The organism is Shewanella seohaensis, from assembly GCF_023283775.1.
GTDB lineage: Bacteria > Pseudomonadota > Gammaproteobacteria > Enterobacterales > Shewanellaceae > Shewanella > Shewanella seohaensis.
In genome coordinates, this window is sequence record NZ_JAKILE010000022.1 from 1 (window position 1) to 50,814 (window position 50,814).

The following is a 50,814-nucleotide window of genomic DNA, read 5'->3' on the forward strand; positions in this document are numbered from 1 at the left end:
ATTAGAAGTCGCTGGCCATCCATATGTGAAATTCAAGCCATTAGAAGTCGCTGGCCATCCATATGTGAAATTCAAGCCATTAGAAGTCGCTGGCCATCCATATGTGAAATTCAAGCCATTAGAAGTCGCTGGCCATCCATATGTGAAATTTGCTAATTCCAATACAGAAATCGCGTAATTAATCTTTAAATTGAGGTAATAAAATATGATTAACTCACTCAAAAAAGCACTTGGTTTCGCAAAGCCTGTTCGTAAAAAAGTGAAATTACCAGAAGGCTTAAACCACCTTGAAGTAATCCCTGCAAAGGGTTGGTGGAATTAATTCCACCTTAAGCGAAAATATGCTGTTTACATAGCCTAGCGCCATTTTGCTAGCGCTCGGCCTAGGCCAATAGAAAAGGAGCTTAATGCTCCTTTTTCATTTGCCACATTTAAGAAAAACCATATACATTAAGCGGTTAGTCTAACGTCAGAAGTCTGGCGTATTCTGCTTAACGCAATACGTTTATGGGAAGAAAAGAGTGGAAACGCTAAGGGACCCAGTATAAATCCCATTACAGCCCAGTAGCTTACCGATAGTCCTGCTCTAAAAGCCGCAACACCAAAACACCAGGAACAACTCACAGACAAGGCGACAACGATATAAAACATGAATCCCACAGCAACCTCTTTATCGGCTAAGTCATGATAGTGCAAGTCAAAAAACAGCATTTCACTATGTCTATAGACTCTAAGCAAGACTACTTATCTGCACTAATCAACATCTACATACACGGCGTCACGGCACAACTGCCGTAAATAGGCACGCCATAATACAAGATCCCCCTGACAAATGTGAACATTTTTTAGGCAAAAATTAGCCTGGAGGCAATAAAAAAGCGGCATCGAATTGCCGCTTTTTTAACCGATACCTATTTATGTACCTAGAAGAAACGAGTCTTTTCTGCCGCCATCGCCTTAAGACGTGGACATGGCTCAAATCGGTCGCCGTATTGAGCCTGATAACGTTCCAGTATGCTCACTAAATTATCGGCCCCTAGAGTATCGATATAGTGGAATGGGCCACCCAAGAATGGTGGGAAACCAATACCGAAGATAGCGCCAATATCACCATCGCGCGGTGAAGCAATAATGCTATCATCTAAACAACGTACCGCTTCATTGAGCATTTGCACGACACAACGTTCCGCTACCGCGCTCATTTCTTTATCGATACCCGGTTTGATACCTAATACGCCATATACACTTTCATCTACGGCTTTCTTCTTGCTCGACGCTTTATTGCCAGCAGCATATTGATAGAAACCTTTGCCATTTTTACGGCCTTTTCTATCATCGCTCAGTAACTTATCGAAGGCAGCAGGCGCTTTAAAGCGCTCACCCAGTTCTTTTTCAAGGATTGGAGCGATTTTAGCACCCACATCGATCCCTACTTCATCGAGCAGAGTGATAGGGCCAACGGGGAAGCCGAATTTCACTAAGGCTTTGTCTAAGTGCTCAATACTCTGCCCTTCCAGCAGTAATTGCGCAGCTTCGTTCATGTAAAGCGCAAGAATACGGTTAACATAAAAACCGGCGCCGTCTTGTACCACGATTGGCGTTTTACCCTGTTTGCGAGCAAAGGCCACTGTGGTGGCAATCGTCTCTGGAGACGTTTTCGCATGGGCAATGACCTCCACCAGCGGCATTTTTTCTACGGGTGAGAAATAATGTAAGCCAATCACATTTTCAGGACGGCTAGCCGCTTGTGCAATTTGACCTATGGGTAAAGATGAGGTGTTAGATGCAAAAATCGTGTGCTCACCACATTCACGCTCAATATCTTTAACCATCTGATGTTTAAGCGCTAAATCCTCAAATACGGCTTCTACAACAATATCAGCGTCCTTAACGCCTTTATATTCGGTCGTCGTAGTCATCAGTGCCATTAAATTGTCGCGAACGGCTGGCGTCATATGACGACGTTTAACGCCTTTATCCAATAACTTATAGGCGTAAGAAAGCGCATTGCTTAAGCCCTTTTCGTTAATGTCTTTTACCCTTGCTGGAATTTTAGCCTTAGTCGTCGTGACCGAAGCAATACCACCGCCCATCAAACCGCCACCTAAGATCACGGCTTTTTTGACTTTACGTGGTGTCGCCCCTTTGGCGCCAGTTTCTTTCTTCATCTCTGTGGTGGCAAAAAAAATACTGCGCAGCGCCTCTGATTCTTTCGACACCACCAGCTCAGCAAAATGGCTGGCTTCCACCTCAAGCCCTTTTTGCATTCCCTTAGCCATACCTTGGCGCACGCAATCAATAATTTTTGCCGGCGCAGGATAGTTGCCTTGGGTTTTCTTAGCGACTTGCTTGGCGGCTTGATCAAAAATAATGTTACGACCGAATCCTGTGCCTTCGAGTAATTGATTGACCAGCGATTTTTTAACTGGTTTCGCCGTGCGCTTACCCGCGAGCGCCATCTCCACCGCGGTTTGCAGTAGAATCGTCTGTGGTACTACGTCGTTGACTAAGCCCATCTTTAACGCTTGTTTCGGACGAATTTGTTTACCCGTCAACATCATATCCAGTGCAGTAGTGATCCCCACTAAACGAGGTAAACGCTGAGTACCGCCGCCACCGGGTAATAAACCGAGTTGCACTTCGGGTACGCCAAGCATGGTCTTGCCATCATCACTACACACACGTTGATGACAGGCGAGCGCGAGCTCTAAACCGCCCCCTAAACAGGCGCCATGTATCGCGGCAACCACAGGGATATTCAAGGCTTCTAACTCGTTAAACACCACATGCCCTTGCTGGGATAAGGCTTTCGCATCGCCCGCCGTTTGGCAAGCATCGAGCATAGAGATATCCGCCCCAGCGACGAAGGAGTCTTTTTTACCCGAAATCAGCACTAGGCCACGGATACTGCTATCGCGTTTAATCTCAGACAGAATCTCACTGATCTCAGGGCCAAATTCTGCCTTGAGGGTATTCATGGTTTCGCCGGGTACGTCCATCGTTAGAATGGCGATACCGTCTTCACGGCGGGTTAAATTAAATGTCTTTTCCATCGCCATTACTCCACTTCCACAATCATTGCAGCCCCTAAACCACCCGCAGCACAGGCCGTTGCCAGACCCGTTCCGCCGCCACGACGCTTAAGCTCACGGCAAACCTGAGTGATTAAACGTGTTCCTGTGGCCGCAAATGGATGACCGTAAGCTAAAGAACCACCAAGCACGTTAAATTTGCTCATATCGATTTCACCAATAGCACGATTACGCCCTAATTTTTCTTCGGCAAATTTCTTTGAGGCAAACATCTGCATGTTGGCTAAGGTTTGTGCCGCAAAAGCTTCATGCATTTCGATAAGAGTTAAATCTTCTAATTCCATGCCGGCGCGCTTTAATGCCAATGGCGTTGCATAGGATGGCCCCATCAGCATGTCTTGCCAGACATCAATCGCGGTAAATGCGTAGCTCTTAATGTAACCAATAGGTTGATAACCCAAGGCCTTAGCACGGCCTTCACTCATCAAAATGATCGCCGAGGCACCATCGGTTAGCGGCGTACTGTTAGCGGCTGTCACGCTGCCATGCTTTTTATCGAAAGCGGGACGCAGTTTAGCGTAAGAGCTTAAATCGGAGTTTTCACGAATGTTATTATCGCGCTCGATAAACTGTTTGTAAGGGGGAACATGGGCCACCATCACTTCGTCACGTAGGTGACCTGAAGCCCAAGTTTCACTCGCCAGCGTGTGGGAACGGTGCGCCAATGCATCTTGGTCGGCGCGGCTGATATTATAGGTCTTGGCCATTTGCTCTGCGGTTTGTCCCATGGACAATCCCGTAGAATACTCGGCAACGGCAGGCGGCACAGGCAGTAAATCTTTAATGCCTAAACGGCGGAAAATTTGTAACTTTTGGCCAAAGCTGCGAGCTTTGTTTAGATCAACTAAGGCATGGGCAAGTTTTTTAGATACCCCAATAGGCAATACCGATGAGGAGTCGGCGCCGCCGGCAATACCAATCTCGATATTGCCGGTCATGATTGACTCGGCCACATTCACCGCAGATTGGAAACTGGTCGCACAAGCACGGGTCACGCTGTAGGCATCGGTTGACACATCCATGCCGGTTCCTAACACGATTTCACGGGCAATGTTCGGTGCCGCAGGCATTTGTACCACCTGACCATAGACCAGTTGCTCAATCAACTTAGGGTCTAGTTCGCTACGGGCCAGCAGCTCGTTAACCACCATTTTGCCCATATCGAGCGCCGACACACCGTGGAATGCGGTCGCCTGTTTCGCAAATGGCGTTCTTAAGCCCGCCACAATGGCGATACGCTCACCCTTTGCGTTAGTTACCTGTTGTCTATCACTCATTTGTCACCCTCTTTATGTGCGCTATCGCTGAGAGATTTCAGGCGGCGCTATCGATTTCCATGTTTGCCCTGCTGTTTGGCACCAAAAAAGCCTAATAACAGGTCTGACCATTAAAGTGTGATCTGATTCTAACTTCTTGTCAGCAAGTTTTAAACACTTGTTTGTTTTTTTAACACTAGCCAAACCCTTAGGGAATTCTTTACCATATTCGTTGTCTATAGCCCACACACGTATTTTCAATCGATATTTTCAACCTAAAAAACGAGTAGCATCATGCCTTTGAGTCGCTTCCACGCATTACGCACTTACCTAAATAAGGTTGTTTTAGGGCAGCCAGTTTTGACCGAAAACCTGCTCATTGCCCTCATTGCCAATGGCCATTTATTAGTAGAAGGTCCACCAGGTCTTGCTAAAACCCGTGCGGTTAAAGCCCTCTGCGATGGTGTGGAAGGGGATTTCCACCGGATCCAATTTACCCCAGACCTACTGCCAGCCGACCTTACGGGTACAGATATCTATCGCTCACAAACTGGTACCTTTGAATTTGAAGCGGGCCCGATTTTCCACAACCTGATCCTCGCCGATGAAATCAACCGCGCCCCAGCTAAGGTGCAGTCGGCGTTATTAGAGGCCATGGCCGAAGGTCAAGTGACCGTAGGTAAAAACAGTTATAAGTTGCCGCCACTCTTCCTCGTGATGGCAACTCAAAACCCATTAGAAAACGAAGGCACTTATCCGCTGCCCGAAGCCCAGCTCGACCGCTTTTTAATGCACCTGAATTTAGATTATCCAAGCGGTGACACTGAAATCGAGATCCTGCGCCAATCCCGCCAAGAAGCACTCACCCATGAGCTGCCGACTGCGGAACCCATTGCCCAGGCCGATATTTTTGCCGCCCGAGATGAAGCGATGGAAATCTATCTCGCCGAGCCGCTTGAGAAATACATAGTCGAAATCATTATGGCGACCCGCCAACCCGCCCGTTACAGCGACGAGCTGGCAAAATGGTTAGAGTACGGTGTGAGTCCGCGTGCGACGATTTCGCTGGAGCGCTGCGCCCGTGCCAGAGCTTGGTTACACGAGCGCGATTTTGTCTCTCCCGAGGATATTCAAGCCGTTGCCCCCAATGTGTTAAGACACAGACTGCTGCTGAGTTATCAAGCGCAGGCCGAGGGTGTCAGCAGCGACCAAGTGATCAACCATATTTTGACTCAGGTCGCCGTCCCTTAATCTCAGGGCATGGACTGGATACGCGGGCTGATAAATCCTAGGTAACTGAATCGCTTTGTATGAGTAGCTTTGAATGAATAACAGTGCGCTAAACGCATCCCTACACGGTGATGGCAATCCACATGGCTTGCCATTATTTGCCGACGGGCTGCATTTAACCGAGAAAGAACTGCTCGCCTGCCAGACGATTGCGCGGGCTATTCCTGAGCGTCACAGCCGAGCACGTGCCAATATGGCGGGGCATCGCAGCAGTTTAATCAAAGGCCGCGGGATGGAATTTGCCGAAGTGCGCCATTATCAACAGGGGGACGATGTACGCACTATTGATTGGCGCGTGACCGCCCGCACAGGACAAACCCACACTAAGCTATTTATTGAGGAGCGCGAGCGCCCTATTCTGCTGCTACTCGATTTAAGCCAGAGCCTGTATTTTGGCTCGAGTTTGCTGCTGCAATCGGTACAAGCGGGACATTTAGCGACCACGCTAGGTTGGAATGCCATCAATCATGGTGACAGACTCGGCGCCTTAATCGCCTGTGAGTCGGAGCATCTAGAGTTAAAACCCCGCAGTCGCCGCCAAGGGATTTTACAGCTCATTTCAGGCCTGCGCCGAGTGCACGAGCAACAACTCAATCAGCTCAGCAGTCATCCACGGGATCCAGACCATATCCTGCGCGCCTGCCAGCGCTTGCAGCGGATCGCGAAACCGGGCTCATTGATTTGGATCATCACAGATGGCAGCCATTTTACGCCGCAATGTATCGCGCCGCTGACAGAACTTAAACGCCATTGTGATATTGGCGCTTATCTGGTGACAGACCCTCTCAGGCAGGGCAACCTCAACTTACCCAAGCAGTTTAGTTTGCCAGTTCGCGAAGGGGACCAAGATTTAGTGCTGACTCGCGACAGTTATCAAGCATGGCTTGGGCAGCAACAACAGCAGCAGAATGACTTTATCGCCATGATGCAAAAGCTGAAGGTGCGTACCCAATTTATCGACGCTGGTTTACCCCTCGCGCAGCAGCTAGCCTTACTGCAATAACAGCACGGCAAATAAGTGAGTAATAGTAGACAGTGCAACATAAAGCATAAGTGAGTCCAAAGCGTGAACCCACAAACTCTAAATCCAGCCTTGGATAAGGCTGCCACGCCAAATCCCGCTTTGGCGGATTTACAAGATATTATTCTCCCCGACCCGATTGGGGCTTGGCCATGGGCCATAGGTTATTGGTTAGCACTCGCTATCCTGTTAGTTTTGTTAATTGCCGCAATTCTTTGGCTCAAAAAACGTGCCGCCTACTTAGCGCCTAAAAAAGCCGCCCAAGGGTTATTTGCAGCACTTGATCCTCATTCGAGCCAGTATCCCTCTGACGTGAATCAGCTGTTAAAGCGCACCGCCTTAAGTTATTTTCCAAGGGAAGTGATAGCGAAACTCGACGGCCCCGCGTGGGCAAACTGGTTAGATAGCCATTTGCCCACAAAGCAGCGCGGCCGTATTGGGCCATTATTGGATAAACGCCACCAGGCTAAACCACTCAGCGCCGAGGAGGCCCAGGAGTTACAGGCCCTCGCCCGCAGTTGGTTTGCCTCAAAAGCCAAATTAAGCGCACCGATAATGCACACTGCTGCAAGCCAAAACCCGACTTCGTCGGCAACAGTAACACCGGCTCCAGCTAAGCCTGCGGAGGAGCAATGTTAACAGTCGCATGGCCTTTGGCATTGATTTTACTGCCTTTACCTTTTATTTTTTGGCGTCGCCAAACGGTGCAAGCCGAAGGTGGCCGCCTGCAATTGCCCGGCATTAGCCAAACGGGCAAGGCCAATATCACTAGCCACAGCCGCCAAAGCCGCAAGCGCTATTGGTTGATGTGGAGCTTGTTAGTGCTTGCTATCGCCCGCCCACAATGGCTTGGCGATCCGATTGAACTACCAAGCCAAGGGCGGGATCTGATGCTGGCGGTGGACTTATCCGGCAGTATGCAGATTGAAGATATGGTGATTAACGGCAAAGTCGTCGACCGTTTTACCCTGATCCAACACGTGGTCAGTGAGTTTATTGAGCGTCGCAAAGGCGATCGTATCGGTTTGATTTTATTTGCCGATCACGCTTATCTACAGGCACCACTCACCCAAGATAGACGCTCTGTCGCCCAGTATTTAAAGGAGGCGCAGATTGGCCTTGTCGGTAAGCAAACGGCGATTGGCGAGTCGATTGCGCTCGCGGTCAAGCGCTTCGACAAAATGGATGAGAGTAACAGAGTCTTGATTTTATTGACTGACGGTTCAAATAACGCCGGTAATATCGAGCCTGAGCAAGCGGCACAAATCGCCGCTAATCGCAAAGTGACGATTTATACCGTGGGCGTGGGTGCCGATGTTATGGAAAGACGCACCCTGTTTGGTCGTGAGCGCGTCAATCCGTCGATGGATCTCGATGAAAACCAACTCAAGCATATTGCCGATGTTACCCATGGCCGCTATTTCCGCGCCCGTAACAGTCTAGAGCTGGAACAGATTTATCAAGAAATTGATAAACTGGAGCCCGTGAGTCGCGATCAACTCAGCTATCGCCCTCAAGCGGAACTATTCTATTGGCCGCTCGCCCTCGCGCTACTCACCAGTATTTGGATAGCCTTAGGTCAGTTATCGCTGTTTTCGCGGACTAAAAACCCTGTTCCATCCGCAACACCACGGGGGGATGTTCGTTAATGAGCCTGCATTTTATTCGTCCAGAATGGTTACTCGCCCTGTTGCCACTGGCTATCATCCTGTGGGCGCTATGGCGTCAACACCAGAGTAACAGTGCTTGGAATCGCTATATTGCACCGCACTTGGCCAAAATATTGGTCACAGAGGGCACGCAAAAATCCCGTCGACCATTGCATATCTTGGCTTTCACTTGGGTAATTGCCACCTTGGCCTTAGCGGGGCCGGCGCTCAATAAGCAAACTTTGCCGGTTTTTGCGGCCGAGCAAGGTCGAGTGTTGGTGATGGATATGTCTGTCTCCATGTTTGCCACCGATCTGGCGCCCAACCGTTTAACCCAAACTAAGTTTCGAGCGACGGATTTGCTCCGCGGCTTAAAAGAAGGCGAAACAGGCCTGATTGCCTTCGCCGGCGATGCCTTTACCATAAGCCCGCTCACCCGAGACACGGGCACGCTGCTTAATTTATTACCCACTTTAAGCCCTGACATTATGCCCGTGTTGGGCTCAAACCTAGCGGCCGCCCTAACCCAAGCTAAAAATCTACTGGCACAGGGCGGGCATCTACGGGGCGATATTATTGTGATGACAGATGGCATCACCCCGAGGCAATTCGATGAGGCCAACTCGGCCTTAGCTGGTAGCCAATATCGACTCGCGATCATGGGATTTGGTAGCCCCCAAGGCGCCCCCATCCGCTTACCCGATGGCCAATTACAGCGCGACAGCAGCAATGAAGTCGTTGTCGCCAAAACCGACTTTGGTTTACTGCAAAAATTAGCCGATAACCATAATGGCATCATGATCCCCAATCGTGCCGATGGTCAGGATTTAGCACAGTTGCAACACTGGTTGAGTGACAGTGGCGATGCCAAAGCCACGGATCTCGATGGAGAAACCTGGCAGGATCTCGGCCCTTACCTCGCCTTACTCTTAATCATCCCTGCCCTGCTGAGCTTTAGGCAAGGTATGCTCGCCAACTGGCTGCTGATGGGATTGGGCGGTCTATTGCTCAGCGCTGCGCCGCAAAACGCCCATGCCAGCGCATGGGACTCGCTCTGGCACACCCAAGAGCAACAGGCGATGCAGGCCTATCAAGCCGAGGATTACGCTAATGCCGCACAAAAATTCGAAACGCCCCAATGGCAAGGCGCGGCGCAGTACAAGGCCGGCGAGTACGAACAGGCACTAAAAAGCTTTGAGCAAGATAACTCAGCCAATGGCCTTTACAACCAAGGCAACGCGCTGATGCAACTCGGTAAACCCGACAAAGCCAAGGAACGTTATCAGGCCGCACTCGACAAGCAGCCCGAGTTCCCACAGGCCAAAGCCAACCTTGAGTTAGCTGAGAGATTGCTGAACCAGCAGCAGTCGCAGCAAAATGCTGACAATCAAGATAAGCAGTCTCAAGGCGATCAAAACCAACAGGGACAGAACCAGAACGATCAGCAGCAGGGACAAAACCAGCAGCCGGGAGAACAACAATCCTCGCAAAACGACCAAGCTCAACAGCAGTCTCAAGAGCAGCAGTCCCAACAGCAAAATAATCCCGATCAAGCGAACGAAAAACCGTCGCAGGAGCAAAACGCCTCATCACAGCAGAATGAACCTGAGCAAGGCGCACAAGATAAACAGCAAGCGAGTGATGATAAAGCTAAGCAAGACCAGCAAGATTCGCAGCAAGAACAACAGCAGGCCGAGCAACAAGCTAATCAGCAAAACGGCGCCGATGACAATGCTGAAGATAAAGAAGATCCAGCCAGCAACGAGGCAAAAATGCAGGCAAAGGTCGAGGATGATAAGTCCAACGCCGAGCAAAAACAGCAACAGGCCGTAGCGCAAAAAGCGGATAAAGAGAAACAGGCGCAGGCGGATAAAAAACCAGATACCGCAATTGAGTCTGTTGAAGCGCCGCCGAGTAACAGCGAGCCTTTGCCCGCGGAGATGCAGCGAGCACTGCGGGGCGTGAGTGAAGATCCACAGGTGTTGCTGCGTAATAAGATGCAACTCGAATATCAAAAACGCCGTCAAAATGGCCAAATATCAAGGGATAACGAACAGTGGTGATCAGACAATTTTTTATCCTCCTCACGCTTTGCATCGCGGTCATTCAACCCGCCTTTGCCCTGAGCAAACTCGAGGCGTCGGTCGATCGCAATCCGGTAATGGAGGGAGAGTACTTTGTGCTCAATGTCAGTGCCGACGATGAGGTCGACACGGGTAAACTCGATACCTCCATCCTGCTCAAGGATTTTATCGTGGGTCGCACCAGCGTGAGTCGCAGCACCCAGATAATGAACTTCGATGCGGTCAAAGAGACCCGCTGGCAAGTGCTGCTTGCCCCAAAGCAAAAGGGCCAACTGACCATTCCATCCTTTAGCATTGATGGCGTCAGCTCCGCTGAAATTCCCCTCAGGGTGGTCGAAGCGGGCGCACAACCTGAACAGGCCAAGAATCTGTTTATCGATGCCAAAGTCTCGACCGATGAGGCCTACGTCGGCCAGCTTATTACCTATAAAGTAAAGCTTTATCTTGCGGTCGAACTGCAACGCGGTGTGCTCAATGCCCCGGTAATCGAAGGCGCGCAGATTAAGCAAATTGGCGAAGACAAAGACGGCTCAGAGATTATCGAAGGCCGTCGTTACCGCGTGATTGAGCGCACCTATGGCATCATTCCTGACTTACCCGGCCAAGTGAATATCAAAGGCGCGACCTTTTCTGGCGATGTATTAGTGGAATCCCAACGCCGTGGCGGCATGTTTGGCTTTAACGAGAGCCGCCCAATGCAGGCTGGCGCGCCTTCCTTAAGCATCCAAGTCGAACCTGCACCAACGAGCTTCCAAGGCCAATGGCTCGTGGCCGATTTAGTGGCCTTAAAAGAAAGTTTTCCTGAGGATGTAAAAGAGTTTACCGTCGGTAGTCCCATCACCCGCACGCTCACCTTATTGGCCTCCAATGCCGATGAGAATAGCTTGCCAGATATCGCGCAAAACCTGCCGCCTGAGCTCAAATCCTATCCCGAAAAACCCCAGCGCCAGAGCTTTGTGCGCGACGCGCAGATAGTGTCCCAATACAGTATTACCTCGGCTATCGTCCCCAGTAAGGCGGGCACTTTTACCTTACCCGAAGTGAAAGTACCTTGGTGGAATCCGCATCTTAAACGCCAAGAAATGGCAACCCTGCCCGCCCGCACCATTCAAGTAAAAGGTGGCGCCGTGGTCGATACGCCCATCGAACCCAACTGGCAGGCAAATACCAGCACGAACAGTGAAAGTCATTGGAGCGCGAATCTGTTCGCCCTGCTGTGGCTGGTGACATTAGTCGCTTGGGCCGTCACTTTTGTCGCTTGGCGACGTGCGCTGAAGCGCCAAACAACAGTCAATACACCAGTAGTCACGCAACCGCTCGTTCTTAGCACTGGCCTTAAGGGCTTAGAGCAAGCCTGCGCTAAAGGTAATGTCAGTGATATTTTGCAGCAATTGCAGCAATACTATAGTGAGCAGGCCGCTCGCCCTATGACACTCGATAAAATTGCCGCGCAGTCGAGCGAGTTAGCTGAGGCGATTCGTCAGTTGCAAGCCTTAGCCTACGGCGGTAAAGCCAATAGCGACGCCCAACTGGCAAGCGCAGCAAAAGCATTGTTAAGCGCGGTGAAAAGCGGCAAGTTACACCCCATGGCGCAGCAATCCACGCCATTACGCCCGTTGAATCCCAATGGCTAAACACAGATGGATAAATCAAAACGACGCACGGCTTAATCGAATGAGTAAGGTGTAATTTTTTGAATCGTAAAATAAAAAGAAAATATCGAAAAAATGTTTGCTAACTGGCGAAAGAAATCCGTCGAGCCTGCGGTCTCTTCTGACATGCTGAGCAAACAACGACGATACAACAGCCTAGTCAAGGCGCTGCACGCCGATATCTTCCGCTATGCCTTTTGGTTATGCGGCGATAAGCAGGTGGCAGAGGACATCACCCAAGAAACCTTCTTGCGGGCATGGCGCTCTTTAGATTCCCTACAGGATGATAAAGCGGCGAAGGCTTGGCTGATCACGATTCTGAGGCGCGAAAATGCCCGTCGATTCGAGCGTAAACAATTTGATTACGCCGATGTAGAGCAAGACAGCTTAGAAGATCACATTGCCTCCAGCACCGAAGAGCAAACCGAGCAGTACTGGTTAAGGCGACAAATCGCTAAGCTGGATATTGAATATCGGGAGCCCCTATTGCTGCAGTTAATCGGTGGCTTTAGCGGTGATGAAATCGCCCAGCTCTTGGACTTAAACCGCAACACTGTCATGACGCGCTTATTTCGGGCGAGGAACCAATTGAAAGAACTACTTGAGAAAACCGATGTGAGAGGTCAATCCAATGGATGAGCTTAAATTTAGGCGTCAAGCTTATGAAGATCCTCATAATCAAGATCCCGAGTTTGTTGCGCAAATGCAGGAGAATGCCGAATATCAGGCGTTCGTCGCAGAGCTTAAGGGCCTCGATGCCAAAATCACTCATGCGTTAAAAGTGGATGTGCCAGAGGACTTGGCCGACAAACTTATTCTGCGCCAACAATTGCAGCAGCACCATAAACAGCGCCGTCAAACGGGCTTTTTAGTCGCCATGGCCGCGTCGATTGCCTTTATTGTGGGGATCAGTTTCAGTTTATTGCGCTTAGGCCCAGTGGATTTAGCCGAGCATGCCTTAGCCCATGTTTACCATGAAGGCGTAGCCTTGCAGGTGGACCAAAATGTTAACTTTAGCCAAGTGAACGCGCAGCTCGCCTCTCTAAAACACTTAGAGCATGCCAAATTTACTGGGCAACCTGGCAAGGTCTATTACACCTCTTACTGTGATTTTCAAGGGGTTAAGAGTCTGCACTTAGTGCTGCAAGCTGAAAAAGGTAAAGTGACGCTGTTTATTGTGCCCATCGAAAAACGCATGGTGCTGGATAACACCTTTGCCGATGGTAAATATCAAGGCATGGGCTTTGAGGCCGGTGATGCATACATTTTGCTTGTGGGTGAAGATCAGACAGACCTTAGCTTTGTAAAAGACGAAATCAAGAACACCTTTATCTAAGCTATTAATAGTAAATCCTTTCTTTTAACGACCTTCGATCTTTTCTCATGCTCGGAGGTCGGATTTCGATCACATCTTTATCTACTAATGGGTTCTTGCTCAAACATCTGGTAGCATGCTTGCCACTTTGAATAATAACAAGATGGGATAAAGACAATATGACGATTGAAACCCCGATTTTAATCACATTTGTTGGCTATTTAGTATTGATGATGGGCATAGGATTTTGGGCTTACCGTGCCACCGATACTGTTGATGATTATATTTTAGGCGGCCGTAAAATGGGCCCCGCCGTGACCGCGCTCAGCGTGGGCGCCTCCGATATGTCAGGCTGGTTGCTCTTAGGCTTACCTGGCGCCGTTTACTTAGGCGGCTTAGGCGAAGCCTGGATCGGTATTGGCTTGGTTGTCGGCGCTTGGCTTAACTGGTTGTTTGTGGCTAAACGCCTACGCATTTACACCCAATTAGCAGACAACGCCCTCACCCTGCCCGACTTCTTCGAGAAACGTTTTCACGATAAACAGGGTTACCTCAAACTCGTCTCTGCGGTCACGATTCTGGTGTTTTTCACCTTCTATGCATCTTCTGGCATGGTGGGCGGCGCCATTCTGTTCGAAAAAGTCTTCGGCCTCGATTATAACGTTGCCTTAGTGATTGGCTCAGCCATCATTGTGGGTTACACCTTTATTGGCGGTTTTTTTGCCGTGAGTTGGACCGACTTCTTCCAAGGCTGTTTAATGCTGATAGCCCTGCTGATCATCCCCTTTGCGGTGTTCTCTCACCCAGAGAGCCATGCGGGAATTGAGTCTATCGACCCAGCCATGTTGGCACTGATCAGTGACAAAACCACAGTGATTGGCTTGTTATCACTGCTCGCATGGGGACTGGGTTATTTCGGTCAGCCCCATATTTTGTCGCGCTTTATGGCCATTGGCAGCGCCGATGCACTGCCGCTGTCACGCCGTATCGCCATGAGCTGGATGATGTTATCTCTCATCGGCGCGTTAGCCACAGGCTTAGCGGGTTCACTGTATTTTGCCAACCAACCCTTGGCCAATGCCGAAACCGTGTTTATTCATTTAGCCCAAGCCGCCTTTAACCCTTGGATTGGCGGATTACTGATCGCCGCAATTCTGTCGGCCATTATGAGTACCATTGATTCGCAGTTGTTGGTGTGTTCGAGCGTGATCACCGAGGACTTTTACCGCAAGTGGTTACGCCCTCAAGCAGACGATCGCGAGCTGATGATGGTAGGTCGTATGGGCGTGCTGGCCATTGCCGTGATCGCGGGGATCATTGCCCTAAATCCTGAAAGCAGTGTATTAAGCCTAGTCAGTTATGCTTGGGCAGGTTTTGGTGCCGCCTTTGGTCCTGTCGTACTGCTATCACTCTTCTGGAAGCAGTACAGCCGTAACGGGGCGATTGCGACCATTATTGTCGGCGCATTAACCGTGGTGATTTGGAAGCAGCTCACAGGTGGCATTTTCGACCTGTACGAAATTTTACCCGGATTTGTGTTTGCGATTATTGCTGGTGTCATCGTCAGTAAAATATCACGCCCTGCCGAAGCCATTACCGCAGAATTTGAGCAATTTAAATCCGCGTTATAACAGCTAATTTTCTGTCCCTAATTGTAAAAAGCGTACATGTGTACGCTTTTTACAAATTGTTTAAATTTATTAACTTTCTTCTCGTTACAAAACATTAACCTCAATTAAAACTTCCCTCCCCAATAAAAACCAAAGATACCAAGCATCTGGCCAGACCATTCGTTCATGCTAAAGTACGACCCCGTTTTAATTAACTGTTAATTAACAAATTTCAAATCTGGTCGGACTTGTTGAGGTTACGCACAGTCCCTACCATGCCGGAGATTATAAAAGGATTTGCGCCTTGTTCTGGCAACTAGGACCGAACAAAATCCAATACCAAAATAATGAGAGAATAATAATGAAATCATTCAACAAGACACTGCTTGCCGTTGCCGTTGCACTGGCGAGTTCACAAACTTTCGCATCGGGTTTCCAATTAAACAGCCAATCAGCCACAGGTATGGGCCGTGCATTTGCCGGTGACGCCGTCATCGCTGATAACGCTTCAGTGTTATCTCGTAACCCTGCAGCGATGGCGCTCTTTGATAAAGACGCAATCTCTTTCGGCTTAACCTATGCCGATATTACTGTTGACGTTAAAGACGTTAACTTTGCCGGTGGCGCTTATGATTTAGGCAGTATCGACGATGCGGGTAGCTCTAAAGTTATCCCGAATATTTTCTACATTCACCCAATCGACGATAAATTCGCCGTGGGTTTTGCCGCATTCTCTAACTTCGGTACCGGTACCGATGCCAGCTCACTTTCGAAGAATTTGCCAGCAGGCTCAGCTGCACCTTATGACCTACTTGGTGAAACTGAAGTCACTACCGTTAACTTCAACGCCAGCGTGTCATATCGCATCAACGATATGTTCAGTATCGGCGCGGGTCTGGATGCCGTCTATGGCGAAGGCCGCTTAACCCGTAATATGGGCACTACACCTCTGGTTGACGTAGACGCTGATGGTTGGGCTTTCGGTGGTATCGTAGGTGCTACTATTGAGTTAGATAAAGACAACCGTTTCGGTATCAGCTACCGTTTCAGCCCAACCGTAAATGTTGAAGGCGATATCAATACTGTCTCGATGACAACCATTCCTGGTGTAGGTGCAGTACCAGTTACGACCAGTTTTGATAGCTTAGATGTACCGTTAGCGGATATTTTCCAAGTTGCCGGTTTCCATCAAATCACCCCTAAATTTGCCCTGCACTACACAGCCCAGCACACTCAGTGGGGCAATTTTGATCAAATCACCGCGAAAGACGGTACAGCAACGATTGCCGCTGTGGGTGTGACTCAACCTGTAGGTGATGTAGCCCTGAAAGAATACCAATGGAAAGATTCATGGTTATTCAGCGTGGGTGGTACTTACACCATCAACGAACAATTCACCGTTCGTGCAGGTTACATGCATGACCAAGGCGTTGTGGACGAAATCAGCTCGATTTCATTCCCAGACTCTGACCGTAACTGGTACACAGCGGGTATGAGCTACCACATCAACCCACAAAACACCGTTGACTTCGGTATCGCTTACATTAAAGGTGAAGAAGTTCACCTGATTGAAAACAGCGCAATCACAGGCCCTGTGAACGCGGTAACTGAATCAAGCGGTATGTACTATTCAGTACAGTACAGCTACCAGTTCTAAGCTGTTTCGAACTCAAAAAAGCCGCATTTTTGCGGCTTTTTTGTATCTTACGTATTTATTGCCTAAAGTTAATCCATCCCCCACTTACACTGTCACCCTTATGGCAAAAGTCATTGGACTTGGTGGTATTTTCTTTAAAAGTACTGATCCCGTCGCGTTAGCCGCTTGGTATCAAAACCATCTGCAAATACCAATTGAAAACTGGGGCGGTGCCGCCTTTTATCACAACGATAAACCGACCCCCGGTTACCATGTGTGGACCCCTTTCGACCATAACACTAGCTATTTTGCCCCGACCGACAAAAGCTTTATGTTTAATTTTATCGTTGACGATCTGGAGCAGGCCCTACAGCAAGTCACTCAGGGCGGCGGCGAACAAATTGGGGAGATTGAAGACTCGGAATTTGGCCGTTTCGGTTGGTTTATCGACCCCGATGGCAATAAAGTCGAATTATGGCAGCCAAGCCCTATCCCTCCCGTTAACTAAGTGGTTAACTCATAAGCCGCTTTTACAACCGCGTATCAATCCTGAATAGCAGCTGAGCATTTTCAATAAAGCTCAATGCTTTCTTATTTGTCTATCCCCAAAGTCACATAATTGCAGTAAGGTAGCTTCAACAATCCCATCGAGTGAGTATGTTATGCAACGCAATTATCTTCTTCCCGCCCTCTTGCTTGGCGGTTTCTTATGTGCAGGCATGGTCTATGTAGGACAAAGCGCCAGTTCGGCGCTGTTAGAGATGAAAGCCCTAGAGCGCACAGTCACTGTTAAAGGGCTGGCCGAAAAGGAAGTGAAAGCCAATATCGCCATCTGGCCGATTAACTTCACCGAAGTCGACAATAACCTGCCTAAGCTCTACGACACAGTGCAGCAAAAAACCGACAGAGTGGTAGCCTACCTCAAGGAACAGGGTTTTAGCGATAGCGAAATTACAGTCTCGCTGCCGACAATAGAAGACAGACAGGCTCAAGGCTACGTTGACCCGAATGTGCGCTATCGTTACTCGGCAAAGGTGAATCTTTCTGTCTACACCCCACAAATTGATTTAATGCTCAGCACGCGTAAGCAAATGATAAATCTAGTTAAAGAAGGCATAGCCATCGGTAGCCAAGATTATGAAAACCGTACCGAGTTTTTATTTACGGCACTCAATGATGTGAAACCGCCCATGGTGCAGGAAGCAACGCAAAATGCCCGGGAAGTGGCCGAAAAGTTTGCCAAGGACTCACAATCGCGTCTGGGTAAGATTAAGAGTGCCAGCCAAGGCCAGTTTACGATTTCCGACCGTGACAGCAGCACGCCTTACATAAAACAAATTCGCATTGTGTCTACGCTGACCTACTATTTAAACGACTGATATTTAAAGCTGGACAAGGACCAGAGTGATGACATGGCGATTGATGTAAGGGAAGATTCATTCGCCGTTTCCCTATATTAGTGAAATCGATTACATTAAATTTTTCTAATAAATATTGATTGCCTAATCAAAACAACTCCATTAGAATTTACTCATGAATTATTTTTGGGATGATTTGGTATGGCTGCAATCTCACGTACTCTATTCACATTATTCGTTTTTTCCCCCTTTGCCACCCAGGCTGCGCCCTTGGCGACCCTCGAGGTAATGAGCAAACCTTACGCGAATTGGGTGACCCTAGACGCCAGTATCGAGGCCGTCAAAGCGGCTACCGTCTCGGCGCAAACCTCGGGGCGTATCGTTAAGCTCAACTACGATGTTAATGATGTTGTGCCAGAAGGCGCGGCGTTACTCGAGATCACCAGTAAAGAGCAAGGCGCGGAACTGGCAAGCTATGAGGCCGATCTCGCCAAAACCACAGCCCTAAATGTGGAGGCGCAGGCCCAATACAAACGCTATAAAGAACTCTTTCCCCAAGGTGCGATTTCAAAAGGCGCCATGGATGAAGCGACCGCCAATGCCAAGGCCGCCGAGCAAGCCGTGAGTGCCGCCAAAGCTAGGGTCATTAAAGCCAGCGAATCCCTCAAATACACTGTGGTATCGGCGCCATTTAGCGGGATTGTCACCGAGCGTTTAGTCGAATTAGGCGAAACCGTGAGTGTCGGTCAGCCACTGCTATCTGGGTTTTCACCGAGCCAAATGCGCGCTATCACCCAAGTGCCACAGCGCTATATTCAGCAACTGAAAAACGCGCCTGAGTTTATGGTGCGCTTAAGTGACGGCCGTGAACTCACCTCCAAGGACCTCACTATCTTTAGCTTTGCCGATCCTGTGAGTCACAGTTATCAAGTGCGGATTAACCTGCCAAAGGATGAACCCAACCTTCAACCCGGAACCTGGGCTAAGGCGCTGTTTAAAAATGGCGAGCGGGAAAAAATCCAACTGCCGACCTCGACCCTTATCACCATGAATGAACTCAGCAGTGTCTACCTGAAAAAAGGCGAGCAATTCGTTCTCACCCAGGTGCGCGTCTCTGAGCCTGTCGATGGTGAAGTCGAAGTCCTCGCGGGGCTGCGAACTGGTGATATTGTCGCCGTGGATGCTTACCAAGTGTTGCTTGAACAAAAGCAATAAATTCCCTAGCGATATCAACTTGATGAGGTTGTTGAATGAAACACGCTACTGAATCTTCGACGTCACTTGGCATTTCGGGTCGTATTGCGGCCGCATTTCAAAACAGTGCCATTACGCCACTGCTGGCACTGCTGGGCTTGCTGCTCGGCTTATTTGCCATCTTAGTGACCCCAAAGGAAGAAGAACCGCAGATTGACGTCACCTTTGCCGACGTCTTTATTCCTTTCCCCGGCGCGACCCCGACCGAAGTGGAAAACTTAGTCACCCTGCCCGCCGAACAAGTGATTTCTGAGCTCAAAGGGATAGACACACTCTATTCTTTCTCCCAGCCCGATGGCGCGATGATCATTGTGATCTTTAAGGTCGGCGTAACCCGCAACGATGCCATTGTCAGCCTCTACAACCAGATTTATTCCAATATGGATAAACTGCCGCAGGGCGCGGGTGTTGGCGAGCCATTGATTAAACCACGCGGTATCGATGATGTGCCGATTGTCAGCCTAACACTCTGGTCCAAGGACAAACAGGTCTCGGCCGAACAGTTGACCCATGTGGCATTAGGGCTAGAAACCGAAATCAAGCGGATCCCGGGTACGCGGGAGATTTACACCGTTGGCCAACATGAGATGGTGGCCAATGTTCGCATCGATCCCGCTAAGATGAACAGCTTTAATCTCACCTACGACAAGTTGAGACAAAGCCTGAATGACAATAATCACATCTCGATGCCTGCATCTTTAGTGCAAGGGAATCAAGAGATTAAGGTTCAGGCTGGCCAGTTTTTGCAAACTATAGACGATGTAAAACAGCTGGTAGTGAGTATTTCGCAGGATAAACAGGGTAAACCTATCCCCGTTTATTTAGCCGATATTGCCGATATCAGTTTAAAGAGTGATATTCCCACCCAAAGCGTTTGGCATAGCGACAAGACGGATATTTACCCCGCGGTGACTATTGCCATTGGTAAGCAGCCGGGGCAAAACGCCGTCGATATTGCCGATGCCACCCTCGCGCGCATTGCTAAGGTCAAGAATGTGTTGATCCCCAGCAATGTCGAAGTGACTGTTTCGCGCAACTATGGTGAGACGGCGGCGGATAAATCTAACACCCTTATTCTTAAGCTGATTTTTGCCACCAGCGCCGTTGTCGTATTGGTGTTTTTAACCATGGGCGCCCGCGAATCACTGGTGGTAGGTGTCGCCATTATTATCACCTTGGCGATCACCCTGTTCGCCTCTTGGGCGTGGGGATTTACTCTTAACCGAGTGTCACTCTTCGCACTGATTTTCTCCATCGGGATCTTGGTCGACGATGCCATTGTGGTGGTGGAGAATATCCATCGGCACATGGCGCTCGGTAATAAATCCTTTAGTGAACTCATCCCCGTTGCGGTCGATGAAGTGGGCGGCCCAACGATTCTTGCCACCTTTACCGTTATCGCAGCACTGCTGCCGATGGCATTTGTGTCGGGATTAATGGGCCCTTATATGAGTCCGATCCCCATCAACGCCAGTATGGGCATGCTGATTTCGCTTGTGGTCGCCTTTATGGTAACCCCATGGCTGAGTCGTAAACTGCTCAAACACCATAGTGGTTCAGCCACTGACACCGCACACAGCAGCGATGCCTCTGCTCAGATAAACGAGAGCAAAATGGTGCGCCTCTTTACTCACTTAATTGGTCCTTTCCTGCTTGGTAAAAATGCCCGTAAGGCAAGAGTGGGACTGGCAGCCGGCGTATTTGTGTTAATCGGCATCGCCGTCGCGCTCCCTGTCGGTCAGCTCGTGGTGTTAAAAATGCTGCCCTTCGATAATAAATCCGAGTTCCAAGTCATGGTGGATATGCCTGAAGGCACGCCAGTGGAACAAACCCAGCGCGTACTTCAGGATTTAAGTCGCTACCTTGCCACTGTGCCCGAGGTGGAGCATTTGCAGCTGTATGCCGGCACCAATGCACCGATGAACTTTAACGGCTTAGTACGCCACTATTTTCTACGTCACAGCCAAGAGCTTGGCGATATTCAGGTCAATCTAGTCGATAAAAAGCATCGCAAGCGTGACAGTCACAGTATTGCGCTGTCGGTCCGTGAAGAATTGCAGCATATCGGCGCCAAGTATCAGGCCAATGTGAAAGTCGTTGAAGTACCACCAGGCCCGCCAGTCTGGTCACCAATTGTGGCCGAAGTCTATGGTCCAAGTCCTGCGATTCGCGAACAAGCGGCCTACGAGCTGCAGTCGCTGTTCCGTGAGACCAAAGATGTGGTCGATATTGATATTTTCTTGCCCGCAGCACAGCAAAAATGGCAAGTGATGATCGACCGCTCTAAGGCCAGCCTAATGGCGGTGCCTTATAGCAATATCGTTGATTTAATTGCAACTTCGGTTGGCGGTAAGGATGTAAGCTACTTGCATATCGCGCAGCAAAAGCAACCTGTGCCTATCCGCCTGCAACTACAGGAAGGGGCAAAAATCGATTTAGAGCAAGTGCTGAATATGAAGCTACAGAGCCAAACGGGGCAATCAGTGCCCGTGTCTGAGCTGGTGACGATTAAGCGCGGTAAAATCGATGCTCCTATCATCCATAAGAATATGATCCCTATGGTGATGGTAGTTGCCGATATGGCCGGTCCGCTCGACAGTCCGCTCTATGGCATGTTCGACATGGCGGGCAAAATCGACGGCGATGGTGGCTTAGGTTTCGATCAGCATTATATCCACCAACCAACCGGGCTAGACTCGGTCGCCGTGCTCTGGGACGGGGAATGGAAGATCACCTATGAAACCTTCAGGGATATGGGAATCGCCTATGCCGTGGGGATGATTGCGATTTACTTATTGGTCGTCGCCCAATTTAGATCCTATCTGGTGCCGCTCATCATTATGGCGCCAATCCCACTGACAGTGATTGGGGTGATGCCGGGGCATGCGCTGCTCGGTGCGCAATTTACCGCGACGTCAATGATTGGCATGATTGCCTTAGCGGGGATTATTGTCCGTAACTCGATATTATTAGTGGATTTTATCAATCAGGAAACCGCCTCAGGGGTTCCCTTTGAGCGCGCTGTCATCCACTCGGGCGCCGTGCGGGCCAAACCGATTATGCTGACCGCTTTGGCGGCCATGATTGGCGCCTTGTTTATCCTGGACGACCCAATCTTCAACGGGCTTGCGATCAGTTTAATTTTCGGGATTTTTATCTCGACCTTACTGACCTTAATCGTCATCCCAGTGCTTTACTACGCGGCGATGAAAAATCGCATAAACTTAACTCAAACAGCCGATTAACCCACAATAGGCAGCCATAGCGCTGCCTCTAGGAGCAACCTATGTCACTCGAACGCAGCATTATGGCCTTTGCCGGATTTATGGTGTTACTGTCTTTGGTGTTAACCGCTTTTGTGCACCATAACTTTATGTGGTTAACGGCCTTCGTTGGCGCTAACCTATTCCAAAGCGCTTTCACGGGTTTTTGCCCTGCGGCCATGGTATTACGCAAATTGGGCGTCAAATCCGAAGCCGAAATCGCGAAACAAGGTTAATGCACATTTGCAAAGGAGAAAGTCAGTGTTCAACAAGTTACTGTGTCGCAGTAAAACCTTACTGGGGGTGGCTCTCTTGAGTCTGTCATCACTCGCCTTAGTCCCGAACGCGGCAAGTGCCGCCGATCAAGAGCCCCAAGTTGCGTGGCAGAAAATCGCTGCTGGCGCTATGGTGCTCGATGTGCGCACCCCAGAGGAATTTGCCGCGGGCCATTTAGCCAATGCGGTTAATATTCCCTTTGAGCAAGTCGCCGCCGAGTTTGCTAAGCGCGGTATCGCCAAAGATGCGCCCGTGGTGTTGTATTGTCGTAGCGGTCGACGCAGCAGTATCGCAACCGAAGCCCTAGTCGCGGCGGGTTACACTCAAACCTATAACGGTGGCGGTTATCAGACCTTAGCCGACGCTCAGCCTAAAACAGAATAACTCGCTGTTGAGATCGATAAAAAGCGCCTGATGGCGCTTTTTATATTTCGGCCGATGTTCATTCAGCTCACCAAGAACGACCAGTCGATTATCCTGCCCTGACGATGCACAAAAGCCAATAAATTGGCAAATGCCAAAGCATCGACGCATAAATGCAATAAAATCGCATAATCAATCACTTGAAATAAACTCAACATCAAGCAAAGAAAAACACTCTGAATTTTGTTACTTTTAATTCCAAAAAATTATAAATATTAATTTCAACAAATTAGACATTAACAATAATCCATCACCCGCTGTTAAGGCCGATAAAATTCGCTTTTGCTTATTCACCTTTTCCACATAAATAAACAAAAATCGTGCTAAATATTCGTTACAACTTGTAACATGTGATTTTTTATTCAATAAATCCGCTTATTACTTCAAGATACTTTACCAACCGCCATACCATTAACATTTAATTTACAAACACTTACACCAAAGATAAATTCACTAACCGAGTAGCATCTGAGTCGTAGTTATTCTTTAAAATCACAAAATAATAATGATTAACACTAAATTGAACATGGAAGAAAAACATGACAATCAATCGAACCACTAAGATAGCCCTGAGTTTATCTAGCTTAGCTATTGCGATCTCAGCAGGTGTTAATGCTGCCCCCGATGCACCGGGTTTCGCCGCAGCGATGCAAGCACAGACCTCTCCTCTGCCAAAGCGCTATATCGTTAAATTTAAAAATGCCGATGCGCCAGCCCTGATGTCTGAAAGCAGCCTGCAAAGCAGCGATCAGCTCGCCACCACCATGAACTATCAGCCTCAAGTAGCTGAAATTAGCGCCCAGCACAGTGTGCTGAACAAGGCGCAAGCCAAAGAAATGAAGCGTATCGGCCGCAGTAACAGCTACTCAGTTAAGCTGGACAACAATGGCATTAAGGCATTAAGAGCCCGCGCCGATGTGGAATATGTGGAAGAGGACATGCCACGCCACCTGCTAAGCGAAACAACGCCTTGGGGACAAACCTTTGTGGGTGCAACCCAATTGAGCGACAGCCAAGCAGGCAACCGCACCATCTGTATTATCGATTCAGGTTATGACCGTGGTCACAGCGACTTAAGCGGTAACAATGTCACGGGTACCAACAACTCTGGCACAGGTAACTGGTACGAGCCCGGCAATAACAACGCCCATGGTACCCACGTGGCTGGTACTATCGCGGCGATCGCTAACAACGACGGCGTGATTGGCGTGATGCCAAATCAAAATGCCAACATCCATGTGATTAAAGTCTTTAACGAGTCTGGTTGGGGTTACTCCTCATCCCTCGTATCAGCCGTAGATACCTGTGTGGCGAATGGCGCAAACGTGGTCACCATGAGCTTAGGTGGCGCGGGTTCCAGCACCACTGAGCGTAACGCGTTAGCGGCTCACTACAATAACGGCGTGCTGTTGATTGCCGCGGCCGGTAACGATGGCAACAATACCCACAGCTACCCCGCTTCGTACGATGCGGTGATGTCTGTGGCATCGGTCGATAATCATAAAGACCACTCTGCTTTCTCTCAGTACACCAACCAAGTCGAGATCTCAGGCCCTGGTGAAGCAATTCTCTCTACCGTGACTCGCGGTGAAGGTCGCTTAGCCGATATTACTATCGGTGGTCAGTCTTACTTCAACTCAGGCGTTGTGCCGCACAATCGCTTTACGCCATCGGGCACCAACTACGCGCCCAATCCATACAATGGCACGGCAACCGCAACCTTAGCCGAATGTACGGTTAGCGGCTCGACCTTCAACTGCGGCAATATGACCAACAAGGTGTGTTTAGTTGAGCGTGTGGGTAACCAAGGCACTTCGTACCCAGAAATCAACGCGGTAAAAGCCTGTAAGAATGCCGGCGCGAGCGCAGTTATCGTGTACAGTAACAGCGCCTTACCTGGGCTACAAAACCCCTTCTTGGTCGATGCTAACAGCGAAATCAACATGGTGTCAGTGTCTGTTGACCGTGCAACTGGTTTAGCTCTACGCAACCAATTAGGCGCAACCGTTACCGTAAGCAACCAAGGCAATAAAGACTACGAGTATTACAACGGTACATCGATGGCGACCCCACACGTTTCTGGTGTGGCGACCTTAGTGTGGAGCTACCATCCAGAATGTAGCGCCGCTCAGGTGCGTAACGCGCTCAAACAAACCGCAGAAGACTTAGGCACTGCAGGCCGTGATGATTACTATGGCTATGGCCTGGTCAATGCCGTTGCAGCGAAAACCTTCTTAGATGCTTCCTGTAATGGTCCTACGGATCCGGTTGACCCTACACCAACTGACAGCGTGTTAGTGAACGGTGTGCCAAAAACCGGTCTAAGTGGCGCCGCCAGTGAAGAACTGCATTTCTCTTTTGAAGTGCCACAGGGTGCAACTAACTTAGGTTTTGTGATGAACGGTGGCACGGGTGATGCGGATCTGTACGTACAGTACGGTGCAGCACCAACGACCTCAAACTACGATTGCCGTCCATACAAAGGTGGTAACAGTGAATCTTGCCCAATCAGCAACGTTCAATCTGGTACTTACTACGCGATGGTAAAAGGCTATTCAGCCTTTAGCGGTGTATCGTTAACCGCAAGTTACACAGCCCAAAGCGGCGGTGGTACTCCTACCACGCCAGCAAGCTACACCAACACCGATAACTACAATATTCCTGATAACAAAACCACTGGTATCACGAGCCCAATCACAGTGACTCGCACGGGTAACTCAGGCACTGTGACAGCCGTGGTGAATATTGTTCACCCTTACATTGGTGACTTAAAAGTGCAGCTCATCAGCCCTACAGGCCAAACAGCAACACTGCATAACAACACTGGCGCAGGCGCAGACAATATCAACAAGAGCTACACAGTTGATATGACTGGCGTTGAGTCAAGCGGTGTGTGGAAACTCAAAGCGGTTGATAGCGGCCGTGGCGACGTAGGCTATATCGATAGCTGGGAACTCAAATTCCAATAATCTTCGTCTAAACAAAGAGCCTGCAATTGCAGGCTCTTTTTTATTGGTCATCTTTAAGCATCTCGGGCTCGATAAGCACGCTGTGTTCATTATTCGATAACCAGACTTGTCCTTCACTGATAGACGCCTGCAGCGACATAGTACGGCTCACTAAGGTCTCCATCGCCGTCACCGACTCTTCAGCAATATTCCACACTTTAAGGTTTTTATAACGCTCTAAGGCCGCTTGATTCTGCTTCCACCAAATAGGGACACTACGTCCGCCGTAAGTAAACAGCTGCACCGCTTTCGCGCGACCGCTCGCCTTACGCAGCCACTTCTCATCGGCTTGGCCAAACTCAATCCACAGGTCCACTTCACCGGAGAGACTCTTGTCCCACAGCTCAGGCTCATCGTCGACGCACAATCCCTTAGTAAAACTTAAGGTCTCGGAAGCGTTCAGGATAAAGGCCAACAAACGCACCATCATGCGGCCATCGGTCTCGGAGGGATGCTGCGCTAACGTCAGCTGATGATCTTGATAATAACCTCGATCCATATCGGCGATCTGAAGATTGACCTTAAACACGGTCGCTTTGAGAGCCATAGTACATCCTAAACTTAACGATAAAAAATAACGGCGAGTCTACCTAAGACTCGCCGTCAGCTCAAACAAACTGCGATAAATAAGGCTAAATCGCGCCAGGACGTAAATGTTTCGCCACCGGAAAATGTGCCTTAAGTTGCGCAATCTTCTGGGTATCGGCAACCAACAACATGCGCGAGCCTTGCTCATATTCACGGCTGATATCACTCAGTGCGGGAAGCGCTGCACGATTAGCATCGCGGCGCACCAGCTCGGCCAAGTCCTCGGCTAAGCCTGCTTCGCTGTAAATCCAATCGAGGCGCTGTAATAACGGCATGGCCGCCAGCGGCAATAACTCGACGGGCGTGGCATCGTCCAATAACAGGATTTCCCCGCGGCTAACGATATGGTTAAAGGCATTCTGATAGTGCTCGGGGGTGCGCGCATCAAACCTATCGCCATTGGTGTCGAAAAAGCGCTCCCAGAATAATCGGCGCGTCGCGGTTTTGGTGAGTCTTTGCTGCACTTCGAGACGCTTGTCGGCCACAAAGTCGAACAAGGGCTTAAGGGATTGCGGCAGGCTGGTCTCTAAACGAGCTCGAATGGTGCGCGCAAACACAGGCGCTGCACCCGCCGTGCTGATCGCCACCACAAGACGCCCCCTATCGACAATCGATGGGGTAATAAAGCGGCAATAGGCGGGATTATCCACGGCATTGACCCAAATTCCCCGCTCGGTAGCTAAGGTGGCTAATTCAGCATTGAGCTTATCGTTCGCGGTCGCTAAATAGATAAGATCATAATTTTGAATATCGGCCTGCACCACGGGCCGCTCAGACAATAAAATCCTGCCTGTATCGGCATAGGCCTTTACCTCGGGATTCACCTCGGGGGCAATCACATGGATATTGGCTTCGGTACGCGTCAGCAAGGCCAGCTTACGACTGGCAACATCCCCCGCCCCCACTAACAGGACATTTAAATTCACAGTATCAATAAACAGCGGGAAATATTGCATGCCACTCGCCTATAAAAAGTAAAACCAGCCTAAATTACTCTTGCACCACGGGTAACTGGCGTTGGATCCAGCCCTTGTAACCACCAATCAAGGAGGCGACCTTTTGGTAGCCCATTAGCTGCAAACTGCTGGCCGCCAGCACTGAGCGTGCACCGCCCGCGCAGTAAAGCAACAGAGGCGTATGTTTATCGGGAAAGCGCTGTTCAATGTCGCGCTCAATAATGCCGCGGCTCATGTGCTTCGCCTGCGGCAGGTGATCCTGTAGCCATTCATTATCTTCGCGGACATCTATCAACACCCAAGCGTCATCGGCTTGATAGGCTTCAATACTCACTTCAACAACATGGGGACGAATCGATTCGACAAGGGCTGAAAAAGCACTGGATGGATGCATCAGTTCCTCCTTAGATAAGGGATTGAATGACTTAGCTAATATGAATTGAAGTGTAATTCGCTACGCGGGGAGACGCAATCCTTGCGGTTAACGACATGTGACAATCGCGGGCTTTATGAGCCAGAGCGTGCGTGAAGTGGAATCCCCCGCCTCTTAGCCTTGTTCGGGTAACCTTAATAGGCGCTTGATGCTGATAGCAAGCCGCATTGCCAGCGCTGTGAATTCAACGCTTGGCAGTGCTAGCAGTTTGAGGCCAAGTGTATGGAGAAGTTTAGCGGCGATTAGTTATGGCTTTCGCTGCGCTCGGCGCTGCAATGCCAACATAATTCAAAGTTGCCCTCGTTCATCTCATGGCATTGCACACATTGCCACTGGGGACTCACCACGTCCAAGGCACTTAACTGGGCCTGTGCTTTTGCCAATTGCGACTCGCGCACCCAAAGCTCAATGTTATGCAGCCCAGCGGGCAGCTCACCCACGCCGCCTAATAAGGCCTCGCCACGCAACTCCACATGAATACCACAGGCTTCTAATAATCCCTTCCATGTGTGGGCCTGCAATAAATTTCCACCAGCAACTAACGTCTTACGTTCTTCCATGCGACATCCTACAACAATACTCTCTAGATATGGGCAGCCGACATCCTACTGTGAAATAACCGAGCCTGTCGAGCGCTGTTTTTTGCAGCAGTTGTTAATAAAATTAACATTTAGGTTTTACAGCATTAGTCACTATAAAGTTGTGAGTTTGCTAGCAGATTATCGGAAAGGTCCAAATCGACCGAAAAAAAAGCCACCTTTATGGTGGCTGTTTTTTCAACAGTCGTGATACACGACCTCGAGTCTCAATACCCGATTAAGGCATCATCGAAGGCTGGTCAGCGCCTTCTTTCTCGACTTCAACTGGCATCATATGCTCACGGCAAATACCCAGTTTGATCGCAAGGTAACTTGCTACGTAGATAGAAGAGTAAGTACCGACGAAAATACCCAACAAGAGTGCTGTCGCAAAACCGTGGATCATAGTGCCGCCCTTCAGGAACAGCGCCACAACGGTCACCAGCGTCGTACCCGTAGTGATAATGGTACGGCTCATGGTTTGCGTGATAGAGACGTTGACCACTTCTTCTGGCTCGCTCTTACGCATCTTGAGGAAGTTTTCACGGATACGGTCAAACACAACGATGGTATCGTTGAGTGAGTAACCCACAACGGTTAACACGCCGGCTAATACGGTCAGGTCGAATTCCAGTTGGAACACAGAGAACACACCTAAGGTCACAATCACGTCGTGGGCAAGTGCTGCTACCGAACCGAAGGCTAAACGCCATTCGAAACGGAAAGACACGTAGATCATGATACAGATAAGCGCGACCAATACCGCTAAACCGCCCTGTTCGGCCAGTTCTTTACCCACTTGGGGACCAACGAATTCAACACGTTTCTGTTGAACACCCGCATCCACTTGTTGAGCCGCAGCCATGACAGATTTGACCTGTACATCGCTGCTCACGCCTTCTTTCACCGATAGACGCACTAATACGTCACGGCTCGAACCGAAGTTTTGCACCACTGCACCGTCTAATTCAGGTGCAGACAGCTTAGTACGTAACACGTTCAAATCAACGGGTTGAGTAAACTCCATCTCAACCACAGTACCGCCAGTAAAGTCTAAACCCCAGTTAATGCCTTTGGTCGCCAAGGACACCAGCGAACCAAATACCAAAATGGCAGACATGATACTGATAGGCAGCGCATGACGGAGGAAGTTAACCGTACGTTTTAAAGATAAAATTTCTAACATTATCGCTTCCCCTTAGATAGACAGCGTCTTCACGCGCTTACCGCCCCAAATCGCGTTCACGATTGCGCGAGTACCCACGATAGCGGTAAACATCGATGTCGCAATACCGATCATCAGGGTCACCGCGAAGCCTTTGATCGCGCCAGTACCCACGGCGAACAAGATCAAAGCTGTCAAGAAGGTCGTGATGTTAGCGTCGGCGATGGTAGAGAATGCGTTACCGTAACCTTCGTGAATCGCCTGCTGTACGCTGCGACCTGCACGTAACTCTTCACGGATACGCTCGTAAATCAGTACGTTACCGTCAACCGCCATACCCACTGTTAACACCATACCCGCAATACCAGGCAGGGTTAATACGGCGCCAGGGATCATAGACATCACCCCAACCACCATCACTAAGTTGGCCGTTAAGGCTAAGTTAGCGATCAAGCCGAAACTACGGTAGTAAACCAGCATAAAGATAAGTACGACTGCCATACCCCAAATCATGGCTTGCACACCGCTTTCGATGTTTTCTGCACCTAGGCTTGGACCGATAGTACGTTCTTCCACAATCGATACGGGCGCAATCAGGGCACCGGCACGCAGCAGCAGTGCGAGGTTTTGTGCTTCACCATGGCTTAAGCCGGTGATCACAAAGTTACGGCCTAAACGCGCTTGAATGGTCGCCACAGAAATCACTTCTTGGATTTTCTGCATCTTAACGCTGCCATCGGCGTTACGCTCACCGCTGTCTTTATATTCGATGAACAAGGTCGCCATCGGTTTACCGATATTGTCCTTAGTCACGTTAGAGAAAATGGTACCGCCTTTAGCATCGAGGTTGATGCTCACCTGTGGACGGCTGTATTGGTCGAAGCTAGGTTGTGCGCCAGTGATATGATCACCCGTTAGCATCACTTCCTTCTTCAATACCACTTGACCGCCTTCACGGCGTTGATACACCTCAGAACCCGCAGGTACACGGCCAGATTGCGCCGCATTGGGGTCGGCCTTATCGTCCACCATGTGGAATTCAATCGATGCGGTTGCACCTAAGATTTCCTTAGCGCGGGCAGTGTCTTGTACACCTGGCAGCTCAACGATAATACGCTCAGCACCTTGGCGTTGAACCACAGGCTCAGCTACCCCTAACTCGTTCACACGATTACGGATAGTGGTAATGTTTTGCTGTAGCGCTTCTTCTTTAATCTGCTTAAGATAGGTTTCGCTCATGACGGCTTGCAGGGCAAAGTCTTCACCCTTGCTCACATCGCTGAACATCATATCGTTGCTTCGAGATTTTAAGAAACGTTCTGCACTGACTAAACTTTCGGCATCACGGAATTTAATCTCGATACCTTGCGCATTGTTGCGAATGCCTGCGTAACGGATTTTTTCTTCACGTAATTGAGAACGGAAATCGGCCACTTTGGCCTCTTCCATCTTGCGGATGGCTTCGCCCATGTCCACTTCCATTAAGAAGTGCACACCACCACGAAGGTCCAGACCGAGTTTCATTGGGCTACCGCCCATAGACTCGAGCCACTGCGGTGTGGCAGGGGCAAGGTTAAGTGCCACGGTAAACTTGTCACCTAAATCTTCGGCGATGGTTTCCTTGGCCAGCAACTGTTGATCCGCGTTTTGTACGCGAACCAACAATTGACCTTTTTCAAGCTCAGAGCGTTTTACCGCAATGCCCTTACTGGCTAACAGCTCGTTCACTCTGGCTTGGGTAGATGCCGTGACTTCAGCACCTCGAGTCGCCACTACTTGCACCGCATGATCTTCACCGAACAGGTTAGGTACGGCATAGAAACAACCTATGGCGATGACGAGCACCACCATAATGTTTTTCCACATTGGGTATTTATTTAACACGCCTGAGCCCTCTTGGCTTACAACGACTGGATAGAGCCCTTAGGCAATACAGCTGCAATGTAATCTTTTTTAATTGTAATTTGAGTCGTGTCGTTCAAGCTCAGTAACACGTAGTCATTTTCATCGCTGATCTTTGCAATCTTACCTAAGATACCGCCGCTGGTCAGGACTTCGTCGCCCTTGGTTAAAGATGACATCAGGTTCTTGTGCTCTTTAACACGCTTAGATTGCGGACGGAAAATCATGAAATAGAAAATCAGACCGAAAATCACCAGCATGAAAATCAATTCCATGGTGCCGCCACCCTGTGGAGCGCCTGCAGCATTTGCATATGCATTTGAAATGAACATAGTTTTCTCTTCTTATTAGCAAAAAATCAATCGACTAACTCTGGTACTTCACGACCTTGACTGGTATAGAAGTCCTTTACAAAGGCGTCTAATGTACCCGTCTCAATCGCCCCGCGCAAACCTTCCATTAACATTTGATAGTATCTCAAGTTGTGAATGGTGTTTAAACGCGCACCCAGAATCTCATTACAACGATCTAAATGGTAAAGGTATGCCCGTGAATAGTTTTTACAGGTATAACAATCACACTTAGGATCGAGCGGTGAAGTGTCATCACGATGACGCGCATTGCGGATCTTAATCACACCTTCACTGGTAAACAGATGACCGTTACGGGCGTTACGGGTTGGCATCACACAGTCAAACATGTCGATACCACGACGCACACCTTCAACTAAATCCTCTGGCTTACCGACCCCCATCAGATAGCGAGGTTTGTCCGCAGGAATTTGTGGACAGACATGCTCAAGAATGCGGTGCATGTCTTCCTTAGGCTCACCTACGGCCAAACCACCGACGGCATAACCGTCGAAACCAATTTCGACTAAGCCTTTTAAGCTCTCGTCGCGTAAATCTTCATAAACACTGCCTTGGATGATCCCGAATAATGAATTGGGGTTTTCCAGACGGTCGAACTCGTCGCGTGAACGCTTAGCCCAACGCAGTGACATCTGCATTGACTTGCGCGCTTCATCTTCTGTCGCCGGATACGGAGTACATTCGTCAAAAATCATCACCACATCACTGCCCAATGCATGTTGAATTTGCATTGATTTTTCAGGATCTAAGAAGATTTTCTCGCCGTTGATTGGCGAACGGAAATGCACACCTTCTTCGGTAATTTTACGAATGTCACCCAAACTGAACACTTGGAAACCGCCCGAATCGGTCAGAATAGGACGCTGCCAGTTCATAAAATCGTGCAAGTCACCATGCTTACGCATGATTTCTTCGCCGGGACGTAACCACAGGTGGAAAGTGTTACCGAGCAGAATGTCCGCACCAGTAGCACGCACTTCTTCAGGCGTCATGCCTTTTACCGTGCCGTAAGTACCAACAGGCATAAAGGCTGGGGTTTCCACCGTGCCGCGTTCAAAAATCAAGCGGCCACGGCGCGCACGGCCGTCGGTAGTGTCGAGTTCAAATTTCATAATTCACCTCGCCAGATAAACAGTCTGACTACATTTGTAATGGCACGCGCCATTTTGATTAACAATAGAGATAGGGGCAGATCCAAAAGGTTCAACCTTCGGCTGAAAAAAATTACCGCCCAAACTCAATGTGGGCGGCTATTTTAAAACAAAATCTTGGTCTAGTGAGCTTTTTTCGTCACAAACATGGCATCGCCATAGCTAAAGAAGCGATATTTTTGCGTGATTGCATGTTGATACGCCGCCATAACATGATCAAAACCGGCAAAGGCACTGACCAACATGATGAGCGTCGATTCCGGCAGGTGGAAGTTAGTGATCATGGCATCGACGATTTGGAACTGATACCCAGGATAGATAAAGATATCGGTATCGCCGCTAAAGGCTTTCAGTTCGCCTTCACTTGCACGGGCCGCGCTCTCCAGTGAGCGCACGGACGTCGTGCCCACAGCGACCACACGCTTGCCTGCCGCTTTAGTTTGGGCAATTAAATCCACCACATCCTGCGGCACATTGGCCCACTCTGAATGCATTTTGTGCTCGAGCACGTTATCAACGCGCACGGGCTGGAAAGTCCCTGCGCCGACGTGCAAGGTCACAAACGCGATATTCACGCCCTTGGCCTTTAAAGCATCGAGCATTGCATCGTCAAAGTGTAATCCCGCCGTTGGCGCGGCAACCGCTCCGGGGTTTTGGTTATACACGGTTTGATAGCGCTCTTTATCGGCATCCTCATCGGGACGGTCGATATAAGGAGGCAGTGGCATATGCCCTACTGCTTCGAGCACTTCTAAAATCGTCAAGTCGGATAAGAGTTCGAGTTCAAATAAGGCGTCGTGGCGCGCAGCCATTTTCATCTCATAACCGCCATCGAGGTGGATAATGCTGTCCACCTTCGGGGATTTAGAGCTACGCACATGGGCGAGGATGCGCTTATCGTCAAGCATACGCTCAACTAAAATCTCGAGTTTGCCGCCGCTGGCCTTTTGGCCAAATAAACGCGCTGGGATCACCCGAGTATTGTTAAATACCATTAAATCGCCGGGATTAATCATCCCCAGCAGATCGGTGAACTGTTTGTCGGCGAGCGTGCCAGTATTGCCATCTAAGGTTAACAGACGTGACGCATTGCGTTGCGCCATGGGATAACGAGCGATGAGTTCGTCGGGAAGATCGAAGGAAAAGTCTGTTACGCGCATGCAAAGGCCTCTAGATAGCTTAGAACGGCGGCTAGTCTATGGTTAGAGGCCAATAAGATCAAGATTACTTGTTCGCGATATCCATATCTGCGTCTGACTCATTTAGCACATTTGAGGCTAACGCATCATCGACATCATATTTAGGCCGAGTCCGCGAAAAATGATCCATACGAAAGCTATGTTGCTCATAGGGTATATCGACAAGCACTTTTTTACGCTTAGGGCGCGCGTCTTTACCGAGCATTTTGGTAAACCAGTTCCACATCATCCATGATCCTTAACAGGTTAATTGATTGGTGCATTTTCAGTCCCGCGTCAGCATTTACCCTCCAATTGAAACGCTAACGTAAGCACTCCCTTAGAAAAGCACACGATTTTTGCCTATTTGCGCTTTCCTCAGCGCGCCCGCCCATGATACCGTGAACTAACGCGATTAACCAAGCACAAAAAATGAACATTCTTACACACTTACATCTGGCCGAGATCAGTAAAACCCATCTAGGCGCCAATCTGGCAGGCAATTTTATCACCGCGCCAATCGATTCTGCGCCGCAAGCACTTCGCCAAGGACTGTGGTTAAACCAAGAAATCAATCAGCTCTGCGCCACCCATGAACTGACCCAAGAGCTGATGGCCCTGTTCCCTGCCCAGTTAACAAGCATAGCAGCAGATTTGATGTTCGTAAGTTTCGATCATTATTTAGCTTACTACTGGGAAGAATATCATCACCTACCACTACCCGAGTTTAGCCAAAAAGCCTATCGCGAACTGGCAGAATTTGCCGCGCAAAACGATGAGTATCACCCACAGTCCTGTCTGGACATCATCGCCGATATGCGCAGTCAAGATTGGTTAAACACATACGCCACGCCTAAAGGCATTCAACAGGCATTAGCACAACGGGCCAAAGGTCATCCGCACAGTGACTTATTTAACGGCGCAGATAAGCTGTTAGCGAAAATGCAGATAGATACAGAAACCGCCTTTCGCACCTTCTACCCTCAGTTGATGGCCTACACCCGTATTTGGAGTCGTAAAACCCCGAGTGACTATTTACCCAGTGGCTCAGCCGACTAAGCTCTAAGTCGAACGCCTGTATTCTGGTATCAAGCCTTGTTTAAGCCTAAGCGTTTACTCTAACGCCTTTGCGATAACGCCTATTCAGTGAGGTTTCCGTCACAGTGACGTCAGCAAACTCAAGCCCTAAGCCAGCTCAACCACTCAGTTGGCGCCAAAAACTGCAAAGCCCGCGCTTTTGGCTTAAACAGCTTAGGGATCTTAGCATCATGGCGCTGGTGCTCTACGGCGTCAGCCTCTATTTGCAGCGGGATATGATCACCGGTCAAGCGCCAGTATTAAACGGTATTGCCATTGATGGCAGCCAGCTTGCTCTTAATTCCGCGAAGAGTGAGCCAACATTGGTGTATTTTTGGGGCACTTGGTGCCCGGTGTGCCGCGTCACCTCCCCTATGGTTGAGAGTATCAGCCAAGACCATAAGGTGATTTCAGTGGCCGTGGCTTCTGGCAGTGATCGCGAGATCCAGCACTATATGGACGAGCATCAATATCACTTTCCGGTGCTAAACGATGACAATGGTGAGCGAAGTACTCAGTGGGGCGCGATGGCATTTCCGGCTATTTATATTATCGATACCCAAGGGGAGATCCGTTATGTCACCTCGGGAGTCACCTCGACTTGGGGCATGAAGTTCAGATTGTGGTTGGCTCAGTTCTAGTTCAGTTTTAACAGCCTCAGCCAATGCCAGCTCGAGAATATACTGCTTAGTGACTGATATTTTGCTAGTATGACCGCGCAAATGATGAGGATACGATGCAGATATTTGATTACCAGCCCCCTTCAGTCCCTTGGATAGATCTTCGCTATCAAGATAGGGATTTGATCATTATTAATAAACCTTCTGGATTGTTGTCTAATCCCGGCCGAGCCGCACATACCTTCGATTGTGCCCTCACCCGACTACAACGCTTGTATCCTGACACCATTCTCGTGCATCGACTCGATTGCGCCACCTCAGGCATTATGGTGTTTGCTCGCAACAAAAAGGCTGAGTCCCAGTTAAAAACCCAGTTCCAAGATAGGCAAAACGAGAAAGTGTATGTAGCCGAGGTCATGGGTTTGATTGCAAAGGATGCTGGGATAATCGATTTAGCCATCGCGCCCGATCCCGAGCACCCGCCCTATCAAAAGACTCAAATGCCGGGGACGGCTGGCGCAAAGAGTGCTCAGACCCATTACCGAGTGCTAGAAAGACGCGAAAACAGCACCTTAGTCGAATTAACGCCACAAACGGGCCGAACCCACCAACTGAGGGTGCATATGCTTGCCTTGGGGCATCCCATTCTTGGGGATGAATTTTATGGCGATGATGAAGTGATAAAAGCCAGACCGAGACTCTGCCTTCACGCCCAAAGTTTACGTTTTACCCATCCTTACTCGGGTAAAGCCATGCATTTTTACAGTAAGCATCCGTTCTCGGTTTAGCGCATAACCTTAAGCAATAACCCTAATTAATGGATAGGCCTTAAAAAGACACGAGGTCGCCTTAAGCGACCTCGTATTTAGCCAATCGGCTTAGTATTTGCCGATTTATTGGTTAGCGTATTTCACTGCGACTCATTAAGCCACGCGCTGATTGAAATCAATATCCGCCATCAACTTATCGACTTGGAAATAACTGCCCTGCTCATTGCAAAACTGGAGTTGCATAGCAGGCGTCACCATAAAATATTCACCGAAGAAGTTGCCGCCGACATCTTCCACTTTTTGGCCCTGCGGCGTATTGGACAGATTCACTTCATCCAAACTATGGCAGCCATCGCTAAACCAAGTTTCTAAATAATATTTGTCCGCTTCTTTATAGAGGGTAATTTTGTCACCAAGCAGTGGACGCTCATCTAACCAACGACCAATAATTTCTCGATTTTGCATATCTGACTCCCGCCAATGAAGGCGACGGCGTTTTTCAATCCCAGACATCCTGATATCCTTATGCAATACCCACTCACCTAAAGTGAACGTCAGTTGTGGTAGTACATTAAGCATAGAACCCATTTACCGCTTTACTCCCCCGAGTCGCAAATTACCCCAAATCCACCATAAAATGTAATTTTTTGGTTAAATTAAATTTGCTAAACGTTTAAAAACTAAAAGATAATTTAGCCTGATTAATTAATCGGCAGTGTAGCTTAATTAGAAAATAAAAACGCGATCTTTATCACTATTTACCTATCGCTAAAGTAAAGATAAATACCTTATTTCACATCTTGCGCATTCATCCCCACGAATGAGCTTGTTACATCTTTTATTATTCACTCAGCTTAGGATTCTGATATAACAAACGGGATATATATCGCCCTACAAATAATCAAAAATAATGCAGGAAGCTTATGCACAATATTCATCGCCGCCATTTTCTCAAAGCCGCGGGCGCCGTTACCGCAGGCCTAGTTACGGCCAATATTGCCCTCAGTGCCAACGCCAGCAGCGTTGCCCCTAAACCCCGCGTTGGAAAATCCGTTATCGGACTTATCGCCCCGAAAATGGAGCTGGTTAGAGTCGGTTTTATCGGTGTGGGAGAGCGGGGTTTTAGCCATGTCGAACAATTCTGTCACTTAGAAGGCGTAGAACTTAAAGCCATATGTGATACCCACCAAACCGTTATCGATAGAGCCGTTGAGCATATCGTTAACCAAAACCGGCCCAAACCTGCGGTCTATACAGGGAATGATCTCAGCTATCGCGAACTGTTAAACCGCGATGATATCGATATTGTGATTATTTCGACCCCGTGGGAATGGCACGCTCCCATGGCCATAGATACCATGGAAAGTGGTAAACACGCCTTTGTGGAAGTGCCATTAGCACTGACAGTGGAAGAATGCTGGCAACTTGTCGACACCGCCGAACGCACTCAGAAAAACTGCATGATGATGGAGAACGTCAATTACGGCCGAGAAGAATTGATGGTGCTCAACATGGTACGCCAAGGTGTGTTTGGTGAACTGCTCCACGGTGAGGCCGCTTATATCCATGAGCTGCGCTGGCAAATGAAGGAAATCGACCATAAAACCGGTTCGTGGCGTACCTACTGGCACACCAAACGCAACGGTAACTTATATCCTACTCACGGCTTAGGGCCGATTTCTCAATATATGAACATCAACCGCGGTGACCGTTTCGATTATCTCACCTCCATGAGTTCACCCGCGCTCGGGCGCGCGCTGTATGCCAAACGTGAGTTCCCCGCCGATCATGAGCGTAATCAGCTCAAGTATATCAATGGCGATATGAGCACTAGCCTGATTAAAACCGTTAAGGGCCGAACCATAATGGTTCAGCACGATACCACCACCCCTCGGCCATACAGCCGCCATAACCTTATCCAAGGCACCAATGGCGTTTTTGCCGGGTTCCCAAATCGGATTGCCGTTGAGCACGGCGGTTTTGGTAAGAGTTACCACGAGTGGGATATGGACATGCAAAAGTGGTATGACAAATACGATCACCCACTGTGGCAACGAATCGGTAAAGAAGCCGAAATCAACGGCGGTCACGGCGGGATGGATTTTGTGATGCTCTGGCGTATGGTCTATTGCCTACGTAACGGCGAGGCGCTCGATCAGGATGTCTACGATGGCGCCGCTTGGTCTGTCGTAAATATATTAAGTGAGCAATCGCTGAATAACCGCAGCAACTCGGTCAACTTCCCCGACTTTACCCGCGGCGCGTGGGAACATGCCACGCCCTTAGGGATTGTCGGCGCCTAAATCGCTCGAAAGCGGGCGGTTAACGTAAAGGGATAAACTCAGGTTTATTCCTTTAATAGCAACCTATCGATCTAATCCTCAACGAAAAATCACCACTTTGCTGCGCGCCAATCACCAGCCCTATGCTAGTCAAACGGCTTAAATCGATCGCAGCACGCTCAATCGGTTTACCACGGCACTGGGGATGAAACGCCGTAAAAGGAATTTCGATACGCTGCCAGTGAATAATACTGCCACCATTAACGCCAAAGGATTGATGCTTAGCATCGGGCATTGGCGCCTGATAAACCGTACTCTGCGGTGTATCGGCATCCTTAAGATTCACTTTGTAATGCTTGCTCCTGTCGCGGTCGAGTTCGAGGTAAATCCCACTAAACTCCCCGACATCAAGCGGTGCAAACTCGCAGCGCACCGAGGCAAACCCACCACCATTGGCCAGCGACACATGGCCGCTAAACATCCCATAACCTAACGGAGAGATGGTGAGCTTACTGCGTGACAGGCCGCCCATCACAGTATCATTGACACCATACCAAGACTTAGCCGCACCTAAGTCCTTAAAATCGAAAAGGATCATAACTACTCCCATAAAAAAAGCAGCCACCGAGGTGACTGCTCTTATGATACTTTTTCTACACTAACAACAGCACACTTTATCCAAGTTTAGCTTTGTTTTCAGCGGCTTCACAAGCTGCGGCGGTAAAAATCACGTCCGTAGAGCTATTCAGTGCGGTTTCGGCCGCATCTTGGATAACCCCGATAATAAAGCCGACGGCAACCACTTGCATGGCCACATCATTGGAAATACCAAACAGGCTACAGGCCAACGGAATAAGCAGTAACGAACCACCAGCCACACCAGATGCACCACAGGCCGAAATCGCCGCCACTACACTCAGCAGTAACGCCGTTAATAAATCCACCTGAATGCCTAAGGTATGCGCCGCGGCTAAGGTCAGCACAGTAATGGTAATCGCCGCGCCGCCCATGTTAATAGTTGCGCCTAGCGGGATAGAGACAGAATAGGTGTCTTCATGCAGCTTTAATTTTTCACACAGCGCCATGTTCACAGGAATGTTCGCCGCACTTGAACGGGTGAAAAATGCAGTTACGCCACTTTCGCGCAAACAACGGATCACTAAAGGATAAGGATTACGTTTAATTTTCACGTAAACAATCAGTGGGTTAACAATTAAAGCTATGATCGCCATCGCGCCGAGTAACACGGCCAACAGCTGAGCGTAACCGGCAATAGCGGCAAAACCAGTTTCGGCAAATGTTGCCGCTACCAGACCGAAGATACCGATAGGTGCTAAGCGAATGATAAAACGCACCATTTGCGAAATACCATGGCTCACATCGGCAAACACTTGTTTGGTCGAATCATTCGCATGGTGCAGGGCTAAACCTAAACCCACACCCCAAGCTAAAATGCCAATGTAGTTACCCGTCATTAACGCATTAACTGGGTTATCAACCAGTTTGAAGAGTAAGGTATTTAATACTTCACCAATACCCTGCGGTGGACTGGTGCCCTCAACGCCAGCAACCAACACTAAATTGGTTGGGAACAGCATGCTTAACACCACGGCGGTTAACGCAGCAGCGAAGGTACCAAATAAGTACAGCACCACAATCGGGCGCATATTGGTTTGAGTATTTTTCTTTTGATTGGCGATGGAAGACGCCACAAGGATAAACACCAGAATAGGTGCGATGGCTTTTAATGCACCTACGAAGAGACTACCTAAAAACGCGACTTGCTTTGCGGCTTCATGTGAATAACTGGCTAAACTCACACCAGCGATGATCCCCACGAGAATTTGCAGCACCAAACTGCCATTAGCCAACTTGGCTAAAAAAGATGATTCTTGTTTCATGACTTAACCTGTCGTTATTATATTTCGGCTGAGTTTCCCCACCCCACACCTTCAACATTGAGGCCAATAAGGTTTTTATAGGATGTGATGGAACTTGTCTAGCTTTGCAGGGAAATAAGCCGATTAAATTACCCAGCCCCTGCAAAACCCTTACAAAAATCCAACATAGCGCCCAGTTTGACGCTTAGTTTGATGCCTTGTTTGGCGCAGAGCTTGCCCGCTTTGCCGCTAAATCGGCGCCCCGTAGCATGGCTTCCACCAGCTCGTGGGCATCAAACTTAGTGAGCGCCTCATTCGCGCCAACTTGGTGGGCTTGGCTGACACTAATCTCGCTCGAAAGTGAGGTATGCAAAATAATATAGGCATTGGCTAGGAGTGGATTATCCCGGACTTCAAACGCCAGCTCATAGCCATCGAGCCCTGGCATTTCAATATCGCTCACCAGAATATCAATAGGATGATGCTCGGCGGCGGCCTGCTCCATAATCGAGAGCGCATCTTTACCGTCCGGGGTCACAAAATAAGGAATGTTAATGCTATCGAGCGCATCAGAGAGTTGTTTACGCGCGACCTTAGAATCATCCACCAGCAAAATACGCATGGGTTTTAGCTTCTCGCGCTGCACGTCAGTTAAAATGGCACGATTAGCCTCGGGCGCATCGGGGAACACCTTCGACAGCAACAACTCAACGTCGAGTAACTGCACCAACTGATTATCGTAACGTGTTACTCCGGTTAAAAAGGCATTGCGGCCTAAATTAGCCGAAGGCGCCTCAATATCACGCCAATTACACTCGATAATCTTATCAATCGCCCGCACCAAAAAGCCGATAATCATCCGCTGACAATCGGTAATGATGATATAGCAATGTTGGCGCTCTTCATCGCTGATGGGGCGGTAACCAATCGCTGCCGCCATATCCACCACGGGAATGGTATGGCCGCGAATCGTTGCGGCCCCCATGATAGTAGGGTGAGATTGAGGAATTTTACTCAGCGGAGTGTATGGCACTAACTCACGGATTTTTAGCGTGCCCAGAGCAAAGACCTGTGTTTGCGATAACCGAAACAGTAATAGCCCTTGCGATTGACTTGCCTTGCTTTTCATAAACCTAAATTCTCATTAACGATTCTGTTTTTATCATAGCGGTTCGCAAAATGAGTTGCGACAGCTAAAACCGCTATTTAGTCACCTTAGCTTATAACTGTGACTCTATTGGCAGTAACCCGAGGAAATCGGCGACAAAAATACGCCAAAATCCCGCGTCGGGCTCACTGTCGTAGCGCTGCTTGTTGGCATCATCCCACCACACCAACTCGCCCTCTTCTAAAGCGAGCCGATAGGTGTTGCTTGCCAGTTTTTCCTCAATTTTGTGAGCCACTTGCTGACTAAATTGCGGTTGAGTGATCAGCAATCCAAGCTCGGTATTCACCGCCGCAGAACGGGGATCAAAGTTAAATGAGCCCACAAATATCTGATTATTATCAAATACAAACGATTTGGCATGCAGGCTACTTTTTGAACTACCATGCCAACTGTGTGAGCGCTCACCCGCCTGTGCTTTCACTTCGTAGATTTCAACGCCCGCGGCCAACAAGGCTTTACGATACTGCTTATAACCTGCATGCACCGCCAGCACATCGGTTGCCGCCAGACTATTGGTGAGCACACGTACCCGTTTGCCCGACTGCGCTAAGAGAGTAAGCAGATCGGTTCCAGATTGCGTCGGCACAAAATAAGGCGAAATGATGAGTAACTCGGACTCCACCTGCGTCAGGTAAGGTAATAACTGGCTGAGCAGCCAAGTGGATTTATCGCCTTGCAGCAACTTATCGGGCGGGTCAACCAACACTAGGGCTTTGCCCCAAAACCAAGTCATGCTATCGCTCTGCAGATTTGCCAATAACTGGCTTTGGGCTAAACGCTTCACATATTCGCTGGAGTTGGACTGTTCACGCTGCTCGCTCATTTGCTGCGCTAGCGCTTCAAGCTCCGCCTGCGTGGGGTTATGATCGCTCAACACTTCAATCGAATGGGTGGAGTCGGCATTCCAATATAGGTCAAATTCATCGGATACCTTAGGCACTGCATCGCCCATGGCTAATAGATCAAAATCGCCAAATTCGAGGTCACGATTCGCCGCAAAATACTCATCACCAATATTACGTCCACCGACAATGGTCATTACATTGTCCACGGTGAACGACTTATTGTGCATCCTATGGTTTAAGCGACTAAAACCAAACAACATGGCAAGGCCGCGGTAATTACGCTCGGTGCTCGGGTTAAACAGTCGAATACTGATGTTAGGGTGGCGAGCGAGGGCAATTAGCTGCTCGTCCATGTCTGCACTTGTCATATCGTCCAGCAATAAACGCACTCGCACCCCGCGATCCGCAGCATCCAATAAAAACCACGTCAGCAAGCGGCCCGTTTCATCATTACGATAAATATAATATTGCAGATCGATACTGCTGACAGCAGACTCAATCAGCAACAAGCGGGCGACGAAGGCATCGACCCCATCACCGAGGGGGAACACGCCAGTTTGATCGGGATGCTGCGCCATGGCGGTTTTTACCGCCTGATACAGGGTGGAGTTTTCGGCTAAGGGATAGGCTGTTTCAATTGATTTTGCGGGTAATTCTGCCATTGAGCTACAACCGTTAATCAACAGGAGCAAAAGCCCCCAAAAGGGAAGCGAGAGACGAAATACCATTTGTTTGACGGAATAAATTTTGCGATTACGCCCTATCACTTTAGCAAGATGTTGAGCGAGTTTGTTGGCGAAAACGGCGCCACAATTGCGCGATGATATCCCGAATATCGTCACTAAATGGTATTCCTTATTTTATGAATTCAGATGGTTAATCCTGTAACGCATAGAGCACATCGAAGGCAAACTGATCCCAACCTTCGGCAGTAAACGCAATGTCGCGAATGCTGCGCACTTGGCTAACGGCATGCAAAGGCGCGGCGCCATTCACCATCAAGTAATAGGCCATAATAAGCCCTGTACGGTCTTTACCCGAGCGGCAATGGATTAGCACAGGCAAGTTATCGGCTTCACACTGCTGAATAAAAGCCAGCGCCCGCGGTAACTGGGCAACACATATAGCAACATCCCCTTCCTGCGGCGGGACATTGCGGGAAAAAGGAATGCATTCATAACGTAGTCCGTGGTGCTTAAAACTGCCCGGCTCACATCCTTCTCCGCCATTCACGGATAACACCGCACGGATCCCCAAAGACTTAAGCTCGGCTAAATCCCAAGGGTCCTTGTTGGGGCCACTTCGACCCGCTATCTTGCCTTCAACTAACCAAAATAGATGCTGCATACTGCTCCCACAAACCAGATGCGAAGGGACATGAGTTGCACTAAGCATAACTCACGCCCAAGGAATTAAGACTTTTTACCCCAAAATTCAAGGTTCGCCGCGGGTAACTGTTTACGCTTTTTCTTGCCGGTACCTTCGGGTTTCGCCTGCGGTTTTTCCTGCGCTAACACTTCGAGTGGCATTTCGGCATTCGCTTCAAATCCTGGGATTTGTTCACGTACAAGTTTGATTTTGTTTTTCTTTTCAATCACGCCGAAGTGATGATATTCCTCATGGGAAATCAAGGTCACCGCCAAACCTGCCTCTCCTGCGCGGCCGCTACGGCCAATACGGTGCATATAATCTGCCGGACTTCTTGGTAAATCGAAGTTAATCACCACAGGGAGTTTATCAATATCAATACCGCGGGCTGCGATATCGGTCGCAATCAACACACTGATGTCGCCACTTTTAAAACCATCGAGCACCCGAGTTCGTGCGCCTTGCGCCTTATCACCATGGAAGACTTCGGCACTGATCCCACGTTTAGACAGCTTCTGTGCGAGGTGATTACAGGTGTTTTTAGCGCTAACAAAAATAAGCGCCTGCGACCACTGATGCTGTTTAATCAAGTGTGCCAACAGCGCCGTTTTTTGTTCACGGTTGACTGTGATAACGCGCTGTTCAATGGTGCTTTCTTGCTCACTTTGCAGATGATATTCAAGCGGTTGATGGAGTAATTTGGCCGTGAGTGCACGCACTTCTTCAGGGAATGTCGCCGAAAACAATAAGGTTTGTTTCTTGGCGGGAAGCGCCTCAAGCACTTGATTTAATTCATCAGTAAACCCAAGGCTTAGCATGCGGTCCGCTTCATCCAGCACTAAGGCCGAGACGCGATTTAACTTAAGCGCATTGCTGGCTAATAAATCCAATAAACGGCCTGGCGTTGCCACCAGCACATCGGCTCCCGCGCGTAAGCTTTGCATTTGCAAATTAACAGACACGCCGCCAAACGCGGCAACTATCTTAAGTTGGCCATTGAAGTGAGAGGCATAGGATAAAAAGCTATCGGCAACTTGCTGCGCCAATTCGCGGGTTGGCACGAGTACCAAACAACGCACTTGGCCTGCCGATTTTTCCGCGGTTTTCGCCTCAAACAGGCGCTGTAATAACGGCACGGCAAAGGCAGCCGTTTTGCCAGAGCCCGTATTCGCCCCCGCTAATACGTCCCGGCCACTGAGCACGGCCGGAATAGTCGCCGCTTGTATGGGCGTAGGCGCCGCATAGGTCAGCTCAGTGAGTCGATTACACAGGGGCGCAATAATGCCAAGTTCGGCAAAGCTGGCAACGGAGGAAGAAGCTTGGGTCATAAAAAATTACATGGCTCATCAATAACAAATATGACCGCTATTCTAACGTAAAATGCGCTCCCTTGCTTGTCGATTCCAGCATTAACAGCTGTTGTTTCATCGTAAGTCCATAGGCATAACCGGTTAATTGGCCATTTTTACCAATGATACGGTGACAGGGCACAATAATCGCAATGGGATTGGCGCCATTAGCGGCACCTACCGCCCTAACGGCTTTTGGCCTGTCGATACGCTGGGCGATATCGCCATAACTGCAACTCTGCCCATAACCGACCTGCACCAGCGCCTGCCACACCTGCTGCTGAAACTCGGTGCCCTTAGGCGCTAAACTTAAGTGGAACTCGGTTAGCTCACCGCGAAAATAATCTTGAAGCTGCGCCTTTGCCTGCTCAATATGGCTTTTGGCCCGCGCAAGTTCGTCATTAGTTGCAACCTTTAGCGGGATCTCCGTTCGGCTCGAGCCCACGACCGTTAAATGGCTCAATCCGTAGGCATTAGCATTGAGTTGTAGTTCGCCCACTGGGGTACTTAAGGTATCGACAGCGCAGGGCTGATAATCTTTGGCCGTTGGCGCGCTAATTAGTTGGGAGAAATTCTGGCTCATAATGGTTCTCGTAAACGGCTTTAGTACAGTGTTTCGTACTGTGTTTCAAATAATGTTTCTATTAGTGGCTCTCATATGGAGCCTAGGTATTGGATCCATAACGCGTGGCCAGAAATACCTTATGCATTGGACCACAGCTGAAAGGTTAAATAACTCCCCCAAGGGGCGATATCCGCACTCACCTGCTGTGCAAGCGTTGTATAATCCAGCTGTTTTACCGCTTCAATATCCACGCCTTTTTGCGCGGCAACACTGGCTAATAATTGTTTTTTAACAATTAAATCCGTGTGCAAGAAGATATTCGGATCGCCAAGTCCACGCAGTTTGGCATAGGCAATGGTCCAAGGGCCGATGCCTTTTACCCCAATCCACGCATCGACTGAGGCTTCGGGCTGCTCACAGATAAACGCCGCAAGCGCATTGAGCGCCAGTTTGCGTGCGCCGGGCATTTTAAGCTCATCGAGACTCGCCTCACGAATCGCCTGCGGCGTGGGGAACAGGCGATATTCGCGCCCGTTTAAACTAAAGCGCTCGCCATAGGCTTCGACCAATATATTCAGTAATTTAGTGGCCTGCACTACGCTCACCTGCTGGCCTAAGACTGCTCGACAACCCGCCTCAAACACCGAGCCTGCGCCCGGGATCCTAAGCCCGGATTTGCTACTGAGTTTAAGATCGGTCAAGTGCTCTAGATTGTGTTCAATCTGCTGCATGTCGGCATCGAGATCTAAAATGCGTCGCACTTGGGTGATGAGCTTTTGTAGGCCCGATAAGGGCGAGTCAGGCGTTAACGTCAGCGTGATTTTAAAGCGATGCAGAGGCGCCTCATGGACGATATGCACCACAGCGCGAATATCCTCAAGTTGCAGAGTGCGGCCATACTCAAGTGGCGTATTTGGGTCAATCGCCCCATGGGCGTGAGAGTCTTCTGTGTCACTAAACCATTCCATGCCAGCGACGGCGCGCAGGCGATAAAAAGCTAATTGCGCCGACCAATCGAGTGGTGGCCGGTAGTACTGATACAGACTCAAGCTGTGCGCTGGCATCTCCTGCGAACAAACGAGTTCGGCACTCTCCCCGTCGTCTATTTTCGTCGTCGATTTCTGGCTGGATTTTCGTAACTGTGTAGGCGTTAATTGCAGCGCCTGCTGAAATGCCTCATTGAAACGGCGAATACTGTTAAAGCCTGCGGCAAGGGCGACCTGTGTGATGGGCAACTGCGTTTGATGCAATAACTGTTTTGCGAACAATAACTGACGATAGAGGGCAAATTGTTTAGGTGAAGTGCCAAATCCTGCGGTAAATAACTTATTTAAATAACGGCTGCTGATCCCCAGTTTGTCTGCCAAGGCCTCCACCGTTAATCCTTGCTCGCCAGATAAGGCGCCAGCTTCAATCAAACCTATCGCTCTATCCAGGGTTGTGTTAGTACCTTTCCACGGATTAGAGCCAGGGGCACTGTCTGGGCGGCAACGCAGACAGGGTCTTAGTCCCGCCTGCGCAGCTTTAATGGCCGAGTCAAAATAACGAACATTTTCTTCCTTCGGCGCTACTGCGGGGCACACTGTTCGGCAATAAATCCCCGTACTTAACACGCCCACAAAGAACTTACCGTCAAAACGTGGATCGCGGCTCATGCGCGCTTCGCGGCAAATCCCGGCGGATATTTGGCAACCCTGCGAGTCGCTCGATGCCTGCTCGAATGGCGGTTTTGGGGCTGAATTTTGGCTCACGCTTGTCTGCTTCATTTGGCTATCCGACAATCTTATTCACAATTTTGTACTTGTCGGTTACTGTACGTCACCCTATGCTAGCACACTCGCGGAAAACGGAACTGGATCATCGCGTGCTTTTAAAGTGCAAGATCCTATATGCTAGACACCTCGACGTTTTCCCCCATTCACTTTTCTCAATAAAATAGAGTCAATTCATGTTTAAACGATTTGAATCTTGGGTTGAAGCCCTGCCCGATGGCGAACCAACCAAACCGCCCACGGGGGTGTATGCGTTTTGTCGGCATTACACTAAGGGCTATGAATTACCGCTTATCTTAATGTCAGTACTGACGGCATTAATCGCCATGCTCGAAGTCTCGCTATTTGGCTTTATGGGACAATTAGTCGATTGGTTAGTGAAAAAAAGCCCTGAGACACTCTTTCAAGATGAAGGCTCAACGCTGCTATTAATGGGGCTGATGGTCTTAGTGGTGATGCCAATATTAGTGCTATTCCATGCGCTGATCATGCATCAAACCTTGCTGGGTAATTATCCCATGTCGATTCGCTGGCTTGCGCACCGCTATCTGCTCAAGCAAAGCGTCTCCTTCTATCAAAATGATTTTGCCGGTCGTATTGCCACTAAAGTGATGCAAACTTCCCTTGCGGTGCGTGAGACCGTGATGAAACTCCTCGATGTGCTGGTGTACATTTTAGTGTATTTCACCTCCATGCTGGTGATGGTGGCCAGTGCCGATGTGCGTCTGGTGATCCCCATGCTGATCTGGCTGGCGCTCTATATCGGTTTACAGTGGTATTTTGTGCCTAGGCTGAAAACGGTTTCAACCGAACAGGCCGATGCGCGCTCGACAATGACAGGACGTATTGTCGACAGTTACACCAATATCACCACGGTGAAGCTCTTCGCCCATACGGATAAAGAGGCCGAGTATGCCAAGGCGAGTATGCGCAGTTTCCTCGACACTGTGTACCGCCAGATGCGCCTCGTCACGGGGATAAGTGTCAGTGTGCAAGTGATTAACTATATGCTCGCCTTCAGTATTGCCGCTGTGTCTATCTTGCTCTGGAGTGACAATGCCATCTCTGTTGGAGCGATCGCAATTGCCGTGAGTTTAGCGCTGCGTCTTAATGGTATGTCGCAGTGGATCATGTGGGAAATCAGTTCGTTATTTGAAAATATCGGTACAGTAACCGATGGGATGAATACCCTTTCCAAGACGACACTTATCCAAGATTCACCCAATGCCAACACCTTAGTGGTTGAGCAAGGACGTATCGATTTTAATCAGGTGAGCTTCCATTACGGCGAAGAAACCGGTGTTATCGAAGATCTTAACCTCAATATCAAAGCGGGCGAAAAAGTCGGTCTCGTTGGCCGCTCGGGCGCGGGTAAGTCCACCCTAGTGAACCTGTTGATGCGTTTTTACGATGTTGAGAAAGGCCAAATTTGTATCGATGGTCAAGATATTAAAGCGGTCAAGCAGGACTCACTGCGCTCACAGATTGGCATGGTGACCCAAGATACGTCTCTACTGCATCGCACAATTAGAGAGAATATTCTTTACGGTAATCCCGATGCCAGCGAAACCCAACTCGAACATGCAATAAAACAGGCTCAGGCCCATGATTTTATTAATGAACTGACTGACCCTAATGGCAATCATGGCTTAGATGCACAAGTGGGTGAACGTGGGGTTAAGCTCTCTGGTGGACAGAGACAGCGTATCGCGATTGCTCGGGTACTATTGAAAAATGCGCCGATTTTACTGCTAGATGAGGCGACCTCTGCCTTGGACTCCGAAGTGGAAGCGGCAATTCAGGAAAGCTTGTACGAATTGATGCAAGGAAAGACAGTGATCGCGATTGCCCATAGATTATCTACTATCGCGGCAATGGACAGATTAATCGTGCTCGATCAAGGTCGTATCGTTGAGCAAGGAACCCATCAAGAGTTGATTGCCGCAGGCGGTATCTATGCCCAGCTTTGGGCCCATCAAACGGGTGGCTTCCTCGGGATTGAGTAGCTTTAAACGTTTTTTAAGCTCACCACTTTGCACTTTGATTTGAAAAATCATTGATTTGGTATGTAAAAGGCGACCTCGAGTCGCCTTTTTATTTGGCTTTATTATTTGCGTTTGCTTTGTTGGCAGGGGGGAGAGGCACAAAGAGTTAGTTGCAGGTAACTATCCCCCACAATCTCCTCAATCCTCAACAGGATCCGCATCCTCAACAATATCCGCAAACAGGCCCCTTTAAGTATGGTGCTCTGCTGAAATGAGACGCCATTTACTCTTATATAGGTACTGCGATTTGATAAGACGTAAATACCGCAGAAAGTACCTACTCCTCTAACACAATCCAATACAAATAAACTGATACTATCTCAATAGAATTGACTTATGGCTTATGGCTTATGGCTTATGGCTTATGGCAGGAGCGCGAATTTTAGATACAAAAAAACCACCTAACGGTGGCTTATTGTTCTCAACTAACATTAGCGATTAATCTTAGTTGAGGTGGTATCCCCTAGGGGATTCGAACCCCTGTTACCGCCGTGAAAGGGCGGTGTCCTAGGCCTCTAGACGAAGGGGACACAAGGACATATTAATTTGAATTTTCATTCCCGC

The 50,814-nt window shown here is 49.1% G+C and carries 43 protein-coding genes and 1 tRNA gene; 22 read left to right on the plus strand and 22 right to left on the minus strand.

Annotated features, from left to right (window positions below):
- Nucleotides 1-923: 923 nt before the first annotated feature.
- Together fadJ and fadI are read right to left on the minus strand one after the other, a co-directional pair.
- A complete protein-coding gene (gene fadJ / locus L2713_RS19510; protein WP_248969013.1) occupies nt 924-3,053 on the minus strand; it encodes a fatty acid oxidation complex subunit alpha FadJ in 2,130 nt (709 codons plus the stop codon).
- Nucleotides 3,054-3,058: 5 nt separating this feature from the next.
- Nucleotides 3,059-4,369: an acetyl-CoA C-acyltransferase FadI gene (fadI, locus tag L2713_RS19515; RefSeq protein ID WP_011622190.1), complete on the minus strand. Its 1,311-nt coding sequence runs from the start codon at nt 4,367-4,369 to the stop codon at nt 3,059-3,061.
- 273 nt (nt 4,370-4,642) lie between these two features.
- On the opposite strand from fadI, the gene L2713_RS19520 reads away from it, so the two are divergent.
- From L2713_RS19520 to L2713_RS19600, 17 genes are all read left to right on the plus strand, one after another.
- A complete protein-coding gene (locus L2713_RS19520) occupies nt 4,643-5,599 on the plus strand; it encodes an AAA family ATPase (protein ID WP_248969014.1) in 957 nt (318 codons plus the stop codon).
- A gap of 73 nt (nt 5,600-5,672) precedes the next feature.
- Entirely contained in the window at nt 5,673-6,641 is a 969-nt protein-coding gene (locus L2713_RS19525) for a DUF58 domain-containing protein (protein WP_248969015.1), read from the plus strand.
- 63 nt (nt 6,642-6,704) lie between these two features.
- A complete protein-coding gene (locus L2713_RS19530) occupies nt 6,705-7,298 on the plus strand; it encodes a DUF4381 domain-containing protein (protein ID WP_248969016.1) in 594 nt (197 codons plus the stop codon).
- A complete protein-coding gene (locus L2713_RS19535; protein ID WP_248969017.1) occupies nt 7,292-8,308 on the plus strand; it encodes a vWA domain-containing protein in 1,017 nt (338 codons plus the stop codon). Before L2713_RS19530 ends, L2713_RS19535 begins: the two co-directional genes overlap by 7 nt.
- Nucleotides 8,308-10,371 (plus strand): vWA domain-containing protein, encoded by a 2,064-nt coding sequence (locus tag L2713_RS19540; protein WP_248969018.1) that lies wholly within the window; start codon nt 8,308-8,310, stop codon nt 10,369-10,371. Before L2713_RS19535 ends, L2713_RS19540 begins: the two co-directional genes overlap by 1 nt.
- Complete coding sequence (locus tag L2713_RS19545; RefSeq protein WP_248969019.1) at nt 10,365-12,026, plus strand: BatD family protein; 1,662 nt, start codon at nt 10,365-10,367, stop codon at nt 12,024-12,026. Before L2713_RS19540 ends, L2713_RS19545 begins: the two co-directional genes overlap by 7 nt.
- A 93-nt stretch (nt 12,027-12,119) precedes the next feature.
- Nucleotides 12,120-12,683: a sigma-70 family RNA polymerase sigma factor gene (locus L2713_RS19550; RefSeq protein WP_088212196.1), complete on the plus strand. Its 564-nt coding sequence runs from the start codon at nt 12,120-12,122 to the stop codon at nt 12,681-12,683.
- Nucleotides 12,676-13,380: a DUF3379 domain-containing protein gene (locus L2713_RS19555; protein ID WP_248969020.1), complete on the plus strand. Its 705-nt coding sequence runs from the start codon at nt 12,676-12,678 to the stop codon at nt 13,378-13,380. The genes L2713_RS19550 and L2713_RS19555 overlap by 8 nt, the downstream gene beginning before the upstream one ends.
- Nucleotides 13,381-13,538: 158 nt before the next feature.
- On the plus strand, nt 13,539-14,990 hold the full coding sequence (putP, locus tag L2713_RS19560; RefSeq protein WP_248969021.1) for a sodium/proline symporter PutP: 1,452 nt from the start codon (nt 13,539-13,541) through the stop codon (nt 14,988-14,990).
- Between the two features lie 340 nt (nt 14,991-15,330).
- Nucleotides 15,331-16,626: an OmpP1/FadL family transporter gene (locus L2713_RS19565; RefSeq protein ID WP_248969022.1), complete on the plus strand. Its 1,296-nt coding sequence runs from the start codon at nt 15,331-15,333 to the stop codon at nt 16,624-16,626.
- A gap of 100 nt (nt 16,627-16,726) precedes the next feature.
- On the plus strand, nt 16,727-17,113 hold the full coding sequence (locus L2713_RS19570; RefSeq protein ID WP_248969023.1) for a VOC family protein: 387 nt from the start codon (nt 16,727-16,729) through the stop codon (nt 17,111-17,113).
- 154 nt (nt 17,114-17,267) lie between these two features.
- Nucleotides 17,268-17,984, plus strand: a complete 717-nt coding sequence (locus tag L2713_RS19575; protein ID WP_248969024.1) for an SIMPL domain-containing protein — start codon at nt 17,268-17,270, stop codon at nt 17,982-17,984.
- Between the two features lie 180 nt (nt 17,985-18,164).
- On the plus strand, nt 18,165-19,178 hold the full coding sequence (locus L2713_RS19580; RefSeq protein ID WP_248969025.1) for an efflux RND transporter periplasmic adaptor subunit: 1,014 nt from the start codon (nt 18,165-18,167) through the stop codon (nt 19,176-19,178).
- Between the two features lie 35 nt (nt 19,179-19,213).
- The gene (locus L2713_RS19585; protein ID WP_248969026.1) at nt 19,214-22,462 is read left to right on the plus strand and encodes an efflux RND transporter permease subunit; all 3,249 of its coding nucleotides are present in this window, start codon (nt 19,214-19,216) and stop codon (nt 22,460-22,462) included.
- A gap of 41 nt (nt 22,463-22,503) precedes the next feature.
- Entirely contained in the window at nt 22,504-22,716 is a 213-nt protein-coding gene (locus L2713_RS19590; protein WP_011622175.1) for a YgaP family membrane protein, read from the plus strand.
- A 25-nt stretch (nt 22,717-22,741) separates the two neighbouring features.
- Nucleotides 22,742-23,140, plus strand: a complete 399-nt coding sequence (locus tag L2713_RS19595; protein ID WP_086904146.1) for a rhodanese-like domain-containing protein — start codon at nt 22,742-22,744, stop codon at nt 23,138-23,140.
- 578 nt (nt 23,141-23,718) lie between these two features.
- Nucleotides 23,719-26,148 carry a S8 family serine peptidase gene (locus tag L2713_RS19600; protein WP_248969027.1) on the plus strand — a complete coding sequence of 810 codons (2,430 nt, stop codon included), beginning with the start codon at nt 23,719-23,721 and terminating at the stop codon, nt 26,146-26,148.
- Between the two features lie 40 nt (nt 26,149-26,188).
- Here the strand turns inward: L2713_RS19600 and L2713_RS19605 are convergent, their stop codons facing one another.
- The 10 genes from L2713_RS19605 to L2713_RS19650 form a co-directional block, all read right to left on the minus strand.
- Nucleotides 26,189-26,734, minus strand: a complete 546-nt coding sequence (locus L2713_RS19605) for a YaeQ family protein (RefSeq protein WP_248969028.1) — start codon at nt 26,732-26,734, stop codon at nt 26,189-26,191.
- 85 nt (nt 26,735-26,819) lie between these two features.
- Nucleotides 26,820-27,731: a precorrin-2 dehydrogenase/sirohydrochlorin ferrochelatase family protein gene (locus L2713_RS19610; protein WP_248969029.1), complete on the minus strand. Its 912-nt coding sequence runs from the start codon at nt 27,729-27,731 to the stop codon at nt 26,820-26,822.
- 34 nt (nt 27,732-27,765) lie between these two features.
- On the minus strand, nt 27,766-28,125 hold the full coding sequence (locus tag L2713_RS19615) for a rhodanese-like domain-containing protein (RefSeq protein ID WP_011716501.1): 360 nt from the start codon (nt 28,123-28,125) through the stop codon (nt 27,766-27,768).
- Nucleotides 28,126-28,406: 281 nt separating this feature from the next.
- Nucleotides 28,407-28,724, minus strand: coding sequence for a putative signal transducing protein (locus L2713_RS19620; protein ID WP_011622169.1), 318 nt, complete (start codon nt 28,722-28,724; stop codon nt 28,407-28,409).
- Nucleotides 28,725-28,980: 256 nt separating this feature from the next.
- Entirely contained in the window at nt 28,981-29,928 is a 948-nt protein-coding gene (gene secF, locus L2713_RS19625) for a protein translocase subunit SecF (RefSeq protein ID WP_011622168.1), read from the minus strand.
- A gap of 12 nt (nt 29,929-29,940) precedes the next feature.
- Nucleotides 29,941-31,791, minus strand: a complete 1,851-nt coding sequence (gene secD, locus L2713_RS19630; RefSeq protein WP_248969030.1) for a protein translocase subunit SecD — start codon at nt 31,789-31,791, stop codon at nt 29,941-29,943.
- A gap of 17 nt (nt 31,792-31,808) precedes the next feature.
- Nucleotides 31,809-32,141, minus strand: coding sequence for a preprotein translocase subunit YajC (gene yajC, locus L2713_RS19635; RefSeq protein ID WP_011622166.1), 333 nt, complete (start codon nt 32,139-32,141; stop codon nt 31,809-31,811).
- A gap of 26 nt (nt 32,142-32,167) precedes the next feature.
- On the minus strand, nt 32,168-33,292 hold the full coding sequence (gene tgt / locus L2713_RS19640; protein WP_011622165.1) for a tRNA guanosine(34) transglycosylase Tgt: 1,125 nt from the start codon (nt 33,290-33,292) through the stop codon (nt 32,168-32,170).
- Between the two features lie 161 nt (nt 33,293-33,453).
- Nucleotides 33,454-34,491, minus strand: coding sequence for a tRNA preQ1(34) S-adenosylmethionine ribosyltransferase-isomerase QueA (gene queA, locus L2713_RS19645; protein WP_011622164.1), 1,038 nt, complete (start codon nt 34,489-34,491; stop codon nt 33,454-33,456).
- A 64-nt stretch (nt 34,492-34,555) separates the two neighbouring features.
- Nucleotides 34,556-34,759: a hypothetical protein gene (locus tag L2713_RS19650; protein WP_248969031.1), complete on the minus strand. Its 204-nt coding sequence runs from the start codon at nt 34,757-34,759 to the stop codon at nt 34,556-34,558.
- 182 nt (nt 34,760-34,941) lie between these two features.
- Here L2713_RS19650 and L2713_RS19655 point away from each other — a divergent pair, with 182 nt between their 5' ends.
- The 3 genes from L2713_RS19655 to L2713_RS19665 all read left to right on the plus strand — a co-directional run bounded on the left by L2713_RS19655 (nt 34,942) and on the right by L2713_RS19665 (nt 36,994).
- Nucleotides 34,942-35,568, plus strand: a complete 627-nt coding sequence (locus L2713_RS19655; RefSeq protein WP_248969032.1) for an acyl carrier protein phosphodiesterase — start codon at nt 34,942-34,944, stop codon at nt 35,566-35,568.
- A gap of 104 nt (nt 35,569-35,672) precedes the next feature.
- Nucleotides 35,673-36,227: a protein disulfide oxidoreductase gene (locus L2713_RS19660; RefSeq protein ID WP_248969033.1), complete on the plus strand. Its 555-nt coding sequence runs from the start codon at nt 35,673-35,675 to the stop codon at nt 36,225-36,227.
- Between the two features lie 95 nt (nt 36,228-36,322).
- Complete coding sequence (locus L2713_RS19665; protein ID WP_248969034.1) at nt 36,323-36,994, plus strand: RluA family pseudouridine synthase; 672 nt, start codon at nt 36,323-36,325, stop codon at nt 36,992-36,994.
- 135 nt (nt 36,995-37,129) lie between these two features.
- On the opposite strand, the gene L2713_RS19670 is transcribed toward L2713_RS19665, so the two are convergent.
- A complete protein-coding gene (locus tag L2713_RS19670) occupies nt 37,130-37,564 on the minus strand; it encodes a hypothetical protein (protein ID WP_133178891.1) in 435 nt (144 codons plus the stop codon).
- A gap of 335 nt (nt 37,565-37,899) precedes the next feature.
- On the opposite strand from L2713_RS19670, the gene L2713_RS19675 reads away from it, so the two are divergent.
- On the plus strand, nt 37,900-39,279 hold the full coding sequence (locus L2713_RS19675; RefSeq protein WP_248969035.1) for a Gfo/Idh/MocA family oxidoreductase: 1,380 nt from the start codon (nt 37,900-37,902) through the stop codon (nt 39,277-39,279).
- Between the two features lie 52 nt (nt 39,280-39,331).
- Here the strand turns inward: L2713_RS19675 and L2713_RS19680 are convergent, their stop codons facing one another.
- From L2713_RS19680 to L2713_RS19715, 8 genes are all read right to left on the minus strand, one after another.
- Nucleotides 39,332-39,856, minus strand: a complete 525-nt coding sequence (locus L2713_RS19680; RefSeq protein WP_248969036.1) for a CIA30 family protein — start codon at nt 39,854-39,856, stop codon at nt 39,332-39,334.
- 76 nt (nt 39,857-39,932) lie between these two features.
- A complete protein-coding gene (gene sstT / locus L2713_RS19685; protein WP_109287765.1) occupies nt 39,933-41,159 on the minus strand; it encodes a serine/threonine transporter SstT in 1,227 nt (408 codons plus the stop codon).
- A gap of 184 nt (nt 41,160-41,343) precedes the next feature.
- Complete coding sequence (locus L2713_RS19690; RefSeq protein WP_248969037.1) at nt 41,344-42,267, minus strand: chemotaxis protein CheV; 924 nt, start codon at nt 42,265-42,267, stop codon at nt 41,344-41,346.
- 91 nt (nt 42,268-42,358) lie between these two features.
- Complete coding sequence (locus L2713_RS19695) at nt 42,359-43,993, minus strand: phospholipase D family protein (protein WP_380823561.1); 1,635 nt, start codon at nt 43,991-43,993, stop codon at nt 42,359-42,361.
- A gap of 34 nt (nt 43,994-44,027) precedes the next feature.
- A complete protein-coding gene (locus L2713_RS19700; RefSeq protein WP_109287768.1) occupies nt 44,028-44,498 on the minus strand; it encodes a phosphatase domain-containing protein in 471 nt (156 codons plus the stop codon).
- 65 nt (nt 44,499-44,563) lie between these two features.
- Nucleotides 44,564-45,847: a DEAD/DEAH box helicase gene (locus L2713_RS19705; RefSeq protein WP_248969039.1), complete on the minus strand. Its 1,284-nt coding sequence runs from the start codon at nt 45,845-45,847 to the stop codon at nt 44,564-44,566.
- 37 nt (nt 45,848-45,884) lie between these two features.
- Nucleotides 45,885-46,451: a methylated-DNA--[protein]-cysteine S-methyltransferase gene (locus tag L2713_RS19710; RefSeq protein ID WP_248969040.1), complete on the minus strand. Its 567-nt coding sequence runs from the start codon at nt 46,449-46,451 to the stop codon at nt 45,885-45,887.
- Between the two features lie 119 nt (nt 46,452-46,570).
- Entirely contained in the window at nt 46,571-48,088 is a 1,518-nt protein-coding gene (locus L2713_RS19715) for a DNA-3-methyladenine glycosylase 2 family protein (RefSeq protein WP_380823564.1), read from the minus strand.
- A gap of 293 nt (nt 48,089-48,381) precedes the next feature.
- Here L2713_RS19715 and L2713_RS19720 point away from each other — a divergent pair, with 293 nt between their 5' ends.
- The gene (locus tag L2713_RS19720) at nt 48,382-50,211 is read left to right on the plus strand and encodes an ABC transporter ATP-binding protein (protein WP_248969042.1); all 1,830 of its coding nucleotides are present in this window, start codon (nt 48,382-48,384) and stop codon (nt 50,209-50,211) included.
- Between the two features lie 493 nt (nt 50,212-50,704).
- Here L2713_RS19720 and L2713_RS19725 read toward each other — a convergent pair.
- Nucleotides 50,705-50,780, minus strand: a tRNA-Glu gene (locus L2713_RS19725).
- Nucleotides 50,781-50,814: the final 34 nt, after the last annotated feature.

What these genes read in the sequence shown, in the direction of transcription:
- fadJ (WP_248969013.1), bottom strand. Translation starts at nt 3,053, where the DNA reads ATGGAAAAGACATTTAATTTAACCCGCCGTGAAGACGGTATCGCCATT.
- fadI (WP_011622190.1), bottom strand. Translation starts at nt 4,369, where the DNA reads ATGAGTGATAGACAACAGGTAACTAACGCAAAGGGTGAGCGTATCGCC.
- L2713_RS19520 (WP_248969014.1), top strand. Translation starts at nt 4,643, where the DNA reads ATGCCTTTGAGTCGCTTCCACGCATTACGCACTTACCTAAATAAGGTT.
- L2713_RS19525 (WP_248969015.1), top strand. Translation starts at nt 5,673, where the DNA reads ATGAATAACAGTGCGCTAAACGCATCCCTACACGGTGATGGCAATCCA.
- L2713_RS19535 (WP_248969017.1), top strand. Translation starts at nt 7,292, where the DNA reads ATGTTAACAGTCGCATGGCCTTTGGCATTGATTTTACTGCCTTTACCT.
- L2713_RS19540 (WP_248969018.1), top strand. Translation starts at nt 8,308, where the DNA reads ATGAGCCTGCATTTTATTCGTCCAGAATGGTTACTCGCCCTGTTGCCA.
- L2713_RS19550 (WP_088212196.1), top strand. Translation starts at nt 12,120, where the DNA reads ATGTTTGCTAACTGGCGAAAGAAATCCGTCGAGCCTGCGGTCTCTTCT.
- L2713_RS19555 (WP_248969020.1), top strand. Translation starts at nt 12,676, where the DNA reads ATGGATGAGCTTAAATTTAGGCGTCAAGCTTATGAAGATCCTCATAAT.
- putP (WP_248969021.1), top strand. Translation starts at nt 13,539, where the DNA reads ATGACGATTGAAACCCCGATTTTAATCACATTTGTTGGCTATTTAGTA.
- L2713_RS19565 (WP_248969022.1), top strand. Translation starts at nt 15,331, where the DNA reads ATGAAATCATTCAACAAGACACTGCTTGCCGTTGCCGTTGCACTGGCG.
- L2713_RS19570 (WP_248969023.1), top strand. Translation starts at nt 16,727, where the DNA reads ATGGCAAAAGTCATTGGACTTGGTGGTATTTTCTTTAAAAGTACTGAT.
- L2713_RS19575 (WP_248969024.1), top strand. Translation starts at nt 17,268, where the DNA reads ATGCAACGCAATTATCTTCTTCCCGCCCTCTTGCTTGGCGGTTTCTTA.
- L2713_RS19580 (WP_248969025.1), top strand. Translation starts at nt 18,165, where the DNA reads ATGGCTGCAATCTCACGTACTCTATTCACATTATTCGTTTTTTCCCCC.
- L2713_RS19585 (WP_248969026.1), top strand. Translation starts at nt 19,214, where the DNA reads ATGAAACACGCTACTGAATCTTCGACGTCACTTGGCATTTCGGGTCGT.
- L2713_RS19590 (WP_011622175.1), top strand. Translation starts at nt 22,504, where the DNA reads ATGTCACTCGAACGCAGCATTATGGCCTTTGCCGGATTTATGGTGTTA.
- L2713_RS19600 (WP_248969027.1), top strand. Translation starts at nt 23,719, where the DNA reads ATGACAATCAATCGAACCACTAAGATAGCCCTGAGTTTATCTAGCTTA.
- L2713_RS19605 (WP_248969028.1), bottom strand. Translation starts at nt 26,734, where the DNA reads ATGGCTCTCAAAGCGACCGTGTTTAAGGTCAATCTTCAGATCGCCGAT.
- L2713_RS19610 (WP_248969029.1), bottom strand. Translation starts at nt 27,731, where the DNA reads ATGCAATATTTCCCGCTGTTTATTGATACTGTGAATTTAAATGTCCTG.
- L2713_RS19615 (WP_011716501.1), bottom strand. Translation starts at nt 28,125, where the DNA reads ATGCATCCATCCAGTGCTTTTTCAGCCCTTGTCGAATCGATTCGTCCC.
- L2713_RS19620 (WP_011622169.1), bottom strand. Translation starts at nt 28,724, where the DNA reads ATGGAAGAACGTAAGACGTTAGTTGCTGGTGGAAATTTATTGCAGGCC.
- secF (WP_011622168.1), bottom strand. Translation starts at nt 29,928, where the DNA reads ATGTTAGAAATTTTATCTTTAAAACGTACGGTTAACTTCCTCCGTCAT.
- yajC (WP_011622166.1), bottom strand. Translation starts at nt 32,141, where the DNA reads ATGTTCATTTCAAATGCATATGCAAATGCTGCAGGCGCTCCACAGGGT.
- tgt (WP_011622165.1), bottom strand. Translation starts at nt 33,292, where the DNA reads ATGAAATTTGAACTCGACACTACCGACGGCCGTGCGCGCCGTGGCCGC.
- queA (WP_011622164.1), bottom strand. Translation starts at nt 34,491, where the DNA reads ATGCGCGTAACAGACTTTTCCTTCGATCTTCCCGACGAACTCATCGCT.
- L2713_RS19650 (WP_248969031.1), bottom strand. Translation starts at nt 34,759, where the DNA reads ATGATGTGGAACTGGTTTACCAAAATGCTCGGTAAAGACGCGCGCCCT.
- L2713_RS19655 (WP_248969032.1), top strand. Translation starts at nt 34,942, where the DNA reads ATGAACATTCTTACACACTTACATCTGGCCGAGATCAGTAAAACCCAT.
- L2713_RS19665 (WP_248969034.1), top strand. Translation starts at nt 36,323, where the DNA reads ATGCAGATATTTGATTACCAGCCCCCTTCAGTCCCTTGGATAGATCTT.
- L2713_RS19670 (WP_133178891.1), bottom strand. Translation starts at nt 37,564, where the DNA reads ATGGGTTCTATGCTTAATGTACTACCACAACTGACGTTCACTTTAGGT.
- L2713_RS19675 (WP_248969035.1), top strand. Translation starts at nt 37,900, where the DNA reads ATGCACAATATTCATCGCCGCCATTTTCTCAAAGCCGCGGGCGCCGTT.
- L2713_RS19680 (WP_248969036.1), bottom strand. Translation starts at nt 39,856, where the DNA reads ATGATCCTTTTCGATTTTAAGGACTTAGGTGCGGCTAAGTCTTGGTAT.
- sstT (WP_109287765.1), bottom strand. Translation starts at nt 41,159, where the DNA reads ATGAAACAAGAATCATCTTTTTTAGCCAAGTTGGCTAATGGCAGTTTG.
- L2713_RS19690 (WP_248969037.1), bottom strand. Translation starts at nt 42,267, where the DNA reads ATGAAAAGCAAGGCAAGTCAATCGCAAGGGCTATTACTGTTTCGGTTA.
- L2713_RS19700 (WP_109287768.1), bottom strand. Translation starts at nt 44,498, where the DNA reads ATGCAGCATCTATTTTGGTTAGTTGAAGGCAAGATAGCGGGTCGAAGT.
- L2713_RS19705 (WP_248969039.1), bottom strand. Translation starts at nt 45,847, where the DNA reads ATGACCCAAGCTTCTTCCTCCGTTGCCAGCTTTGCCGAACTTGGCATT.
- L2713_RS19710 (WP_248969040.1), bottom strand. Translation starts at nt 46,451, where the DNA reads ATGAGCCAGAATTTCTCCCAACTAATTAGCGCGCCAACGGCCAAAGAT.
- L2713_RS19715 (WP_380823564.1), bottom strand. Translation starts at nt 48,088, where the DNA reads ATGAGCCGCGATCCACGTTTTGACGGTAAGTTCTTTGTGGGCGTGTTA.
- L2713_RS19720 (WP_248969042.1), top strand. Translation starts at nt 48,382, where the DNA reads ATGTTTAAACGATTTGAATCTTGGGTTGAAGCCCTGCCCGATGGCGAA.